The following is a 54,424-nucleotide window of genomic DNA, read 5'->3' as shown; positions in this document are numbered from 1 at the left end:
CATGGCTCGGCGGCCAAGGCACCCGCGCGGTGGCGGCCATCGTGTTCATCGCCGTCGCCGTGCCGCCGCTCGGCGCGCTGCTGCGCCCCTATGTCACCGAGGCGATCTTCCTTCTGCTCTGCATCTCCTTCATGCGCGTCGATCTCGTGGCGCTGTACGGACATCTGCGCCGGCCGGCGCTGGTCGCAGCTGCCACCGCCTGGACCACGATGGGCGTGCCGCTGATCGTCGCCCTCGCCGCTTACGTGACCGGGCTCACCACTAGCTCGCCCGGCCTTGCGCTTGCGCTGATGCTCCAGGGCACGGCCTCGCCGATGATGGCCTCGCCGGCGCTCGCCGCGCTGATGGGCCTTGATGCCACCTTGGTGCTGGTCACGCTGGTGACCTCGACCGCGCTCGTGCCCTTCACGGCGTCCCTGTTCGCGAGCCTCTTTCTCGGCGGCATGCTCAGCATCTCGCCGCTGACGCTCGGCCTCAAGCTGCTCGGCATCCTCGCTGCCTCTCTGCTTGCCGCGACGACCATCCGTCGCCTGTTCGGCACCGACACGATCCAGCGCCACAAGCGGCCGATCGACGGCCTCAACATCATTATCCTGCTGGTGTTCGCCTCTGCGGTGATGGGCGACGTCGCCACCGACCTCGTCGCCGATCCCCTCTTCACGATCGCCGTCGCGCTGCTCGCGTTTATGGTCTACTTCACCCTGCTTGCCGTGACGACGCTGATCTTCCGTCGCGTCGGCACCGAACGCGCCTTCGCGATCGGCCTAATGGTGTCCCAGCGCAATCTAGGCCTGATGCTGGCAGCAACCGCCGGCGCGCTGCCGGCGTCGACCTGGCTCTATTTCGCGCTGACGCAGTTTCCGATTCATCTTGCGCCGTACATGCTGATGCCGATCGCGCGGCGATTGACCGCGCGCGCAGATACTTCCGACGGAGCAACGGCAAGTAGCGCTACCTAAGCAGTGCGCATAATCCAGGATGTCTGCTTCCGCGCGTAATTGGACCGGGGCCCACGCTGCGAATGTCCTCTGTACCCCGAATCAGACTTTCAGTGCAGCATTCGGCTACAACGCCAGTTACGCGGGCCACTGTTTAACTGTTTAAATCCCACATAGCCTGCTTATACCTTTAATTCGCAGGCCGCCGGCGAAGCGTCTGCCACGGCTCCTAACAGTGGGCAGACTGGGGCGGAGGCCAAACTTCGTCCCGCTTTCGTCTCGCTGCTTTCCATTATGCGCGAGTAACCGCACGTCGAAGTCCTGAGTGAGTCCAATGCGGGTTCAATGTTGCGGTGACTGAGCGTCCTCAAACGGCTCTTGATCTGCGGCCCACTTTGGCACGCCGTCTTCGGCCGATTGTTCTCGCTTCTACGTTTCGGAGCCTTCTTCGAAGCGTCTCCACTTCTCTAAGCTCCGCCACGATCGCTTGCAGACGTTCGCGCAGGACAGCGCAAGTATAAACCTGACCAGTGCTGGACATTGCTGCCTCAGAATATGATTTGAACTCAGAAGTCGACGAAAACACCAAGAACACCAAGGAAGTGAATATTCGCGGCCGAAACTCAGTGAGCTAAAGCTGCAGTCGCCAGATGCTCCCAGTACTCTGCCTCGGCGAGCAATTTCCAGCTTCTCTCAGGATAAAGCGCGGCAGTCTGCCGGCAAAGTGACGCCATTGCGCGAAAGCGGCGGGCAGCTTCCATTCCAACCTCCCGTGTTTTCCCCAACATATTTTTTTATTTTGTGGTGGAGTCATCACGATTATCGAACATAACTAAATTTGTTATTTTGTCGCAGTTAATTTGGTTCTGACACCGTGCCGCGCGTGAACTATTTTCGCTTTTGGCTTCACATCAATTTCGAATGCTTCGGTACTAGGTCGTGTTGCGCCCCGATTGCGCATCTCCGCCCGATCGCGCCTCCCCGCGGGAGCGAGCTGGGCGGCAACACAGCTATGCAAGCTCGTGAGCGAGCATCCTAATGTCAGAAACCGAACCGACTGCCACCCGCGAACTCCTCTCTAATTGATCCGTTGCTGAGAACCTGAATCTTATTGGCGATTTAGCCCGGCGCAAATGCCGGGCTTATTCGCCATGCTCATCTCTGCGCCCAGCTCGAAGAACGACCATGTGCGTCGGCACCCGAGCCTTACCAGCGGCCATTCCACCAACGGTCTCGTTCGCAGCTCACTCCTCGAGCAAGCTATCATTTCCCTTGGGCCCCGTGATGGTCTGACCTGGTGCCGGGCGATAGCGCAACTCGCGCTCGCGAGGTGCCGGGCGATCAGACGGGTCGCGGCCGAGCTTGGATTGTAGCTCGACGAGGTCGGTGAAGACGTCGGCCTGGCGGCGCAGCTCGTCGGCGATCATCGGCGGCTGGCTGGCAATGGTGGAGACCACGGTGACCCGCACGCCGCGGCGCTGGACGGCCTCGACCAGGGAGCGGAAGTTGCCGTCACCCGAGAAGAGCACCATCTGGTCGATATGCTCGGCGAGCTCCATGGCGTCCACGGCGAGTTCGATGTCCATGTTGCCCTTGACCTTGCGGCGGCCGGAGGCGTCGATGAATTCCTTGATCGCCTTGGTGACGACAGTGTAGCCGTTGTAGTCGAGCCAGTCGGTCAGGGGACGGATCGAGGAGTATTCCTGATCCTCGATGATGGCGGTGTAATAGAACGCCCGCAGCAACGTTCCCTGGCTCTGAAATTCCTTCAGCAGGCGCTTGTAATCGATGTCGAAGCCGAGCGTCTTGGCCGTGGCATAGAGATTGGCTCCGTCGATGAAGAGCGCAATCCGGTTGGAAGATGACATGATGCCTTGACTTCTGGGACGAGGTGGCATGCCGCGGGCTGAGTGCACATTAACGAAGGCGGCACGTTCAACCCCTTTAAAGGCCCATGCTATACCGGCGATCATTAGCCTTCAAACGATTTGCTGTGAGCCGAAGATTAATTCGCAATATCCAAAAGCACGAACAAACGTCTCGGATGAGACAGCGCATCTGCATGGATTGGGCGGCCCGGGTATTCTCGACCTGCCCGCAACTGCTGCAATCAAATCCTTATGCGCTTCCGTGCGCCATTTCCGCAGACCTATTGAGCCCCACCCGCCTGGCGGCAGGAGGGGCTCAACCACATGAGCTGGCCACTGCATTTTGCAAGCGGGAGATGCTGGAGCGGGTTTGGATTCGGCCCAGGATCTCCCAGCGGGTACACAATGAATCCATGGCGCTGCCAAATTTGAGCCGCATCGCGGCCCATCTTGCCGCGAAGGGTCGAGCTGGTAGGGGGGCGCAACACCGGGAGTTTTCGATGTCCGGTTATTTGCGGCTTTGCTTGACGAGTTTGGTTCTTGTTGGAGCTCTTGCAGCGACACCTGCGTTTTCCAACCCTTTTGCCGACCTTTTCGGTAACGCTTCGCGCGAGCCCGCGGCAAGCCCTCCCGTGCAAGCGGAATGCTTGCCGCGGCCCGGCGACTCGACCGGCGCCGGCCAACACTGGGTCTATCGGCGGGACGGCCACCGCAAATGCTGGTTCCTGGCCGAGGGTGTCGCGCGGGTGCAAAAGCCGGCGCATCGTCGCGTCGCCAACCGCGGCGCCAATCCCGACCAGAACGAAGCCGCGCGGCTCAGGCGCAGCCCGGTGGTTGATGCACGTGCGGAGTTGCAACGCTCCGCACCGGCAGAGGGGGTCCAGCCGATGCCGCCTGCACGCGAAGTCAAGGTGGCTGATGCCGCCTTCGTTGTCGGCACGGGCACGACGGCCGTGATGCCAGCCGCACCTTTCACGGATCTTCCCACCGGCCAGTACACGTCCGAGCATTCCGTGCCGTTCCAAATTGACGTGGAGAAGCCCCTCGCGCCGGTACGCGACGCGGCCGCCGCCTCGGTGCCACCGGCTATTCCGGTGGGCATGCCCCCTGCGGAGGCGGGCCATGAAGGAAAGGGTTGGACAGCAACCTGGCTGGGCTTGCTGCTGATGGTCCTGGGAATCGGCTCTGTCTTAAGCTCGAGCCGTGCGCTGCGCGAAGCGGTGCTGTTGCGCAGTTGAGGAACGAAGCGCCCGGGGCCACACCAGGCGGAGGAGGCGGATGCGAAGCTGCCGCGCCGCCTGATCGGTGACTCAATCTCGAGGAGGTCGACGGCAGCGCCGGCGGCGTGACGGCCGCAAACATTCCGCACGTCTTCGAGAACTCGCGCCGACGTCTCAGGCACGGTATCCGCCGCCTTTCAAATGCCAATGCGTTGGACCGCACACGGCGAGGTCCCGCCCTCGCGCGCCCTAACCTGCCCGTGCCGCGCGCCGCAGCGCCTGAGGCGGCTGGCCGAAGGCCGGATGAAGGCGCGCCGCATTCGCTCGGGGTCGCCGAATCCGGTCACTTCGGCGACGAGCTCGATCGCCTCGCGCGAGGACTGCACGCGCTCGCGTGCCGCTTCGAGCCGCAACCGCTCGATTGCTTTGGATGGCGTCGTGCCGGTCTCGGCGGCAAAGGCGCGGGCGAAATGTCGCGCGCTCATGCCGGCGCGATCGGCAAGGTCCTCCACCGTCAGCGGCGCATCGAGATTTTCGCGCGCCCAGGACAACAGCGCGCCGAAGCGGCCGTTCGGCGCCTTCAGCTCCAGCAGCGAGGAGAATTGCGACTGGCCGCCGCTGCGGCGATGATAGAGCACGAGCTGGCGCGCGGTCTGCTGCGCGATCTCCTCGCCGTGGTCCTCGGTGACCATCGCGAGCGCGAGATCAATGCCCGCGGAGATGCCTGCCGAGGTCCAGACATTGCCGTCGCGGGTGAAGATCTGGTCCGGCTCGAACTTCACCTTGGGATATCGCGCGACGAAATCGCGCGTCCGCCCCCAATGAGTGGTGGCGCGGCGCCCATCGAGCAGGCCGGCTTCGGCCAGCACATAGGCACCCGAGCAGACGCTGGCGACCCGCACGCCACGCCGCGCCAGCCGCTGCACGAAGGCGCGCGTGACCTCACAGCGCGCGGCGTCCGCGACGCCCACGCCGCCGGCCACGACCAGGGTCGTGATCGCATTCGCCGGCTTGAAATCGCGCGCCATCATCTCGACTCCGGACGAGCTGCGCACGAGCCCCGCTTTCGCCGCCAGCACGCGAATGCCGGGGGCCATGCCGGTGCAGCGCGCGGCGACCTCGAATGCCGAGATCGGGCCTGCCGCGTCGAGCAACTGAAAATCCGGGAAGATCAGGATGCCGATCATAGTCATGTCCGAAATTGAGGGAATTATGCCATTTCGGACGGAATGGCACCATGCGATCCTGCCGGCGTCAAGCTCATTCTCGGAGGCTCCCATGTCGTCACCGCTCCAGATCGGACTCCTGGTGTTTCCGCGCGTCACCCAGCTCGATTTCACCGGACCCTTGCAGGTGTTCGCCATGCTTCCGGGCGCGAAGCTGCACTTGATCTGGAAGCGGATCGAGCCCGTGCCGAGCGATTCCGTGCTGACGCTGACGCCGACCACGACCTTTGCCGACTGCCCGCAACTCGACGTCATCTGTGTGCCCGGCGGCGGCGGCACCAACGACCTGCTCAACGACGAGGAGGTGCTCGATTTCCTGCGCTGGCAGGCCGAAGGCGCCAAATACGTCACCTCGGTCTGCACGGGATCGCTGGCGCTCGGCGCCGCCGGCCTATTGAAGGGCTACCGCGCCGCCACCCATTGGAGCGCGATGGAGATGCTCGGCCAGTTCGGCGCAACGCCGACCAGGACACGCGTCTGCATCGACCGCAACCGCATCACCGGCGGCGGCGTCACCGCCGGCATTGATTTCGCGCTGACGCTGGTCTCGATCCTGGTCGACCGCACCACGGCGGAAGCAATCCAGCTCCAGATGGAATACAATCCCGCCCCGCCGTTCAATTCAGGCTCGCCCGACACCGCGCCTGCCGAGGTGCTGGCCCTGCTCCGCGAACGCGGCGCGCAAAACCAGGCGCGGCGGCTCGAGGCGGTGAAGCGCGCAGCTGAGCGGATGGCGTAGCCTGCGCTCTCGCGTCCCGGACGCGCCCAACATGTAGCGCTGCGCTGCGTCTGGGGCACGCGCACTTCGTGCTGGTCCCCCAAAGAAATTCGTGCTGGTCCCCCAAAGAAAAAGGCCGCTCGGTTTCCCAAGCGGCCTTTCCTGTCTTACGGCGGCTGCACATTCCATCGGGCGATTTCGAACTTCCAGACCGGGGGCCTATCTCCGCGATCGAGTCCTGGTCGGCGGCCGCTGCATCTCGGGACAGTCGCGAACTGTTGCCCGAACCGAACGCGATGGTCTCCCATCTCCGTAAGATGGGACCATTGAGCCGCATCGCTGGCGGGAGCGCAACGCCGGCGCAAGCGGCATCCCCGCTGTTCCCGTTGTCCCCAGCGGTACGAGACGGATGCGCGTGCATCCAGTGGCGCGATGAAGATTCGCGTCCGGGCAGACGCTCAGTTGGCGGGGGTCCAGGGCTGATAGTCGCCGGTCGCCTTCGGCCGCCGGCCGCTGGCAAGGGTCGAGCCCGAAGGACGGTAGGCCTTCGGCGTACCGGTGAGATTCGGCTGGTGCGGCTTTTCCCACTCGCGCGGCTGATAGTTGGTCTCGGTCGGCGGCACATCGACGACGTGATGGATCCAGCCGTGCCACGACGGCGGAATGCGGCTCGCTTCGGCATAGCCGTTATAGACGACCCAGCGCCGCTCGAAGCCGAGCGTCGGATCGATCGCCCCGCCGCGGGTGCGATAATAGAGATTGCCCTGCTCGTCCTGGCCGACCAGCTCGCCGTACCGTTTGGTCCAGAGCTGGGTGCCAAACGTCTGGCCATTCCACCAGGTGAAGAACTTGAGAAAGAATTGTTTCATGCGGCAAGGGCCCTGCTTACTCGGGTCCTGATGCCATCCGAACGGCAAAATGTCCAGTTCGGAGGGTCCGTCGGTGCCTCCGCAGATCCGGCTACCGAGCAAGATCTGCCGCAAAGCGGCCGCGATCCATTCATCCCGGGTACAGCGGCAGCGGCTGAAGCTCTCTTTCGCACGCAAACCGGCGTGATCCCAGGAACCCCAACGCTTTCATAGGGTTTGCTTCCGGGAAAGGAGTTTGACCATGAACAGTCTGAAATACCTGAGTGCTGCCGCGGCGATGGCGTTGGTTCTTCCCTTGGCGAGCCCGAGCTTCGCGCAGAGTCGTGCCGCCGTGGTCGGAGCGGGCGGCGCCCATGTCGGCGGTGGCGGCGGTGGCGGCGGTGCTCATTTCGGCGGAGGCGGTGCGCGCATGGGCGGTGGCGGCGCCGCGTTCCAGGGCGGTGGCGGCAATTTCGGGGCCGGCGCAGCGATGCGACCAAGCGGCGGCGGTTTCGCGGCCGGCACCGCGATGCGTCCAAGCGGTGGCAGTTTCGCGGCCGGCACGGTGAGCCGCCCCGCGATGTCGCCGTCCTTCAGCGGCAGCCGCAGTGTCGCAACCGCGGGCAACTGGCAGGGCGGGGGCAACTGGAGCGGTCGCCACTGGCATCATAGGCACGGCGGCTTCTGGCCCGGCTTCGCGGCAGGTGCGGCGATCGGCGGCCTCGGCTCGTACGCCTATTACGGCGGCGGCTATGGCTATTACGACGACCCCTATTACTACGACAGCTATTATGATGAGCCAACAGTGGCCGTGGTGCCGGACGGCGGCGGCGACTCGTCCACTTATTGCGCACAGCGCTACAAGTCGTACGACCCGGCATCGGGTACGTATCTCGGCTATGACGGCCGGCGGCATCCTTGCCCGTAAGCCGATCTGTGGCATTTGAAGCAAAAGGCGTCGCAGCGATGCGGCGCTTTTCTCGTATTGGTCGTGCGCTTCACTTGCTGCGCGCCTATTTCGGACCACGCTTCATTCAAAGGGACCTTTATTCACCGCGCCGTGCATACCCCTTGCCATCCAATCCAAAATTGACCCGACCTACGATTCGCGGATATCACCATCACAGTGGGGACCTCGATTGCTGGGAAGTGTCATGCCGCGTATTCTCGTGGTTGATGACGATCCGATGGTCGGTGCGACCATCGAAGTCCTCCTCCAACGTCAGGGCTTCGACGTCACGCTGACTGACGGCGGAGAAGCGGGATTGGCTGCGCTCGAAACTCAGGCTTTCGACGTGATGCTGGTCGACATCTTCATGCCGCACATGCGCGGCTTCGAGTCCATCCGCATCTTTCACGAGCGCGCGCCGGCTACGCCGCTGATCGCGATGTCCGGCTACGCCTTCGCCTCGTCCGCCTCGCCTTCCCCCGACTTTCTCCGCATGGCGCTGGAGCTCGGCGCGACCCGCTGCCTGCGCAAGCCGTTCACCCCGGACGCGCTGCTGACCACGATCCGGGAATGCCTCGCCGGTGCCGCCGAGAGCGCACAGCCGAAGGACAAGAAAGAAGCCCCTTGATTCCAACGCAGCGCGTCATTCTCGGTGCTGGACTTGCCATCCTCCTGATCATCACCGCAGCCTCGATCGCCCTCGACTTCAAGTCGCGGTCCGATGCGGCTTGGGTCAACCAAGCCGTCCAGGTGCAGAAGAAGATCTCCGACCTGCGCGTGCTGCTGCGCCGTGCCGAGAGCGCCGCGCGCGGCTACGAGCTCTATCGCAGCGCGGGTTTCAGCGATGAGTTCCAGGCAGTCCGCGCCCGGATCGGGCCGGCCCTCGCCGAGCTCAAGCGCGACGTGCGCGACCATCCCGATCAGGTCGCGCTGCTGGAGGGCACGGAGCCGCTGGCACTGCGCCGGATCGAGATCGCCGCCGCGGCGATGCGCCTGCGCACTGAGAACGACCAGTCCGGCATTGCCGCGCTTAACGGCAAGGCCGAGGGCCGCGGCCTCATGGACACGGTGATGCGCAATCTCGACCATCTGAGCGCCGAGGAAGAACGCTTGCTCACCGCGCGCTCCCAGGATTCGCGCCGCACCGGCATCGTGCTGCTCGGCATCGACGTTGCGGGCGCCGTGCTGATCCTGCTCCTTGTCGGGCTGGTGATGCGCGAGAGCCGGCGGACCACGGTCGCGCTCCAGAGCACGCTGACCGAGACCACGGCCGCCAAGGAGGCGCTCGAGGCAGCGGTGGCCGAGCGCACCGAGCATCTGGTCGCAGCCCACGACGAGCTGCGCCTGTCGGTCAACGTGCTCCAGAGCACGTTTCGCAGCATGGCGGAGGCGGTTCTGGTCATCGATGCCGAGGGCACCGTCCTGCTATCCAATCCGGCCGCCGAGCGCATGTTGTTGCATCGCGCCGGCATGAATTTGCGCAATCTGCGCGCGCTGTCGGATGTGTTTCACGGCGACGGCGTCACGCCGCTGAAGGCCGACGAGCTGCCGTCGACGCGCGTGCTGCGCGGCGAGCAGTTCGAAGAGCTGGAGATGATCGTCCGCCCGCACGGCGACAATTCTCCCCGCCATCTCATGATCAGCGGCCGGCCGATGCGGGATGGGCAAGGTAATATCTCCGGCGCTGTACTGGTTTATCACGACGCCACCACCTCGCGCGAGACAGAGCGCCAACTCTATCAGTCGCAGAAGCTGGATGCCATCGGCAAGCTGACCGGCGGCGTCGCGCACGACTTCAACAACATGCTGACCGTGATCTCCGGCAACACGGAGACGCTGGTGGCGAGCCTGAAGGACCAGCCCGAGCTCCAGCGCACGGCGCGGCTGATCGACGATGCCGCCGAGCGCTGCGCCGACCTGATCCAGCATCTACTGGCGTTCGCGCGCAGGCAGCCGCTGCAGCCGCGCAACGTCGAGATCAGCGCCGCGGTCGCGGACATCGCAAAGCTCCTGCGCCCCACTCTCGGCGAGCAGATCCAGATCGAGACCGTGCTGGAACAGGGGCCGATGACGGCGCATATCGATCCGTCCCGGCTCACCAATGCCGTGCTCAACATGGCGATCAACGCTCGTGACGCCATGCCGAACGGCGGCAAGTTGCTGTTCGAGGCCCACCGGGTCGAGCTCGACGAGGCCTATGCGCAGAACAATCCGGACGTCCGGCCCGGCCCTTACGTGATGCTCGCCGTCAGCGACACCGGCACCGGCATGCCGGCCGAGGTCCAGCAGAAGGCGTTCGAGCCGTTCTTCACCACCAAGGAAGTCGGCAAGGGCTCGGGCCTCGGCCTCTCCATGGTCTACGGCTTCGTCAAGCAGTCTGGCGGCCACATCAAAATCTACAGCGAGGAAGGCTACGGCACCACGATCAAGCTCTATCTGCCGCCGGGCGAAGGCACGGTGGACGTGGCCACTCCCGTCGCGCCGCAGGCCCAAGGCGGCGCCGAGACCATCTTCGTGGTCGAGGACGACACCTTGGTGCGCAACTTCGTCACTGCGCAGCTGCAGAGCCTCGGCTACAAGACGGTGGCCGCGGCCGACAGCCGGGCCGCGCTGCAATTGATCGAGGCCGGCCAGCCGTTCGATCTGCTCTTCACCGACGTCGTCATTCCCGGCGGCATGAGCGGCCGCGAGCTCGCCGAGGAGGTGGCCAGGCGCCGGCCCGGCCTGAAGGTGCTCTACACCTCCGGCTATACCGACAACGCCATCGTCCACCACGGCAAGCTCGACGACGGCGTGTTGCTGCTGACGAAACCCTACCGCCGCAACCAGCTCGCCGCGATGATCCGGAAGGCGCTCGGCGGCGGGATGCCGGCAACCTAAATTAACGCGTCGCCAGCACCACGGCAGCCAGCGTGAAGATCAGCGCGGCGATCTGGCCCGCGCCGAGCGGCTCGCCGAGCGCGATCGCCGAGGCGACGACGCCGATGACCGGCACGGCCATGGTGCCGATCGCGGCGACCGAGGCCGGCAGGCGCGCGAGCGCGGCGAACCAGCTGACATAGGCGATGCAGAACTGCACCACGGTCGAATAGACCAAGAGCCACCAGCCGAGCGGCGTCACCCGCGACAGATGCGTGGTCTCGACCAGGAGGCCGATGATCGAGATCGGCAGGCAGCCGATTCCGATCTGCCAGGCCGCCGCCGTGATCGGCGGCAGGCGGATCGGGTACTTTTTCGAGAACACCGTGCCGACGGCAAAGCCGAACGCGCCGCACAGCGCCATGATGATGCCCGGCAGCTTTTCCGCGCTGGCGGCAATGCCGTTGCCGCCCATGATCGAGGCAAGGCCGGCAAAGGCCATGGCCAGCCCCAGCGTGCGCAAGAGGGTCGGCCGCTCCCCCAGCACCGGCCAGGCGATGATCGAGGCCCAGACCGGCATGGTGTAGGCGATCAGCGCCGCCTCGCTCGCCGGCAGCCAGAGCAGCGCCAGGCCCATCAGCACCATCCAGCCGGTGACATTGAGCACCGCGGCGGTCAGTAAGCGCGGCCAGACCGCGCCCTCGACCCGCAGGCTCTGCCGTCGCACGACCGCGAGCAGCGCCAGCAGCACCGCGCCGAGCACGCCGGTGACCCCGCGCAGCGTCAGCGGCGGCAGCTCGGCGAGCAGGAATTTCGTCACCGGCCAGTTGAAGCCCCAACCGATCGAGGTGATCGCGAGGAACATGAGGCCGGCCGGGGCGATGCGCGGCCGCGCATCCCGGCGGGTCGAATCGTGCATGGGGGTTGGTCCGGCAAAATCGAAGGTCAGCTTGGCGCGGATTCGCTGCGCAAACCACCACCTCGGCGGGCATGCCTGCCCTCACCTTCCGTAGGGCTACGTGAGTCCCGCTGACGCAATCCCATCGGCCAAAAATATACCTGCCCTGTGAACAGCGGGATGAAGGGTTGCAAACAGTGCACCATGCAAATTTTTTCGGTTGGGAATCCCTGAGGACTCACTGATACTTGGCTCCACAACAGGCGCGGCCGAAACCCCTGTTATCCCCCACAATCCACCATATTTAGTATTTGATTCAGGAACTCGCACTAGTTCTTGACGGGCGCAACGGAGAGTCCTAGCTTTCGGTCCGTTCGGCGCGAGTGAGTTTGCGTCCCGCCGGCACTCCCCCAAAGGGTCTCGCAAATCGACACTCCGCCCGCCAGCCAAAGGCAGCGGATGAGGGCTTGTCTGCCCTTTGATGGAGGACGTTTCGGACGCCAGAACGGGCCGGCAACAGGCTCGCATGGCGACGGTTGAGGTGACGGTGGGGCGTTGAACGCATGTCGGGCTCATTCCCTTGGGGGCGGATGGGCCTGGACATGCCGGCGGATGTGAGGTGCGCGCACCGAGCAATCCCGTCGGGAGAACAAGGGCCGGGTTCACCGGCTGAACTGCGATGCCCGAGCCCGAACGGCCAAAGGGACTCGCGAAGCGAAATGTCGATCGGAACGCCTGAATGGAGGCGGTTCGGTCAAATATTAAGGACGGGGCAAGACCATGCGGATTGAGCGGCGCCATACCACTTCGGGACAGTCACCTTATGCGGGAATCGATTTCCGGCTGACCACGTCGGAGATTCGCAATCCCGACGGCTCGGTCGTGTTCAAGCTGGAGAACGTCGAGGTGCCGACCGAATGGTCGCAGGTCGCCTCCGACGTCCTCGCCCAGAAATATTTCCGCAAGGCCGGCGTCGCCGCGCGCCTGAAGAAGGTCGAGGAAGAGTCCGTCCCCTCCTTCCTGTGGCGCTCCGTGCCCGACACCGAGGCGCTTTCTGCCCTGCCTGAGAAAGAGCGCTATGTCAGCGAACTCAGCGCAAAACAGGTGTTCGACCGCCTCGCCGGCTGCTGGACCTATTGGGGCTGGAAGGGCAAGTATTTCTCGACTGAGGAAGACGCCCAGGCCTTCTTCGACGAGCTCCGCTACATGCTCGCCATGCAGATGGTCGCGCCGAACTCGCCGCAATGGTTCAACACCGGCCTGCACTGGGCCTATGGCATCGACGGCCCCGGCCAGGGACATTATTACGTCGACCCGTTCACCGGCAAGCTGACCAAGTCCAAGTCGGCCTATGAGCACCCGCAGCCGCACGCCTGCTTCATCCAGGGCGTCGGTGACGACCTCGTCAACGAGGGCGGCATCATGGACCTCTGGGTCCGCGAGGCGCGCCTGTTCAAATACGGCTCCGGCACCGGCTCCAATTTTTCGCGCCTGCGCGGCGAAGGCGAAAAGCTCTCCGGCGGCGGCCGCTCGAGCGGCCTGATGAGCTTCCTCAAGATCGGCGACCGCGCCGCCGGCGCCATCAAGAGCGGCGGCACCACGCGCCGCGCCGCCAAGATGGTCGTGGTCGACGTCGATCACCCCGACATCGAGACCTATATCGACTGGAAGGTGAAGGAGGAGCAGAAGGTCGCCGCCCTCGTCACGGGATCCAAGATCAACCAGAAGCACCTCAAGGCGGTGCTGAAGGCCTGCGTCAATTGCGAAGGCTCGGGCGACGATTGCTTCGACCCCGAGAAGAACCCTGCCCTGCGCCGCGAGATCAAGCTCGCGCGCCGCAGCCTCGTGCCTGACAATTACATCAAGCGCGTCATCCAGTTTGCCAAGCAAGGCTACAAGGACATCCAGTTCGACACCTACGACACCGACTGGGATTCGGAAGCCTACCTCACCGTCTCCGGCCAGAACTCCAACAACTCGGTCTCGCTGAAGGACGATTTTCTGCGCGCCGTGGAAACTGACGGCGACTGGAATCTGACGGCTCGCACCTCCAAGAAGGTGACGAAGACGCTGAAGGCGCGCGACCTCTGGGAGAAGATCGGCCACGCCGCCTGGGCCTCGGCCGACCCGGGCCTGCATTTCAACACCACGATGAACGACTGGCACACCTGCAAGGCGTCCGGCGACATCCGCGCGTCCAATCCGTGCTCGGAATACATGTTCCTGGACGACACGGCGTGCAACCTCGCTTCCGCCAACCTGCTGACGTTCTACAACACCACGACGAAGCATTTCGACGTCGAGGGCTACGAGCATCTCTGCCGGCTCTGGGCCCTCGTGCTCGAAATCTCCGTGATGATGGCCCAGTTCCCGTCCAAGGCGATCGCCGAGCTCTCCTATGAATTCCGCACGCTCGGCCTCGGCTACGCCAACATCGGCGGCCTGCTGATGACCATGGGCCTGCCCTATGACAGCAAGGAAGGCCGCGCGCTCTGCGGCGCCCTGACTGCGGTGATGACCGGCATCACCTACAAGACTTCGGCGGAAATCGCCTCCGAGCTCGGCACGTTCCCTGGCTACAAGAAGAACGCCGCGCACATGCTGCGCGTGATCCGCAATCACCGCCGCGCCGCCCATGGCGAGTCCTCCGGCTATGAGGCGCTCAGCGTCAACCCGGTGCCGCTCGACCACGCCTCGTGCCCGCAGCGGGACCTGGTCGCTCATGCCAAGGCGGCCTGGGATGCGGCGCTTGAGCTCGGCGAGCAGCACGGTTATCGCAACGCCCAGACCACGGTGATCGCGCCGACCGGCACGATCGGCCTCGTCATGGATTGCGACACCACCGGCATCGAGCCCGACTTCGCGCTGGTCAAGTTCAAGAAGCTCGCCGGCGGCGGCTACTTCAAGATCATCAACCGCGCGGTCCCCGCAGCGCTGCGCGCGCTCGGCTATCGCGAGAGCGAGATCGCGGAGATCGAAGCCTACGCCGTCGGCCACGGCTCGCTCTCCAACGCGCCGGGCATCAACGCCTCGACCCTGAAGGCCAAGGGCTTCACCGATGAAGCCATCGCCAAGGTCGAAAAAGCCCTGCCGACCGCCTTCGACATCAAGTTCGCCTTCAACAAGTGGACCTTTGGCGAAGACTTCATCCGCGACCAGCTCGGCATCGGCGCTGAAGCCATTGCCGCCCCCGGCTTCGACCTGCTCCAGGCCGTGGGCTTCACCAAGCGCGAGATCGAGGCGGCCAACGTCCACATCTGCGGCGCGATGACGGTGGAAGGTGCCCCGCACCTCAAGGCCGAGCACTATCCGGTGTTCGACTGCGCCAATCCGTGCGGCAAGATCGGCAAGCGCTATCTCTCGGTCGAGAGCCACATCCGCATGATGGCGGCGGCGCAGCCCTTCATCTCGGGTGCGATCTCCAAGACCATCAACATGCCGAACGACGCCACGGTGGAGGACTGCAAATCCGCCTACATGCTGTCGTGGAAGCTCGCGCTGAAGGCCAACGCGCTCTATCGCGACGGCTCCAAGCTCTCCCAGCCGCTCAACTCGCAGCTCATCAGCGACGATGAGGACGAGGACGATGCGATCGAGCAGCTCTACGACAAGCCGATGGCGGCGCGTGCCGCCCAGGTCTCGGAGAAGATCGTCGAGAAGCTGGTCGAGCGCATCATCGTGATGCGCGAGCGCGAGAAGATGCCGGATCGGCGCAAGGGCTACACCCAGAAGGCCGTCGTCGGCGGTCATAAAGTGTACTTGCGCACCGGCGAGTATGACGACGGCCGTCTCGGCGAGATCTTCATCGACATGCACAAGGAAGGCGCCGCGCTCCGCTCCTTCATCAACAACTTCGCCATCGCGGTGTCGCTCGGCCTGCAATACGGCGTGCCGCTGGACGAATATGTGGATGCCTTCACCTTCACCCGCTTCGAGCCGGCGGGCCCCGTGCAGGGCAACGACAGCATCAAGTACGCGACCTCGATTCTCGACTACGTCTTCCGTGAGCTCGCGGTGAGCTATCTGTCCCGCTTCGACCTCGCCCACGTCGACCCCAACGAGACGGGTTTCGACGCGCTCGGCAAGGGCGTCGAGGAAGGTAAGGAGCCGGACGAGGACGGCGGCCACCACGCGACCAAGCTGGTCTCGCGCGGCCTTACCCGCTCGCGCACGGACAAGCTGGTCGTGATGCGCGGCGGCTCGACCGCGGTCTCGCAAGGCAACGACAGCGCGCCTGCCGGCGGCAGCCGCGTCACCTCGCTCGCCTCCCACGGCGCCACCGCCCGGAGCGCCGGCGACGCCCTCGAAGGCGCAGTCGCGCTGAAGCAGGAAGCGAGCCACGATCTCTCCCCCACGGAGAAGCTCGAGCAGCTCCAGTGGAGCAAGGCCGGCAGCGCCGGAACGGTCGCGGTCCCCAGCAAGGCCGAGCGCCGCGCGGAAGCGAAGGCCAAGGGCTACGAGGGCGAGATGTGCTCGGAGTGCGGCAACTTCACGCTGGTGCGGAATGGCACGTGCATGAAGTGTGATACTTGCGGTAGCACGACGGGGTGTTCGTAGCGGTTATAAACCGCCTGGTCTCATGCCGCTGTAAACCACGAGCAGTACCCTGCTCGTGGTTTACAACTATTCAGCAGCATGACTTTATTCTATCAACCAGTACGCTCAGTGCGAATGCGCAGCAACGACACCGTTCTCCGACAAAAAAAGGCTGTCTTTCGGAGGAACCTACGCGAGGATCTGAAGGCGGCGGGTTATCGCGTCAGGCTTTCTGGTAAATCTGATTGGAAAGTAACGGCGCCAAGTCGCAAAGCCCAAGAGCGGGCCATGCGGGGACTAAGGTTTGAACAAATTGAACTGGAGCGGTCGTTCGCCGAGAGGCTGGAAGCCAAGGGGATCCTAAATCTTCTAGGCGACGCTACGATCCAGGTCCAAGACATCAATCCAGAGATTAAGATTTGCCGCAGCGTCGCCGATCACGAACTATTCCGGTACGCCAAGCTGTTTCAACATGTCCCGACAACCAATCGCGTCGGGCGGCAAGTTAGGTGTCTCGTCTACGACGTTGGGCAGGCGCCTAAGCGGCTGATGGGAGTGTTTGAGCTATCGAGCGGACCGTACACGATGGGTGCTCGAGACGCCTATTTGAATTGGTCCGGCGTTGACCGGAAGGGCGTGAAGGATCGCGGATTGCGCCGACTGATGGACTTAGCCACCATTGTGGCGCTGCCGCCCTACAACATCCTACTGGGCGGCAAGCTTATCGCCTCTCTCGCCATGAGCGACGTGGTGGTCAGGGAGGTCCGAAGACGTTATCGGTCAGAGCTGCTGGGCGTTGTGGCGACCTCTGCGACGGGGCTGCACTGTGCAATCCTCAATCGGATCGGCCTAAGACCAGGCGGATTGTTCTCGCGCATCGGCCAGACCAGCGGTTATTCTACCTTGGGATTTAGTCCGAGGACGCTCGGGGCTGCTCGCGCATTCCTGCCAGGCTTTGTCAGTGCGCCAGAGGGCGAATTCTCCAAGTCTGTTCGGCCGATCCATGTGCTGCGTGTCGCAATGCGCAATTGCGGCATTGGCTCCAGCACCATCTTGCAAAGCTCTTACCCTAAGGGTGTTTACCTGGGAGTCCTCCATACGGCTGATCTAGACGCTTTGAGATCCGGCCGCGGACGCAGGGCTCGTGGAGTGGCAATCGAGACTATCCTAGCGTATTGGAAGGCGAAGTATCTGGCCAAGGCAGTCGTGTCGGGAAGTCGTCAGGAAGCCTTGCGCAGTTTCGTCCGTTCAGGGCCGATTCCTGTTAGCCGGAGGAAGCGAACTAGATGTTCTGGGTAATTTTCGACAGCAGCACCAAGCGGGAATATTACCAGGATGTACATAACTTGCTGGCTATGCCCGCAGGTTGCGTCATCCCATACGACTACAGAACGAAGTATTTTTCGCCACGGGCGTTGGCGGAAATGGAAGCGCGGCGCGGCGGCAATCAGGTTTTGCTGGTCTACGCACAATCCAAGAGTTACCAAAAAAACGGCGACCCGCCGGCAGGTACGATACCGTTCGCTGACGGGTTATGGGTTGGAACTCGCCTGGCCACACTTCGCAGCGCCGCGTTCTCCGTCGATCAGTATTACATCGACCTGCAGTTGGAAGGTTACCCGGCGCCGAACGAACATGCGCTATCCGAGATACTGCGTCCGTTGATTGAGGGCAATGAGGCGCCCTTCTCGAAGTGGATCGCGGTATCGGAAGGAGACGAGCACTTCCGCAGTTTGCGGGCCGGTGCCGATGCAGAAAATTGGGCTGCCATCATTAACAAGTTGGGTGTCGCGCCCTCGCAGTTCGCTGGCGATTCTTTTTGGAGGGTCGCGAAGCTCGTATCTGGTGAGGATGCGATCGGGATCAAGCCGCACATCGAGGAGCGCCCCTCGTCAAGCGGTTTGAAGAGGTCGCGGTCCGTCTTTACCGTAAATGGGCTAGATCAGGTTGGCATCGAAGTCGAAAGCCGACAGCCCCAAGCGGAGGAAGATTCGAACGCCCCAGAAGGAGAACCGCGGGCGATCTCGATTTCTTGCGATGCAGAGCCCCTCTCCGCGTTCAAAGGAAAATCGCTACCGCTACGTAGATTTCAGCATGTATCGGTGGAAGGCCAAATCGCCGCGATCGACAGCTTCCGTCCGCAGGATTGCAAGTTGCATCTAACTACAGGCCCTACACCCGAAGGGAAATACCCGATCGGCCCCAACTTCTCCCTGGATCTTCGCGCGACGATGGACCCGTCGAGGATGAAGTTGGGAGTTTTATCAGGGGTCCTGGGGGCGGCCGGTGTAGTGATTGGCGCTGTTCTGGCCAAAGATCACATAGATTGGGGCATAATCTCGGTGGTGGTTGGCGTTCTACTGAGCGTCACGTCCTATTCCACCCTTACGGGCAAGTTTAAGCTTCCAGGCGCAAAGTAACACGGAGAAGTAGATGGCTATCGTGAACAGACAGTTCACCTATAAAAAGCGCATCAAGGTGAGCGTTGAGGATTTTCAGGCCGCTCGCGAGGGCAAGAAAACGGCCACGATCCGTTTAGGCATCGCGGCAGTTGAGGGGGAAAATATAGACCTCACCGACGGAGCGAATTCGCTCAAAGTCAAGGTCATCTCGGTTGCGACTGAACCCTACAAGGCGCTTTCTGATCAGCACGCGCAGTGGGAGGGCTTTCAGAACGTCACCGAGCTTCAGAAGGATCTTGAGAAATATTATCGAAAGATCGATCCAGAGCAGCCGATCACCACAATTAGGTTTGAACTTGCAGGGTAGCTGCGCGGGCCCGGTAGAAGCGGAGTGAAGTCATGCCCAAACCGGAAAGCTTCCCGATCGAGAAGATCTTCGTTCCCACGAAGCAGAAGAAAACCATCAAGCCCGAGGTCGTCGGGGAGATCGCGGAAAGTATTCTGGACATCGGACAGCAGGCTCCCATTTCCGTTTGGCGCGACGGAGACCGCCTCGTTCTAGTCGAGGGACTGCATCGGCTCGAAGCCTGCAAGGCGCTCGGCGAGACGACCATCATCGGTGTCCTGGTCCCGGCCGAGCTTGCTCAGCACAAGCCGCAGCTCGCCGAACGACCCGAAGTGGAGGCAGAGCGCATCAAGATGGCGCGATTGAAACAATTACGCCTCGAGAAGGAAGCCGCAGACGCATCGACTTCTGCCTTGAAGAGCGCTGGCGCAACGCAAGCGCCGCGCACCCGTTCGATGAAAGGCGTCCGCGACAATCCGAAGGCATCGCCGGGCCGGACTGCGGGATCGGCACGGAAAACATTGTCGGACTGGATCACGCAGCAAAAGGGAAGCGGCGGGCGCTATTGATGGCCCGGATTGCAGCGAGATCGAACCAAAAGCCCGATCATAAATCGATCAGCCCGTCGTCGTTCTGGGGCATCGATAGCCGCAAGCCGCGGCTATCTCTCCTTGCATTACCGCGATCCTCTCACGCCGCTTTCGCCTGCTCCGGCGACGCCGTCTCCATCGCGCGCATGTAGAGATCGAGCAGGCTTTCGCGCTCATCGCGCTCGTTCTTGTCTTCCTTGCGCAGCTTGATGATCTCCTTGAGGATTTTCACGTCAAAGCCCTCGCCCTTGGCTTCCGCGAAGACTTCCTTCTTCTGTTCGCTCAACTCCTGCATTTCGCTGTCGAGGTTCTCGATCCGCTCGACGAAGGAACGGATCTTGCCGCCGGGAATGGTGATGTCGGACATGGTGCCTCTTTGCTGACTGAGATCGTGAAAATGCCCGCAAAGAAATGACCAATGTGTTAACCTCGCAGCCCGCGCATTGCCTGCTGACAAGCGCCGAGGGAGCGGTTCCATGCCCGAGCTTCGCTTCGATGACGGCGCCGCCTATGAGCAGGTGATGGGTGTCTGGAGCCGTTCGGTCGGCGAGATCTTTCTCGACTGGCTTAGGCCACCACAAGGGCTGCGCTGGATCGATGTTGGCTGCGGCAATGGCGCCTTCACCGAGCTCATTCTTGCACGCTGCGCGCCCAGCGACGTGCAGGGCATCGATCCCTCTGAGGGACAGCTCGCGTTTGCCCGCAGGCGTCCCGGCGCGCGCGGGGCCGTGTTTCAAACCGGCGATGCCATGGCACTGCCCTTTGAGGTGGAAAGTTTCGATGCCGCGGTGATGGCATTGGTTCTCGTGTTCGTGCGGACCCCCTCGAAGGGTGTCGCGGAATTGGCGCGCATCGTTCGTCCCGGCGGCCTCGTTGCGACCTACATGTGGGACATGCTGGGCGGCGGATTTCCGCTCGATCCGATCCTCGATGAGATGCACGCGATGGGGCTGTCGCCGACGCGTCCGCCGCATATGGAAGTGTCCACTCTTGCGGCGCTTCAGGGCCTTTGGAGCGCGGCCGGGCTGCAGCAGATCGAGACCCGGGAGATCACCGTGCAGCGGACGTTTGCCGATTTCGACGAGTTCTGGAATGTGGAGACGAAGGCCCCCTCCACCGCACCCGTGATCGCGGCCATGCCGGCGGCCGACGTCGCCGCGCTCATGCAGCGCGTGAGGGCGCGCCTGCCCGCCGACACGGACGGCCGCATCACCTGCAGCGCCCGCGCGCACGCGATCAGCGGACGCAAGCCGCGCTGAAGATGTGGGGAGGCAGGAATTCCTATGACAACCCGCAGGAATCACGGTGACAGTGCATTAGATTCGTCCGCCATCCGCCCTGCCGAATCTCGGCTCGACTCACGCTTGGTCGGTGTCAATTAAGTGCACTTGCATCGTAATTCGTGCGCCGGAGGCGTTAGCGGCCTCGCTCCGTCGCGCTCCCGAGCCCGCCACAATTTTTCCTTTGCACACGCGTTGTGTTGGACAGCGGCGAGACCTATCCTTGCAGTGATCGGACCGCCTCCCATTGACGCCCGACCGGATGGAGAGCGCATCGGTGCCTGAAACGAACGACCCCAGCCCTGATACCCACAAGCCTGGTGCCGACAAGCCTGACACCGCCAAGCCGGATGAGGCGCGCGCCGACGGCGGGCTGGCGCGGGCCTATGACCGGATCAAGCGCGCAGAGGAAGACCTTGCGCGGCTGGACCGGCTGGTTTCCGGAATGGAACGCAACAGCGAAGGCCAGCGGGCCTCGCACGCAAGTCTTGGTGCGACGGCAGCCGCAACTTCCGGAAACAAGGCGGCGCCTGATGCCAAGGTTCGCGATCAAGGCATGAAGGGAGACCGGACCCTGGTGCGCGCTTTGGTCGGCCTGGTGCTGGCGATCGGCTTTCTCGGAGCCGCCTTCGCGTCGCAATATCGCGATGAGGCCAAATCGATCGGCACGTCGATCATGGCACGATGGGTTCCGTCGGCCGCGAGCAGGCCCCCGCCCGTGGTGGAAAGTCCGGCGCAGCCGCCGGCAGTGCAACTGGCTGCTGCGGACGAGTCGAGCCCGCTGCCCGCGCCGCCGATAGCTAAGGAAACGGACAGCGCCCCAAAGCCTGACGCCACAGCGCCTGACCCGTCGTCGTCCGATCTTGCGCAATCGCTCAAGGCCATCACGAGCGAACTTGCGAGCATCAACGGCAAGCTCGAGCAGCTGAAGAGCCGCAACGAGCAGAGCCTGCGTGAGCAGGCCGACACCATTCAACAGCTCAAGGCGGCGCAGGAGAAGGATGCGGCGGACAATGCGCGACTCGCCGCGCAGGTCCAGGCGCTGCAGACACAACTCACCGCTTCGTCCGCGTCTGCAGCCGCGAAGCCCGTCGTGCGAAGCGTGACGAACAACGATGCGGCTGCGCATGCCCGGCCGCATGTATCAGCGGCCGAACCCCGACGGCCCAGACCGCCGCGAGGCCCCTGGATGCCTCCGCCGCCCTACATGGTCGAACCTTACGGCTATCCGGATTGGTGAGCCCGCAGGGCAGGCTTTTTTTTCCGAAGGCGCGATTGGATTTAAGGCCCGTAGGATAGGGCCATTCTGCGAGCTACCGGCCGAAACGAACGTGTAGTCGATACCCTGCTCGACCTGCCGCGTCGTGCCGTTCCGATACGTGAAGGTCCAGAACACCTTGTATGACACGCTGTGCCGGCGATCGTCGTCCTCGATCACGATGCCGGAGTACCTGTGCTGCGCTTCATGATCCGGTACCTTCGACCGTGGATGTCAGAGAGGATGCGATTCCGAATCCGTTGACGGGCTCCGCCTTGCTGATGTTGACGCCATGAGCCGCGAGCGAAAAGTGCGCACCGGTTTTCCGCAAAGATCATGCTCAAACAAATAGCCTAGATTGCGTTAACCAAGTCCATCATCTGCGCTGGTCGCACTCCCGAAACGGCATGGCAAAAAAAAGCAAGCGCCTCCTCTCTCGCCTTCGCAAGCTCCGGCGAGGCGCCCGGTGGATGCGCAAGACATTCGTGCGATCACCGCGGATGGTTCGGATCGCGGCCGGCGCGGCAATCCTGCTTGCGGCCATCGCGCTTGTGAACATCGCCTATCAGTTGATCCGCAAGCCGACCGAGCTGTTCGTCCTTCTCGGACATGCCCTCGACAAGGAGCCGGCGGAGACGTGGGCGCATTACGGGCCGCTCTTCCGCACCTATTCCACCGCTGTTATCACGCCCGAATTGCTGGCCGCGCTGGCGCAGGTCGAAAGTTCCGGCAATCCCGTCGCGCGCACCTATTGGCGCTGGCGATGGAGCTTCAATCCGCTCGCGATCTACCGACCGGCCTCCAGCGCCGTCGGTCTCTACCAGATGACCGATCCCGCCTTCACTGAAGCGGCCCGGTTCTGTGTCCGCGGCAACGCGGTCACGGAGACGGCTTGCGGGTTCAACAGCTTCTACATCCGCGCGATCCCGAGCCATGCCGTCGAGCTGGCATCGGTGTATCTGGACCGCCAAGTGGCCTTGGTCCTCACCCTCGCGGGCGATATCAAGTCAGGCGCGCAACAGAAGCAGGATCTGGCCGCCTTCATCCATCTCTGCGGCGCAGGTCCCGCCACAGCCTATGCGCGCCGCAAGTTTCAGATGCTGGTCGGCGAGCGCTGCGGCGATCACCTCGTCGCAAGCTACGTCGCCAAGGTCAACGCGATGAAGCGGCAGTTTCAGCGCCTTGCGGCTGGTGACGGCGATTAGATGATGCGTTTCGCAGACCGTAGGATGGGCGGAGCGACTTGTCCGCCGTAGCTCGACGAGCGGAAGCGATACTAACGACGCTGCGCGCGACGACGGGTTTCGCAACAGCTCGACCCATCCTACGAACTAAGCTCTACGCGCGCCTCACCGTATCTCGCTCATCGTCACCTGTCCGGCGATCCCGCTCAACTCGGGCTCTTGTGGCGCAAGCTCCTCATCGGAAGACGGGCCTACCGAGACTTCGGCCATTCTACGCTTGACCTGTTCGCAAGTCTTGCGGACGTCCTCGGTGAACAGCGCGCATTCTTCGATGCGCTTAAAGATCTTCCGTCCCTCTTCACGATAGCCCGCCGCCGTCTCCCGCATGAAAGCGATCGCATCATGGACCTGGGCTGTCAGCGCCTCGCATTTGTGCGCGGCGTCGATCAACTCGGTGCCCATGGCCTCGATCTCTTTTGCAGCGGACTCGTAGTCGCGAATGACCGCCTCTGCACTGAGCGCGCCGACGCGCGACACGCCCGCGGTGTGCTCGACGTAATCAGGCAGAGCAATGGAAGTAATAGAGCTTCCCGAGCGTACCGACGCAATGTCCGCTTCGAGTTGGACCAGATTCACTCCGTCCCGTCTGCGCAATTGTTCAACACTTGCCATGATTGATCCTCCCAATACGCAACCCCGAACCCTTAACAGCATTGGGTTTATTACGGGGATAAATGTCGTTCTACCTCAATGAATCCTTGACAGTCTCAGGTTTGCCATTTTCCTAATCGCTGACGTCGCACGCAGCGATGTTGAACCTGGGCGCGCTCAACCAGTTCTGGTCGCGGGTTGGCGGAGATGGGAGGTGCGCAAGGACTCGAGTTCTCGAGCGAGAAATGAGCGGTCGAGTAAGCGTGGCCCGGGGCGCGCGTGGCGAAATCCGGGTGTTGTGCCCGCGCATTCGGCGCGCGGCCTATCATCGGCCGGCGTTTTGCGCCGACCGCAAGCCGGTCAGTTCAGCGTCCGTCGATGGCCGATCACCACATGCCGCAGAATCTGATGGGTGTTCACCACCAGTACGGCCACCGCCACCCCTCATAGCGGACCCACGACGAAACCAGTGGCGGGCCGTATGGATCGACCCGGTCGTCTTCAGGACGATAGCGATATCGTGGAACGATATAGTAATCCCACGGCGTTGGCCTGAGCACGGGCGCCGTAACGATAAGTCTCTGCTGGGGTTCACGAACGACTTGCGCCTTCCGCGGCCGGGCTTCAGCACCTGACGTTCCAAGGCTGCACAGCACCAGGGCCGTTCCGAGCGCACACGCGGCGGTCATTGTCTTCATGCGTTGGCCTCCTTCCCGCCAGAGTGCTCAAGGAGGCAAAGCAAGGCAAGCCTAATTCGTTTTCGACTTGCTCGAACGCCCCCTGCCGGCTTTGGCGACTCCGGCCGCTCCGCCAGCAGCCGCCTACTCCCGCGCCCGACGCACCGCCTCCTCCAGCTTCATCCTCTGCTTGTCCCACCGGCTCTGCTCCGCCTCCGCACGTTCATCGAGGGCAGCCCGCTCGGCTTCGATCTCTTCGGTGTGAGCCTCGTGCTCGCGCCTCGCCTTGTCCAGCGCGGCTTGCGCGCTCGCGACCGCCTTGTCGCGGCGCGCGCGCTCCTTGGCGCGGGCGGCCTCCTCTTTCCTGCGCTCGGCTTCGCGCTGCCGCTCCTCCTTCTCGAACGCCGCGGCGGCCTCGCGCGCCTGTCGATCGTCAATCTTGTGGGACGATGTCTTTGCCGTCTTGGCCGGACGCTTGCTTGGCTTGGGCTTACGTTTCGGCTTGGCCTCGCCGTCGGCGAGATCGGTCGGCAGTTCGGCGCTTTCGGTGAACGGGCCGTCCGAGCCGACCGGACGCCTGAGCACAACCCCGGGGCTTGCCATGGTCGCGGCGACGATGTCGGGGTCGTCGGTCTCTTTCGCCACGCCTTGATGGAACAGGTTGGAGCTGGCGCCCCACGCCTCCAGCGCTGCCTTCATCGATGGCGCGGCGACCGCCTGGTCGTAGAAGCCGAGCGAAGTCTGGTAGGTCTTCAGTTTTCTTTTGAGTTTTTTTGGCATCTCGCCCCACGGCCTGGCGACGTATCAGCTTCCCGTCGCACCGGGCGCCATCATGCCAGTTTGCCCCTGTTTTGCCCGACAAGTCAAACGCTATTCGGGATCGCCGAAGTCGGCCCGGAGCATTGGCGTCCCGTGCCCTGCTCGCCCGACGGGAAAAATATTCGGACTTGCAGAACTCTGAAATCCCGCATGTTTTCTACTGTGCATGGGGTTGTTTTCACAACTTTGCTTTGACGGGCCCCGCCCCGCGCTCGATCTACGCCCCGAGCAGCGCGTCATATCCGCGCTCGCTGAACGCCAGCAGACAGAAGCCGTGCCCGAACGGATCGGCCAGCATCGCGATCCGCCCATAGGGCGCATCGCTTGCGGCAATCTCGAGGATCGCGCCGGCGCGCAGCGCGCGTTCGACGGCGGCATCGACATCATCGACGACGACGTCGATATGCACGGGCGTCCAGTGCCGCGCGTAGCGGCGGCGATCGCCGCCGGCGCCGATTGTGCCGGCCTGCTTGGTGAGCAGATACACCGGCGCCGGCCAGCCCAAGAGCTCGACGAAGTCGCCGCCGAAGCAACGGCCGAGCGTCAGGCCGAATGCTTCGGTGTAGAAGGTCGTCGCTTGCGCGACGTCGGGGACGTCGATGTTGAGGAGGAAGGCCATGATCAACTCGTTGCGCGGTTGCGCAGCGAGCGTAGCCCGAATGGAGCGTCGCGCAATCCGGGATGGTGCCGCAGGTGCAATCCCGAATTTCGCTTGCGCGCCGGGCGACGGTCTTACGGGATTTCGTACACCGACACCTTGTCCCCGATCCCGCTCAGCGCGACGCTGCGACGTGTCGGGTTGAGGCCGCCGGCCTCCAGCAGCGTCCGCGCCTCGGCGTTGTCGACCACCGCCTCCGTCACTACGATCGCGCGCGAGGCGGCGAGGCTCTGGACGCGGGAGGCGATGTTCACGGTCTGGCCGAAATAATCCTGCTGGCCGTTGAGGGTGACGGCGAGGCACGAGCCCTCGTGAATGCCCATCTTGAGCAGCAGGCCCTGGTGCTGACGCTGGGCGCCGAGCTCGCTCATGGCCTCGCGCATGCGGATCGCGGCCGCAATGGCGCGATCGGGCGTCTCGAAGGTCGCCATCACGGCATCGCCAATGGTCTTGACCACGGCGCCCTGCTCGGAGGCGATGATCTCCTGCAACAGGCGGAAATGCTCGTTGACGAGATCGAAGGCGACGAGGTCGCCGACATGCTCGTAAAGCCCGGTGGAGTCCTTCAGGTCCGAGAACAGGAAGGTCAGGCTGAGGATCTTGAGGCGCTGGCCGATCGCGAGCGTATCGGTGCGGTAGAGATCGCGAAAGGTCTGGTTGGTGAGGAGGCGCTTTGCGGTGAGGCTCGGCTTGCGCCGGGTCAGGAGATCGTCGAGCCGCTGGTTCATCACCCACACCGCCGGCAGCACGCGGCCGTCGGTGCGGTTCTCGAGCGTCAGCCGCAGCGGTCCCGGGCGCAGGCTCACGGCGTCGACCGGGACCTCGGTCCTGTTCAAGATCAACGACAGGGCCTGGCGCTCGGCCGTCTCCTCGCCCTTCACCTCGATGTAGTGCGCCGTGTGCGTCACCGGATCGAACACGATCAGCATGCCCGGCTGTACTTGCAGCGAGAGAATGGCGCGCTCGCCCGGCGGCAGGTCGACGGATTCCAGGGTCAGCTCGCGAAGCAGGCCGTCGAGGTCGGGCGGAAGCTCGATCGCCGAGCTCCAGAACACCTGGCGGTAATATTCGGCGAGCGGCAGCTCCTCGGCATTGTGCGCGGCGATCCTGCGCACGCGCGGGCTGACCGCGAAGGTCACCTCGACCAGATTATCGAGCGTCGTCTCATAGCCGGCGGCGCAGAAGGCGCAGTGATATTGCGGGCTGTTGACGGTCTTCAGGCTCTTGTTGGCCGAGAGCACGCCGGCGCAGCTCGGGCACATCACGCTCCAGGTCATCTCGAGGATGCCGAGCCCGACCGCATGCAGCAGCCCCGCGATCACCTGCTCTTCGCCGAGATTGGCCATCCTTGCCAGATGCAGCGCATTGATCTTGCACAGGGCATGGTCCGGCCCCTCCCGCACCATGCGCTCGAGCATGTCGACGACGGGCGCGTCGGCCGACTGGCGCAGGACACCGAACAGGGTTTCGATCTCGCTCATGCCGTGATGTTATATGGAAGGGGGTGACGCGGACATCCGCTTTCCGATTACCTATGCCGGGTAAGGAGGAGCGCAAGCCATAGCCGTCAATTGCTGCGTCACGATGATGGGAGTTTGCGGAGTCCCGGCAAAGGCCGGATTTCTCTTTGTTTCCCCATCCCCGCTGCTATCGCTTTGCGCGCCCACTAAGTGGTCGATGTGACCGAGCGCGATCGCGGTGGCGTTGCCCTTCGGCGCGATCCATTCGGCGGCATCGGTGAACAGCGCCGCGATGCGCGCTGCGTCGCGGCCATCTGGCGCGGCTGTTCGAATGGCATGTCGGCGCCACGCCGCAACAGCTTGCCAAGACGCTGCGCGCGCAACGCGCCAAGCGCTTGCTCGATGCCGGTGATTACACTATGGCTGAGATCGCGTTCCAGGCCGCGTCGTTCATGGTCGCACGAAGGGGCGGATCGCGCGCGCGGCGAGACCCGCCTGGCCTTCATGCGATCTCAACTCAGCGGGCGGCCCCCGTCGTGACGTCCGCGGTCTTGACCTTGCGGGGGCTGAGCACCTTCAATTGATGCGCTGAAGCAACCGTCGTGGGCGCCGCGACCTGCTGCTCGACATGCGTCCCACCGACCACGCGCACCTGCAAGGGCGAAACCGGAAATCCGTTGGCCTCATAGGTCGGCAGCTCAGCGGCGAAAGCCGAAGTCGCGCCCGCGATCGTCAGGAATGTGGCGGCGATCGTCAAAGTCTTCTTCTTGTTCATTGGTAATGCTCCTGATGGAAGATTCGGAGCACATTTAAGCGCGTCGTGCTGCATTGCGACATCCGCTGTTGCATTGCAACAGCGCACGCAGTGCATGGCGATATGCTTAACACGGTACAAAGCCTTGGCCGAATCACGCCGGCGGGGCCATCGCGCGTTGCGGGCGGAGGTCAGCCGCCGAGCACGTTGCCCCAACCATCGAAGAGGTAGGCCTTCCAAGCTACGGTTCCATCCTCACGTGGCCGGCTGGCCTTCCGGTAGTCATCGGCCTGTTCGGCGGTCCAGGTGATGATCGTGTCGGACAGACGATCATGCAGGATGGCGGGCTCGGTGGGATCGAAGTCGTCCATGGGACGAAGCGAGGAATGCGTGCTCATGGGCCGATCAACGCACGGCCGTGCGCAAAGTTGCCGCGAAGCGTCAGGGCGTCTTGTCAAACAGCCAATCGCGAAAGCCCCTCACCGCCTATTTCAGCGCGATCGCGAGCGATTGCAGTTTTGCGACGAGATTGGTGCCGAGCGCATAGATGATCTCGATAATCGCGAGTGCGATGCCGGCCGCGATCAGACAGTACTCGATCGCAGTGGCGCCGGATTCATTGGCGACGAATTCGGCCCATTTGCATTTCAACTTCACTGACGTGCCTTTCTGTCTCTACCAGAAATTGCGAGCGCGAAAAGTGCGTTGTGGCAATCGAAGATTGAGTAAATTCGGATCGCTCAATTTGACGACAAACCGGCTGGTTGCAGGCATTCCGGCGCAGCCGCACATGGGGCCGCCATGGAACCCGCGTTGCAACTTCGCAACACCTCTTCGAAAAGCCCGTTTTCGTTGATTTACGCCATTGCGCCGCCACACCCTCTTCCGAACAATTGACGCGCTGCGTGCCTTTCCGTGCAAGACTGTTTGCATCAAGTCTGTTTGCATCATGACTGTTCGAACAAGACTGGTTCGAACAGAACGTTTGGAGGCAGGGATCATGAATGATCGGCAGTCTCTTCTTGTGGCGGTCTCATGCCCCTCGGCCGTTCTCGCTGCCTGGCTGCTGCTCTCCCTGTCGGCCTACGCGCCAGCCCTTATCGAGAACAGCGGCGCCAATGCGGCTGCCGTCTCGCGCGCGAAGGATCTCGGTCGCCTCGACCTTGCCGACGTCCCACGCGCTGCGACCATCGAGGACGGTGTCGCCTTGACCGCCGACATTGCGGCGGCTGCGGCGAGCCTCGTAACTGTCGAAGCGGCAGCCGCGCCGGAGGCGGAGGTACCTGCCCCCGCCGTCCAGCTCGCGTCGGCCGATCCCGCGTTGATATTGTCGCCGGAGCCGCCCGCGCCTCAGATTTCGCCCGAACCAGCACCGAGCGTCAGCGAGGCTCCGCCTGCGCCAGCGCCAGAGCCCTTCAAACTCGCATCCGCCGATCCCACCGAGATCGTGGCCACGGACGCACTGTCCCCCGCCACGATCGCGAGCGGATCCGCCCCCGTTGCAAGCAAGACGTCGCCACCCGCAGACACCGTCGCCGTGCTCGACGAATGCTTCGTCGTGGACGCCTGCATCGATCGCTATCTCTGGGCGCTCTACCAGCGCACGCCTAAGGAGGATTCAATCAAGGTGCAGGAACGCCGCGCCGTCACCGTCAAGCGCAAGGGCAAGACGGTGACCGTGATGCGCAGCTTCACCAAGCTGGTCGACGAGGATTTCGGCTGGAAGGATCCCAAGGCGGCTGAGCATGCCGGCATGTCGATGATGGACTACGTCATCGGCGGCATGGACAAGAGCTTCAAGCGAAAGCTGTTTCGCACGCTGCTCGCCGCCGAAGCCGCCGGCCTCTCGCCGGGCATCACCAGCGCGTTCCGTGACGATTATCGCCAGTCGATCGCGAGCGGCCTGAAGGCCGCCTCCGACCGCTCCTATCACGGCGGCAGCACGCGTGGCGGTTATGGGCACGGCATGGCCGCCGACATCGTCAGCACCCAGGGTAGCAATCGCGCGCAACGCTGGGTCTCGACTGAAATCCTGTGGAAGTGGGTCGACGCCAACGGCAAGGCATTCGGCATCGGCCGGCCCTATCTCGGCCGCGATCCGCCGCATGTCGGCCCGATCGACGGCCAGGAATACATCTCGCGCCGGGGCACGGCGGAGCGCAAGGAAGCTGCCAACGCCAAGCCGAGAAAGGTGCGCGCTGCGGCCCACGCAAAGCCGCCCAAATCACAGGCCATGCGTGAGCAGAAGAGCCCGGCAAAGTCGCAGAGGGCGGCGCAATCGGCCGGCAAACGCGCGACCTGAAGCTACGGCTTGCGGGCCGGCGTCGGCAGCGGCACGAGACGCATCTCGGCTGTGCCGGCCTCCTGCGTGCGCACCAGCACCGCAAAGATGGTTTCGACCGCCAGCCGCACTGCGACCTCCCTCGCCAAACCCTTGGCGAGATGCGCCGCGATCAGGCCGGTGAGAAGGTCGCCCGTGCCATAGGGCCGGATCGGCAGACGCAGCGTGGCAAAGCGCGACAAATGGCCGTCGGCGCAGAGGATCGTCTCCAACTGTCCTTCGGGCGTGTCCGCGAGCGTGCAGCCGGTAGCGACGACGTCGAGGCGGGCCTGCCCCGCGAGTGCCGCGCAGGCCGCGCGCAGGTCCTGCGCATCGGCAATCGTGATGCCCGCAAGCAGCTCGAGCTCGAACCGGTTTGGCGTGGTCAGGTTCGCGGCCGGCAGCAGCCGGCGCCGGAGCACGTCCAGAATTCCATCGGCGACATAGACGCGACCATCGTCTCCGATCACGGGATCACAGAGATAGACGAGCTTCGAATTGCGCACCAAGGCCCGCTCGACGAACTCGGCAACGACGGCGGCATTACCGGGCGAGCCGAGATAGCCAGTGACGACCACGGCCGCCTCGTCGACGAGATCGCGCTCTTCTACGCCCCTGAGAAGATCGGCCACCAGCTCGGTCTCCAGCACCCGCCCGCGCAGGCTCGGATAGCGTGGATGGTTCGACAGCAGCGTCGTCGGCACCGCCGCGACATTCACACCTTCCGCCTGCACGGCGTAGGCAGCCGCGCTGTTGCCGACGTGGCCGTGGACCACCTGACTTTGAATGGAGATGACGAGCATCAGAGGTCCGTAGGGGCAAATGCTACGCGAGGCAAGTGCAGCAATCATAGCCGAAATAGAGCGCACCTCCATCCTAGCTACAGGATTGCGGCAGCACGTGCGGGCAATGCCTCAGCGCCGCGCCAGCCTTCTAAGATAGGCGCAGAACATGTCGGCCATGGCATCAGCATAGGCTGCGATCTCCGCCTCGCTCCGTGTCTCTTCCGAAAAACTTTTGCCGACCTCGCTGAGCGTCGTCGTGATCAGCTCGCCGGCGAGGGTGCGCGTCGCATCCGAGGCTTTGGGCAGCGCCTCCCGCATGAAGGCGGCGACGATGCCCTCGCCGGCCGCCCGCGCATCCTGCGCCTCCGGCGCGTCGCGATAGAGCGGTGCGGCATCGCTGAGCGCGACGCGAATCGCAGCCTCCTCGCATTCGGAGCGGATGAAGGCATGGACCAATGCGCGCAGCCGCGCCAGCGGGGGCGTCGCCCGGTTCGCCAGGATGCCGCGCAGGAGCTCGCTGGTGCGCCGCCACTCGTCGCTCTGGAGGCGGAACAGGATCGCCGCCTTGTTCGGAAAATATTGGTAGAGCGATCCAACGCTCACCCCGGCCCGGTCCGCCACCCTCGCCGTCGTGAAACGCTGCGCCCCCTCCTTCGCCAAGACCTGAACAGCGGCATCCAGGATGGCCGCCACCAGCCCGGTGGAGCGGGCCTGTTGCGGCTGTTTTCGCGAGGAAATTGAACGGCTTCGACGGTCGGCCATGATGCCTGCGAGCAATGCGAATAGGAAATGCGACGAATTAGTCGTATTTCAGTCTCCGCGCAAGCACGCGCTTCGCTGCGAACCCTGGAGACGCCAAATGACCACCCCAACCATCACATCGCTTACGCCGCTGCTGGATCGACTGTTCGACGAGGCCGAAGCTGCAAGCAGCGCAACGCTGGCCGCTATCGCCGACTTGTCCGATGCCGACCGGGCACGGATGATGCGCAGCAAGACCGCTTACCGCGATCTCTATGGACGCCTGAGGGACGCTCCGCTCGCGGTCTCGCGCGAGACCGGCAGCCTGCTCTACATGCTGGCCCGCAGCTCCCGCGCCAAGGCGATCGTCGAGTTCGGCACCTCGTTCGGCATCTCGACCCTGCATCTTGCTGCAGCTCTGCGTGACAATGGCGGCGGCCGCCTCATCACCAGTGAGTTCGAGCCGTCTAAGGCAGCGCGGGCGCGGGACAACCTGTCGGCCGGCGGTGTGATCGACCTCGTGGAAATCCGCGAAGGCGATGCGCTGAAGACCCTCAGTGCCGATCTGCCCGATACGATCGACCTCGTGCTGCTCGATGGTGCCAAGGCGCTCTACTCGGATATTCTGGATCTGCTCGAACGCCATCTCAGGCCGGGCGCGATCATCGTCGCCGATAACGCCGACGACAGCCCCGACTATCTGGCGCGTATGCGCAAGCCGGGAAACGGCTACATGTCCACGGCCTTTGTCGAAGACGTCGAACTGTCGGTGCGGATCAACTGACGCGGTGTCGACGCACCGCGGCATCTCGAGCCGCCACGCGATGGAACGCGCGGCGGCTTCGTTGCCTCGGCGGCGTCACCGTCGTGTCCGCATTCCAATCGGTGTCGCAGGTTCGTCACTCACACGTGTTACCTGCTCACGGCAAAAGCCCGTTCCAGGGGCTCGACGTATACCGCGCAGAATCTTCTTACGCCGAGAGGCTCATGACCTCCGCCTTCAATGCTTACGCGGCGCTCGCACTTGCCATCGTGTTCGAAGTCACGGCGTCCGCCTTCCTGCAGCAATCCGCTCAGTTCAAGCGGCCCTGGCCGACCTTGGCGATGGTGCTGTTCTATGTCGCCTCGTTCTATGCGCTGTCGGCGGCAATCCGCATCATCCCCCTGAGCATCGCCTATGCGATCTGGGGCGGCGTCGGCATCATCCTGACCGCCACGGTCTCCTTCGTGCTATTCCGCCAGATGCTCGACGGCGCCGCCTTCGTCGGCATCGCCTTGATCGTGTCCGGGGTCGTGGTGATCAACCTGTTCTCGGAGACGACGGTGCATTGACGCGGCAGTCCCGGTGCGCGCTACTGGCCCCGCACCGGTTTGGGCGGACGCTGCGCGGATCGCGGCGGTTTTGCGCCAGGCTTGGCCGCACTACGGGGTGGCGGCCCATCGACCGACTCCAGATAGGCGGCGAGCGCCTTGGCGGAATCGGAACTGGTTGCGTAGTGGTCTTTCAAGAACCAGGACAGCGTCAGGCTGAAGCGTCCCTTGGCAAGGCCCCGTGGGGTGCGGTGACAACTGGCGCAACCGTCGGCAAAGAGCCTTGCGGGCGACTTGCCGGCGTCAAGGTTCTGCGCGGCTGCAACCGTCGCCGTCAGGACGGCGCCCGCGGCAAGAGTAATCAAGGGCGCGATCAAGCCGCGCCCCGGTCGAAACAGCGAAATCAACATTGTCCCTTGGACCGCCTTGCGGTCACGCCGCCGACAGCTGATCGAATTCGGGCGGCGCATAGGCCTTGCCGTCCTGATCGGTGATGACGACCTGCCACCCCTCGCTGGCCCACACCCTGGCCTTGGCCACGATGAGCAGCCGGCTCTCGCGGGCGAAGCTATACTTCTCGTTGTCGCGTTCTGCGACCATTTTGTAGGCCAATGCATATCCCCTGGCGTTGCCCCGCACCCCGCCCCTCTCGTGGCAGCGGGCTTTGGCGGCAATTCGCCAGGAGCGTGGCAATTTGGTGCCATCCGCGGGCAGTACGGCGCCGGCGCGCTCACAGCCCGGTAACCGGATGAGCGCGCGCCGCATCAGGGACGCGCCTCTGCTGTGCGGGTTTGCTTGCCGCCAAGCGTGCAGCGCCGCAGGCGCGTCGTCACATGGTGCCGAATCGGCCCCCGGCGCCGTCACGACTGCTACGGAACCGATAGCGCCTGCGCGAGCGTCGCTAGTGCACCCTGATGATGTGCGGCCGGCCGAGATTGATCAGCCCCTGCACCGCCGACAGGCGATCGTCGAGGGCTGCGATCGTGAGCTGCAGATTGTTGCGGCGCTCGTCGAGCATGCCCATCTCGGCGCCGGTGAGCTTTGCGCTCGCCCGTTCCTTGTGGATCGCTTCGAGGGATTTGCGCAGTCCGGCAATCAGGCTGGACAGCTGCTTGGCCTCCTTGGTCATCGACCGCTTCGCGACATTTTGGCGGCGCGTCTCCGCCTGACTCTGTCTCATCGTCATCCTCCCGTGCCCCGCTGCCCCGAGTGGATGCTTACAGCTTTGAGTACACATATTACGATCGATGAAATCTGCTCGCGAAAAACTTCCTTAAATTGTATGCGCAGAGAACCTGGGTCCGACAAGCAGAAAGCCCGGCGCAAGGGCCGGGCTTTCCTAAGCAACGTCAGTGCTTCTGATGGCCGCCACCTGGGCCGCCCGCTTGGGGGCCACCACGCGGCGCCGCATTGATGTGCGGAGCGCCGCCGCCGGGGTGCGGCATCGCGGGTGCCGCCGCGCGCGGCGCCGGCATCTGCGCTCGGGCATTCATCGGCGTGCCATGGCCGACGTTCGGCTGGGCGACGTGCGGCATCGCCGGCCGGGCTGCAGGCGCGGCCGACACGCGCGGCACTTCATGGGCGCGCGTCATCGGCTGCGCGCGCACGGCAGCACGGCTCGCAGCATGGTCGTGCATCATGCGCGCCTGCGCGTCGCGCGGACTGCGGCCCTGCACGGCGGTTCGCTCATTCGCGATGCGCTCATTCCGCGCGGCGCGGGTTCGGTCGATCGTAACCGCGGCGTCGCGCTTGGCGAGCGCATTGGGCCGCCCGACCACGGCATCCCGTGCGGTGGCCGCGACATTGCCCCTGGCGTGCACGCCGCTGCGCTCGAGTGCGACCGCCGCATCGCGCGTTGCCGCGCGGCCGATACGAGCCGCACGTGGATCAAGCGTCATCCGCGTCGCGAAACGCTGATGCGAAGTCCAGTAATTATTCCAATAGGCGTGGCGGCGATACCAGGGACGTCCCGCATAGTAGTTCGACCAATACGAGGTCAACACGAAGGGGACGACGGGCACGTCGATCTCCTCGACATAATCGGGGAGATAGACGTAGTGGCTGCGATAGAGGTATTCGAGATATTGCGACGATACCCAGCCGCGATCGTCGGAGAAGCTCACGTCGCACCAGGCATTGCCGCGCAGGCAGCCATGGATGTTGACGCGGGCACCACCGGGGATGCGGTCGACCAGGGGAAAGCCCGTGCCCGGTCCGGCACGCAGGCCGGTCGAGACGGTGACGATGCCCGGCGCGGCCAGCGCGGCCGTCGGGGCAAGCAGCAATGCGGCAAGCAAAACGCTTTTGAGTCTCATGGCGTGTTCCTCCTCTGCCAGTCGGAACGCGCAAGCGGAACGGGCGTTCCGCGTACGGTGGTCGCACGCGTCGAAAGATCGAAATGCACACCGCGCGCGGTTCAATATTCACTCGCCGTTCATCGCCAAAGCACCCGGGCGCGCAGCCGGACCGTCAATTCGCTGGCAACATGACGGCGTCGAAGTACGACGCGAGCGCAGCAAAGCCGTCGAGCGGCAGCACATTCGCGACGTACTGGTCCGGCCGCACCACGACCATGCAGCCGGCTTTCCGGTCGATGCCGCGCATGGCGAAGACGTCGTTGCCGCTCTTGAGGTCGGGACAGAACATCTTCTCGTAGTCGATCAAGCCGTAGCGGCCTTTGCGCGGGAGCAACAGCGGCGGCATCGCCTCGACGGCAAGCTCGCGATGACCTTGCTGGAAGATAGCGCGCAGGTCGATCACGCTGTCGATGTCGGCGCCGACCCGCGTGTATCGCCTGATCGGCGACTCCCTTGCTTCGGCGAGGAACTTGCACAGGGCGCGAATGGCCGATCCCGCTGCGGCGGGATCTTCCGCAGGCGAAAACGCGTAGATGCGGAAGCGGCCGTCGGCCCGCGCCGCATGACCGAGATGCACCGGCTTGGCGTCCGCCAGCCGGATCACCGGCGCGGAGTGGAAGCGCTTGCCGATCACGAGACCTGCCGCGAGATGCTGATGTGCTGCCGTGCCGGTGAGAAGCGAGGGACGGTAATGCGTCGCGGTCCCGGCCGTGTAACGGCCGTGCCGGACGAAATAGTCCTGCGTCCTCGCCGCATCGGCACCGCCGGCCTTCGCGGCGGAGGCGAGAATCCCTGCCCATTCACGATCGAAGTCGATCAGCTCCTTGGCAACCGCCTGGCGCTCGGCCGAATAGGAATGCAGCAGGCCTGGGGCGCACTGCCCGCGCAGGACGGCGGCGAGCTTCCAGCCGAGATTGAAGGCGTCCTGCATCGAGACGTTCATGCCCTGCCCCGCTTTCGGGCTGTGGGTATGGCAGGCATCGCCGGCGATGAAGATACGCGGCTGGCGGGTTTCGATCTCGGCGTCCGGCACGTCATCGAACTTGTCGGTGAGGCGCTGGCCGATCTCGTAGACCGACCACCAGGCGATCTCCTTCACCTCGAGCGTATGCGGCCTCAAGATCCGCTGCGCCTTGGCGATGACGTCGTCGGCACTGATGTTGCGATTGGCGACGCGCTCGCCGATCTCGAGCTTGGCGAGCTCGACATAGAGGCGGACCATGTAACCGCCTTCACGCGGGATGATCAGCAAGCTGCCGTCCTTCGCCGACTGGATCAGCGACTTGAAACGGATATCCGGGAAATCTGTCACCGCCAGCACGTCCATCACGCCCCAAGCGTGATTGGCGGAATCGCCGTGCAGCTCCCGGCCGATCGACTTTCGTACCGTGCTGCGCGCGCCATCGCAGCCGACGACATAGCGCGCCTTGATCGTTTCGATCTTGCCCTCGCTTCCGGCATCGACGCGGGCGAGCCGCACCGTCACGGCATGATCGGCGGCAGCAGCGGTCGGATCGACATCGAGATCGAGCACGCGCCGGCTGTAATACGGCTCGAGCTTGGCCGGCGATTTCCGCATGACGTCGAGAAAGCCATCATGGATGCGGGCCTGGTTGAGGATGACGTGCGGGAATTCCGACAGCCCGTCCTCGACGTCCTGGACCCGACCGCTGCGGACGATCGTCTTGGGCTGCCGCTCGTCTGGCTTCCAGAACGTCGTCTCGTTGACCCAATAGGCCTCCTTCAGCACGCGCGCGCTGAAACCAAAGGCGTGAAACATCTCCATGGTGCGACAGGCGATGCCGTCGGCCTGGCCGACCAGCAGGCGGCCTGCTTTCTGCTCGACGATGCAGGTCTTGATATCAGGGAATTGCGCGAGCTGGGCGGCGAGCGTGAGGCCGGCGGGTCCGCAGCCGACGATGAGGACATCGACCTCTTCAGGCACCGCGCCCGCTGCACCCGAGGCTTGAACGCGGTCGGCGGGATCGGCAATCTCGGGATCGCCCGGCTGAAATCCATTCAGATGGAATTGCATGAGCACCTCTCCCGCCAACTTCTTTGGATATTGCTCAGTATGCTGACTATCAGTATACTTGTCAACGACCGGCCCGTCCCTGCCCAAACGGAGAATCCAGTGAAAGACAACAACGACATGCCCGGGCATCTGGCGCGCCGGTTCCAGCAGATCGCGGTCGCGGTATTCCTGGCTGAAGTCGCAGATGCCGGTTTCGATCTCACGCCGGTGCAATATGCCGCGCTCGCGACCATCAAGGCCAATCCGGGGCTCGATCAGGTGACGCTCGCGGGATTGATCGCCTATGACCGCACCACCATCACCGGCGTAATCGATCGCCTGGTGCAGAAGGGCCTTGCCGAGCGCCGCCCCTCCAGCCGCGACCGCCGCGCGCGCGAGCTCGAGATCACCGACGAAGGCCGGCGCACGCTGCGCAAGATCACGCCCGCCGTCGAGTCTGCGCAGCGCATCATGCTGCGCGGCCTCAGCGCGAAGGAAGGCGAGGAGCTGATGCGGCTCTTGCGCAAGGCGATTGCCGCCGGCAACGAGCTCAGTCGCGCGCCGCTGCGCGAAGTGCCGGCATAGGCCCGTCGTTTTGTACGCATTGTCGCAGCGCCGCGAAACCTGGAACTAACGTTCGGCTGCTACGGTCGGCCCGTTCGGCGTTTAACGCGCGGTTAACTTTGCGGCTCGGGGGTTTCGGATGTTCAGGTTCGTTGTTGCGGCCGCGGCGATCGCGCTCTCGGCAGGTCATGCGCTCGCAAACGGCCATGGCGGCGGCGAATCTCCGCCTCCGCCGAAACCTGAGGCGACGATCGCGCCGGCGAAGGTGGTCCTGACCAAGCAGGGTCCCAAGCTGGTCGATCTCAAAGGCATGACGCTCTACTATTACGAGCGCGACACCACCGGAAAGACATCGAACTGCAACGGCAAGTGCACCGAGAGCTGGGTCCCGCTCGCCGCGACCGCCGACGCCAAGGCTGTCGGCGATTTCACCGTGATCAACCGCAACGACGGCAGCAAGATGTGGGCCTACCGTTATCGCCCGCTCTACACCTCGCCCGCCGACAAGGCGCCGGGCGATGCCAACGGCAATGCCACGACGCTGCAATGGCGGATCGCCAGGCCGGAATAAGACGGCGCGGGACGACCCATGTCGCCGATTGCTGGCAATGATCAATGATCATGAGCGACAGAAGCGGCCGATCGCTCAGCCCTCAGCTGCGCCAGCGCGTGCCCGTCTCGGCCTGCGCGTTCTGCCCCGGCGGCAGCACCACGACCGTCGAATTGAGCTTCACCCGGTCATAGAGATCGATGACGTCCTCGTTGCGCATCCGGATGCAACCTGAAGAGATCGCCTGCCCGATATATTCGGGCTGATTGGTACCGTGGATGCGGTAGAGCGTGTCCTTGTTGCCGACATAGAGGTAGATTCCCCGGGCCCCCAGCGGATTGGCCGGGCCACCGGGAACGCGCGCCGGATATGGCCCGAGCCGGGCCTGGATGTCCGCCGTCGGAACCCAGTCCGGCCATTCTGCCAGGCGGCCGACGCGGGCGACGCCTGAGAACGCCATGGCTTCCTCGCCGACCGCGACGCCGTAGCGGATCGCCTTGCCCTCGGGCAGCACGAAATACAAATAGCGCGCATCGGTATCGACCAGGATGGTCCCTGGTTGCTCCTTGCGATGGTAATCGACGATGTGGCGCAAATATTGCTCGGGCACGTTCGCCCTCGCGTAAGGCGCATGCGCGAGCAGCTGCCGGTCGCGCGGTGTCATGCTCGCGTCGGTCGACGGAGAGAGAGTCGTCTGCATGCAACCGCCGAGCGGCAGCAGAGCAGCAACGAATAGAATGATTAAAGATCTTGGCACCGCCGGCCCCCGATAGCGGATAGCACCCCCAGCGCCACTACATGCTGTCAAAATCGTGCAAAAAACAAGGCAAGCGCGGAACAATTACACGTGTTCGACAAGGCGGGTTCCATCACCACAAACGGCAGGAGAGCGTCGCATCATCTCCATCTCCTTGCCTTGCTTTGGTCAAACCCGGCTGGACTCGTGCTCCCCGGGACTTGGGATGGGCCCACCACAACAGATGATCGGCTCGCGCCAATGCGGACGACCAAGGCTTTAAACATCTGGGCTTCAAAGGAGCTGCGATGCTGGCGACGCTGAACAGCAAGCAAATCGTCGATGAGATCGTGAAGGACACGGTCAAGGACAACGATCCGCACGACTCGGTTCAGATTTCTCCCGAGATCGTGCTGGCCTCGCGCCCGGGGAGCGCGGCACCGGCGCTGGCGCCGGAGACCGCGCCCCGTCCGGAGCCGAAGTTCGCTCCGAGTCCGGCGCGTGCGCCGGAGCCCACCATCAACGTCGTCTACGGAAAACCCGCCGCGGCACCTTCGGTCGACACGGCGGTTCGCGTGACGGCCAGCGATGGTGCCGGCCATCGGAAGCGATCCGCGGTTGGCAAGTGGCTGCGCGGTGCGTTCGTCACGTTCCTGTTCGCCGGCGGCAGCGCGGCTGCCGCGATTGGCTGGGAGAAGCATGGCGACACAGCAAAGCAAATGTTCGCCGAATGGACGCCGGTATTGGCGTCGCTGATGCCTTCGACGTCGCTGATGTCTTCGACGTCGCAGACGACGCCCGTCGCCGCGGCGCAAGCCGCCCCGCCCGCAGCACCAGCGGCAGCCGAACAAACGGCGGAGCAATCTGCAACGCCGCCTGCAACCCAGCTTGCCGCCGCGCCCGCGACAGCGCAGCCCGATACCGCGCAATCGATGCAGTCGATGACGAACGATCTCGCCGCGATGGCGCAGCAGATCGAGCAGCTCAAGGCCAACATCGCCGAGCTGAAGGCCGGACAGGAGCAGATGGCGCGCGAGATGGCGAAGCCGCCTGCGCCCAGGCCGGTGGCTGTTGAGACCAAGCCGGCCGATCCGCGCGCGCGCACCTCTGCGCTGCCGCCGCGGCCTGCGATGCCGCCAGTTCGCAAGCCCAAGCCGGCCGTAAGCCAGACCTACATGCCGGCCTATACGCCAGCACCGCTTGCACCTCCGCCGCCATCGCAGGCTGCGGCGGTCCCGCCGCCGGTTGCGACGTCGCAAGCCGTAGCCGATGACGATGGACCTGTCGTGCGTCCGCCAATGCCGCTGCGCTAGCGCGACACCAGCGTCGCAACGTCGCCTACGCTGTCCGAGTCGATGTAATGCGTTGAGTCCGGACGATTACGGGAAGCGATGCTTTGCGTGTCTTCCGAAGAGAAAAGGCCGTCGGGATCTATGCCGGCGGCCTTCTCTTGCAACTGCCGGTTCCCGGAGCCCGGTTCTGTTGCAATTCCATGCTTTATGATCACGCCGCATATTTAATAAATTCTTAACGGGCCCGCTTGCTGCACATCATTTCTGCGCCATAAGCACAGAGATTGCGCGGCCGGTTCATTCGAAACGATCGACTCAGTGGTACCATGCCGGGTGTGTCGAGACTTTCCGTTGAAGACTCGTTTTTCAAACTTGGGTCGTCACACCGGGGAATTCGGATGCCTTACTACTCCTTCGATCTTGTGGTTGGTGAAGAGTTCAAGAACCAGGGTGGAATCATCCTCGAAGACATCGAGGTCGCCTCCGATCGGGCCGATCAATTGGCGACCGAGCTGTCCCAGGTGAAGCCGGAGCTCCAGCAGAAGGGTTGCTCGGTGCGCGTCACGGACCGCGATCACAACGAGGTCTATCGCACGCCGCTCGATCCCGTCCCTGCGTGGCAGCGCTAGCTATACGTCAACCACTGGCGCTTCGAACCAGTTCGTCAGCGACAATCCGCCGTCGACGACGAAGGCTGCGCCAGTGACGTAACCGGACAGCTTGTTCGACAAGACGGTCAGCGCCATCGGGGCGAGGTCATCGGCCTCGCCGAGGCGCCCGAGCGGAATGTGCCGCGCCAGCGCGGCATCCGCGACGAATCCGCCGGCTGCGATCGCGCCGGGCACCAGTGCGTTGACACGGATGTCGTGGCGGCCAAACGTCTTGGCGAGCTCCTTCACCAGCATCGCCATTGCCGCCTTCGCCGTCGAATAGTGCGGCAGGTTGCGCGGCGTGCCGGCATGCAGCGAGGTGAGAAACAGGAACGAGCCCGGCCGCTTCGCCGCGATCAGCCGTGTCGCGATCTCGCGCGCCAGATGGAAGCCGGCATCGAGATTGACGGCATGCATCTGCTGCCAGGTTTGGCGATCGACCGCGAGCGCATGGTCCGCCTCTCGCCGGGGCGGAGACGCGCTGTGGACGAAATGCGTGATGTCCCCGAGCGCTGTCTGCGCGGCGGCCAGCAGCTCATCGCATGCCTCGAGCCTGGCGAGATCGCCGATCCAGGGCACCGCCAGTTCGGGTCTCTTGCTCGCGCTGATCGCGACCCTCACCCGCTCGGCATTGATATCGGCAAACACGGTCCGGACGCCCTCGCCGACCAGAGCCTGCGCGATCGCGCGGCCGATGCCGTTGCCGGCGCCGGTGACGAGCGCGATGTCGCGTGCGGGGTCGAATGGCGTGCTGAACAGGCTCATGTTGCGTTCCGGGGCCGGCGGACACAATCTAGCGCGCCGCGCCGAGGAACGACAATGGCCTCCCGGCACCATTGCGGAGCAGCGCGGCGGACGCTAGCCTCTCAAAAAAACGGAGGAGAGACCAAGGATGCGCACCGGTTTTCTGATGACGGGCTTGTTGCTGCTGGCCGCGCCGGCGCAGGCGGCCGACGCGCCGCCGCGGTCGACCTATGTGACGATGGTGTTGCAGGCCTTCGCCGCCAAGGTCGAGTGCCCCAACACGGATCTCGTTTATCAGGACCTCGTGCAGAAGGCGCAGCAGATGCACCTGCCTGACGGCACCACCGAGAAGGTGCGCAAGGCGATCGCCTGGATGCACACCGGCGGCAAGATGGGCGAGAAGCAGGACGACGATTTGATGGCGGAGGTCGCAGTCGCCACCCAGGCGACCGACATGGACCAGCGCCGCCTCGGCATGCCCGGCTGGTGCGAGGCCCAGAAGACCAACCTCGCCGGATTGATCCGCAGCAAGGGCGGCTAACGAGGCGGCTGTTGCAGCGTTAAGCACGCTGCCAACAGCCGACGCTCCCGACCAAAAATCGTCACAATTCTCCACAGCATGCGGCCTCTTCGAATTCGAACCGGAGAGCCCTGATGCGGAATATCCATTTCGTTTTCGCCGGCGCGATTGCGGCCGCCACGGTGCTGACTGCGCCCGTGCTGGCGAAGAATTCCGACGCCCAGAGAAGCGAGGAAAAATCCACTTCGTCGCCCTGTACTGCCTATCAGCAGGCGCCGGACGGCTCGTGGGAACCCCTTCCCTGCAAAGCCACAGGCGAGCGGGCGCAGCCCCAGACGCAGAATCGACGTTCAACGCAAGCCACCGATCGCGGCGAGCGTTGAGTACGCCCGCGCTTAAGTCGTCAGCTCTGGTGCGGACCGCGCATGATCTTCATGGCATCGGCGATGTGACGCCATTCTTTGGCCTCTTCGGCCTCGCCGCGGCCCTCGCAGGCCTGCGCCTGCTCGGCGGCCTTCGCAATCGCAGCGAATCCATGCTGTTCCAGCATCTGCCGCGCGACGGTGTGGACCTGGAGCTCGGACATCATGGGCGCTCTCCGTTTGAAGGAAACCGCGGCGCCCGGCTCGGCGGCGCTCCGCGGGTCTCCCACAACGATCTCGCCATGCGACCCGTTCCGCTTACCTCGCGACAAAGGCGGCCCGCCATGCCCGGCGGACCGCCTTCTCACCCACCCCAATGAAAGTCGCTTGCCGCGTCCCCTACGCGACCGCCACGCGCTTGCGCTCGAAATCGTTGGGCACCTCGATATCGACCTCTAGGGTCGACACATCGTCGCCGCGCTCGAGCCGGACGATGACCTTGGTCGGGTCCAGCTTGACGTGCTTGGACACGACGGCGAGTATTTCCTCACGCAGCACCCCGAGCAGATCGGGCTGGCCACGCATCCCTCGTTCATGCGCGAGCAGGATCTGCAACCGTTCGCGAGCGACGGGAGCAGACGAGGCCTTGTTGCCGCGCAGAAGCCGGAGCAGACCCATGCTCATGCAGCCCTCCGTCGCAGCAGACGATCCATGAAGCCCTTGCGCTCGGTCGGAACCTGCATCGGCACGGTATCGCCGCACAGCCGCCGCGCCGCGTCGCTATAGGCCCGCGCCGGTGCGCCGTCCGCGTTCGACAGCGTCACGGGGGTACCGACGTTCGAGGCGCGCAACACGTCCTGGCTCTCGGGGATGATGCCGAGCAAAGGCGTGGCGAGGATCTCGAGAATGTCGTCGATGGTCAGCATCTCGCCGCGCGCGGCGCGGGAGGGATCGTAGCGGGTGATGAGAACGTGCTTCTCGACGCGCTCGCCCTTCTCGGCCCGCACCGTCTTGGAATCGAGCATGCCGATGATGCGATCGGAATCGCGTACCGAGGAGACTTCCGGATTGGTGACGATCACGGCCTCGTCGGCAAAGCGCATGGCCATCGAGGCGCCGCGCTCGATGCCGGCCGGGCTATCGCAGATCACCCAGTCGAACCGGCTGCGCAGATCGGCGATGACCTTGCCCACGCCCTCCTCCGTCAGCGCATCCTTGTCGCGGGTTTGCGAGGCCGGCAGCAGCCAGAGATTCTCCAGCCGCTTGTCTTTGATTAGCGCCTGGGGCAGCTTGGCTACGCCCTGCACTACGTTGATGAGGTCGAACACCACGCGGCGTTCGGCGCCCATTACGAGGTCGAGATTGCGCAGGCCGACGTCGAAATCGACGACGACGACCTTGTCGCCGCGCTGCGCGAGCGCGGCCCCCAGTGCGGCAGTGGTCGTGGTCTTGCCGACCCCGCCCTTGCCTGATGTCACGACCAGTACCTTAGCCATTTCAAAAATCTCCTCTGGTCAGTTCAGCGCGGTAATTCGCATGGTGTTGCCTTGCAGAAAGGCTTGGGCAGGCTGGCCGCGCAGGGCGGCGTCGATGTCGTCGGCAGTCTGATAAAACCCATCGATTGCAAGCAGTTCGGCTTCGATCTTCTGGCAGTAGATGCGCGCGCTGGTGTGACCGTTGACCCCGGCCATGGCGCGGCCGCGCAACGCGCCGTAAATGTGAATGGAGCCGCCGGCGACGACCTCGGCGCCGGAGCCGACGGAGCCGAGAATGGTGATGTCGCCTTCGGGGAAGATCACGGTCTGGCCCGAGCGCACGGGAGCCTCGAGCAGCAGCGAGGTCGGCTTGGTCTCGGCCTTCGTCTCGGTCTTCTTGGGCGCGTTCGGCTCGACCACACAGCTGCGTCCGCCCGAGAGCAGCGGTGGCATCGTCGGGGTCAGCCTTGCCTCTTCCACGCCTTCAATGCCGAGCACGCGGATGTTGCGGTCCTGCAGGCTGGTCAAGAGATGGCCGATGCCGGCTTGGCTCAGATCGACCGAGGACAGGTCGATCACCACGGGCCGGCCGGCAAAGAAGCCCGGCGAGCGGGCGATCGTCGCATCGATCTCCTGGAGCCAGTCCAGGATCGGAACGGTCGGCACGAACACGAAGGCCACATAGGAGCGCCCCCGCAGGCGCACCATTTGGCGTTGAGTTTTTACTGCAGCCTCCATATCGGCCGACTCGTTCCCAATTATTGAATGGTTAACGATGCGGCGGATATGGTTAATGGCCGGTTAATTTCCCCGCGGGGTCACGTGGAATCCGTTGGGCTAGCGGCCGCGCGTCGCGCGGGCGCTCTCGTCCAGCACACCGCTGTCATCACCCGCGACGGCAGGTGATCCAGTACTTGAGATGGTTGTGGATGCTGGATAGGCCGCGGCGTATTGGACGCCCCGCCTTCACGGGGGCATGCCCGCGGCATGTCGGGAGAGCCCTTACTTCTTCACCTTGCTGGCATCCATCTTGATGGAGGGATCGAGCATCTTGGTCGTGAACGCCGTCGACACGTCGAACGGCTTCTCCATACCGAGATAGGTTTGGACCAGCTCGTAGTCCTTCTTCATCCGCTCGCCGTCGATCCAGCCGAGCGACTTCGTCGTCGTGAATTCGTCGGTCATCAGGGACTTGATGCGTTCCCACTGGCGCTCCTGGTTCTCCCTGTCGAGACCGGAGACCTGATCGAGCAGCGCCTTCAGGCATGGCGTGACGTCGGCGACGCAAGCCGCAAAGGCCTTCTGCGTGACGCGCACGAACTCCTCGACCACCTTGGGATTCTTCTGCAGATAAGCGCCGTTGACGATCAGCGAATTGCCATAGGGATTGAGCCCGATGTCCTTCCAGTTGATGTAGCCGAGATCGGGTCCGAACTCGATCACTTTCAGATCGTGCTCGTTGTAGAAGTCGCTGATGATGTCGACGGTGTGGCTCTTCAGCGCCGCGATCTTCGCGGTCGGCCCGACATTGACGAAGCCGACAGAATCGGGCGCCAGACCTGCGGCCTTGGCGAAGGCCGGCCACATCACGCGCGAGGCATCCCCAGGCGGGTTGCCGATCTTGTGCCCGGCAAAGTCCTTCACACCGTTCACGCCGTAGCTCTTCAGCCAGTAGAAGGTCTGGCCGGTATTGGCATAGACGCTCATCACCGCAACCGTGTCGGCGCCCTTGCTCTTGGCCACCAGCATGGTGGCGAGATCGGCGACGCCGAAAGGCGAGCCGCCGGAGCCGACCTTGGCGGCGGAGACGCCGGAGCCTTTGCCGGTCTCGATCGTCAGGTCGATGCCCGCCTTCTCGTACCAGCCTTGAGCCTTGGCGTAATAATACGGCGAGTGATCGGCCGTCGGCGTCCAGTTCAGGATCAGATTGACCGCCTCGCCCGCGCGCGCAGGCATCGCCGACACACCGAGCGTCAGCGCCAATACCAGGGCAGAGCCCGCCGCCTGCAAATGCTTCATCGCACCTCTCCTCATTGCCGCGACCCGGCTTGTCGCTCTCGCCATGTGAGGATACCAATGCAACAAGCCCGCCCTCAACTTGTCAACTGTTTGGTTGGAAATGCCTGCAAAACGATCTGGCGACACCGTGCCGCAGCGCCGTGATCCCGTCGCCACCCGCAACAAGCTGCTCACCGCGGCGCGGCTGGAATTCGCCCGGCACGGCTTTGCGGGGGCCCGCGTCGACGAGATCGCCGAGCGTGCCGGCGTAAACAAGCAGCTCGTCTATCACTATTTCGGCGACAAGGACGCGCTCTACCTCGCCGTGCTCGAATGGGTCTATGAGGACATCCGCGAGCAGGAGCGCAAGCTCAAGCTCGAAGGCCTGCCGCCGGAAAAGGCCATCCGCAGGCTGATCGAAGCCTCATTCGACCATCTGGCGGCAAACCCCGATTTCATCGTGCTTCTGAACGACGAGAACCGCGGCGGCGCTCGCCACGTCCGCGGCTCGACGCGGCTGGAGGCGATGCATTCCCCGCTGGTGAGAAGCGTCTCCCACATCCTCAACGAGGGGGTACGCGCCGGCGTGTTCCGCAAGGGGATCGATCCCGTTCAGCTCTATATCTCGATTGCGGGCCTCAGCTATTTCTTCTTCTCCAACACGCCGACGCTGTCGGCGATCTTCGGTAAGGACCTGTCGAGCCGCACCCAGCGCCGCGCCCGCCGCAGGCACGTCGCCGATTTGGTGCTGCAGTCGCTGCGACCCTAATCAACCAACTGGTTGAAACTTCGCTCAAAGCCGGTTAGGCTCGTCGTAGCGGCAAGTGACCGTCGCAACAGGGAGCAATCGGTGACAGGAGACGCGGCCCGCACCTCGCGCAGCTTTGCGATCATCCTGATCGTGCATCTTGCTGTGCTCGTGCTCTGGCAGGTCGCGGTCGATGCTTTCCACGTGCCGAAATTCATCCTGCCCTCGCCGCTCGCCACCGTGCAGACGCTGGCAACCACAGGCTATGCCTGGGGTGCCAACACGCTGGTGACGGCGATCGAGATCCTCGGCGGCTTCGCGCTTGGCGCCTTCGTCGGCGTTGCGCTGGCCGTGATCTTCAGCTGGGCGCCGCTGCTCAGCCTCGCGCTGCTGCCGCTGTTCGTGACGCTGAACATGATTCCGAAGGTCGCGCTCGGCCCGCTCTTCATCGTCTGGTTCTCCTACGGCATCGTGCCGAACATTTTGATCGCCTTCAGCATCTGCTTCTTTCCGATCCTGCTCACCACCGCGCGGGGCCTGCGCGAGGTCGAGCCCGATCTGCTCGATCTCGTCAAATCGCTGCGCGGCTCGCGCTGGACGCTTTTCCGAAAGATCCAGCTACCGGGATCGCTGCCTTACATCTTCTCCGGCATGAAGGTCGGCGCCATCCTCGCGGTGGCCGGTGCCATCGTCGGCGAGTTCATCGCCTCCGAGCGCGGGCTGGGCTACCTCATGATCCAGGTGCAGTCGTCGCTCGACACGCCCGCGATGGTGATGGCCGTCGTGCTGCTAACGCTGCTGGGGGTCGCCCTCTACGGCCTGGTGCTCGCCCTCGAACGCATGTTCGTGGTTGGCGACGCGAGACAGACCTGACAACGGCAGAACTAAGGACCAAATCCATGTTGCTCACCCGCCAGACCCTGCCCAAGACCATCCCTGACGTCGCTGCGCTCGACGAGCTCCTGTGCCGGCCGACGCAGGCACTGATCGATGACCTCAGGAACGTCGAGGGCGACATCATGATCCTTGGCGTCGCCGGCAAGATGGGCCCGACGCTGGCGGGGCTCGCAAAAGCTGCCGCGCCGGACCGCCGCGTCATCGGTGTCGCGCGCTTCAGCGACGCCAGTGTCAAGGACTGGCTGCACGCGCGCGCCATCGAGACGATCAATTGCGATTTGATGGACGAAAGCGCCATTCACGCGCTGCCGAAGGCGCCCAACATCATCTTCATGGCCGGCCGCAAGTTCGGCGCGGAGGGCGATCTGTCGCTGACCTGGGCGATGAACGCGCATGTGCCGGCCCTGGTCGCGCAGGCCTTCCCCGCGTCCCGGATCGTGGCGTTCTCGACCGGCTGCATCTATCCCTTTGTCCCCGTCGACGGTAAGGGCTCGACCGAGGACATGGCGCCGAACCCGCCCGGCGAGTATGCCCAGTCCTGCGTCGGACGCGAGCGGATGTTCGAATATTTTTCGCGCAAATTCGGAACACCGGGCCGCCTGTTCCGCCTCAACTACGCGATCGACATGCGCTATGGCGTGTTGCACGACATCGCCACGAAAGTGCTGACGGGCACGCCAATCGACGTCAGCCTCGGTCACGTCAACTTCATCTGGCAGGGCGATGCGTCCGCCCAGGCGCTGCGCTGCCTCGCCCATTGCACGACACCGACCTCCCCGATCAATGTCAGCGGCCACGAGATCCTCGCGGTGCGCGATCTCGCGCAGAAGTTCGGTGCGAGGTTCGGCCGCGCACCGGTGCTGACAGGCAAGGAAGAGCCGACGGCATGGCTGACCGACACGTCGAAAGCGGTCGAACTGTTCGGTTTGCCGGTCGTCGACACCGAGCAGTTGATCGCCTGGACCGCGGACTGGGTCTCCCGCGCCATGCCGACGCTTGGCAAGCCCACCAAATACGAGGTGCGCGATGGACGCTACTGACGGTCCGCCCGTCATCAAGCTCGGCGTCGCCGATGCGAACGCCGGGCTGGCGCTGTCGACGGAAGCGCGCTGGAACCAGACCGAACAGGATTGGCGCGTTTTCCTGCGCGATGGTGTCGTGTTCGGCATCCGCGAGGGCGCGCGACTGGTGGCGACCGCAGCACTGCTGCCGTATTCCGGCAACAACGCCTGGATCAGCATGGTGCTGGTGTCGGCAAGGCATCGCCGCCGTGGTCTGGCGACACGCCTCGTCGATGCCTGCCTGGAAGCGGCGCGCAAGAACGGTCTCACGAGCTGGCTCGATGCGACGCCCGACGGCGCCGCCGTCTACGGGCGCCTCGGCTTCACACCGACTCTGCAATTGCGGCGGCTGAAGCTGATGAAACCTACGCCGGCATCTGCGGCGGCGCCGTCGGCCGCAACGCTCGAGGCGCTTTGTGCCCGCGACCAGCGCGCCACAGGTTTCGAACGGACCGCTCTGCTGACCGCCCTCGCACAGCGCGCCGGGTCGCGTATCGTCGCAGCCAATAGCAGCATTACGCTCGTCCGGGATGGCAGAACCGCGCGCCATATCGGCCCCTTGTTCGCGGATCATGCCGTCGAAGCGCTGGCTCTGGTTCGCGTGATTGCGGGATCCGAGAATGGCCCGCTCCTGCTCGACGCTGTCGCCTCGCAACCCGCGTTCCTCGACGGATTGACCGCCTCGGGCTGGACCATCGAGCGGCCGTTTCAGCGCATGCGGTTCGGCCCTCCAACCGCCGCGGCCGAAGAAACGCCATTCGCCGTCGCCGGCCCCGAATTCGGATAGGACATCATGCACCACAGCCAGATCAACAGCGACATCCGCAAGCTGATCGCCGAGGGCACCGTGCTGCCGGCGCATCCCCTCGCCCTCACCGCCGAGCGCCAGCTCGACAAGACGCATCAGCGCGCGCTGACGCGCTATTACGTCGATGCCGGCGCAGGCGGCCTTGCCGTCGGCGTGCACACGACGCAGTTCGCGATTCGCGACGTCGGCCTCTACCGTCCCGTGCTCGAGCTCGCCGCCGAGACAGCCGCGAGCTGGACCAAGCGTCCATTGGCGATGGTCGCAGGCCTTGCCGGCCCAACCAGCCAGGCAATCGCTGAGGCCCGCACCGCACGCGACGTCGGCTATCACGCCGGCCTGCTCAGCCTCGCCGCGATGAAGAGCGCCTCCGAGGATGAGATCATCGCGCATTGCACGGCGGTGGCCGCGGAGATCCCGCTGGTCGGCTTCTACCTCCAGCCGGCCGTGGGCGGCGTCATCCTCTCCAGCCAGTTCTGGCAGCGCTTCGCCTCGATCGACAATGTCATCGCGATCAAGATCGCGCCGTTTAACCGCTACAGGACTCTCGACGTGCTCCGCGGTGTTGCCGCCGCAGCCGCACTCGACCGCGTCGCGCTCTACACCGGCAATGACGACCACATCCTGCTCGACCTCACCCTGCCGTTCGACCTGCGCGACAAGGGCATCACCACGCGAACCTACTTCAAGGGCGGCCTGCTCGGCCATTGGTCGGTGTGGACCGCAAGCGCCATACAACTCTTCGAGCGCTGCAAGGCCGCGCGGCACAAGGACAGCGTTCCGGCCGACCTGCTCGCGCTCGACGCCCGCGTCACCGACTGCAACAGCGCGTTCTTCGACGTCGCCAACAACTTTCACGGCTGCATCGCCGGCTGCCACGAGGTGCTGCGGCGTCAGGGCCTGATGCAGGGCCTGTGGTGCCTCGATCCGAACGAGGGCCTCAGCCCCGGCCAGAAGCAGGAGATCGACCGCGTCTGTCGCGAGCACGCCGATCTCAGCGACGATGCCTTCGTCGCCGCCCATCTGAACAAATGGCTGGCATGAGCTCCGAGCCCTTCATCAGCCTGCGCGGCGTCCGGAAAGTCTACCGCAGCGGCGGCGCCGAATTCCTGGCAGTCTCCGACGTCACCATGGACGTGCAGGAAGGTGAGCTGGTCTCGCTGGTCGGCCCCTCCGGCTGCGGCAAGACCACGGTAATGAAGATCCTGGCTGGGCTGCACGGCGCTGACGGCGGCACAGTGACAATCGGCAATGCCAAGAGCCCGTTCGATCCGACCCGCGACATCGGCATGGTGTTCCAGCAGGCACTGCTCTTGAAGTGGCGCACCATTCTGGACAACGTGCTGCTGCCGGCCGAGATCGTCGGCCTGCCGATGAAGGCCGCGCGTGCGCGGGCGCACGATCTGCTCAATCTGGTCGGGCTTGCCGGTTACGAGCACAAATATCCGCAGCAGCTCTCCGGCGGTATGCAGCAGCGCACCGCGATCGCGCGCGCATTCATTCACGATCCAAAGCTGATCCTGATGGACGAGCCGTTCGGTGCGCTGGATGCGCTGACGCGCGAGCAGATGAATCTCGAGATGCTGCGGATCTGGCGTGAGAGCGGCAAGACAATCATCTTCGTCACGCACTCGATCCAGGAAGCCGTCTTCCTGTCCTCGCACTGCGCCGTGCTGACGGCGGGTCCGGCGAAGATGGCCGATTATTTCCCGATCGACCTGCCCTTCCCGCGCGACCTTCCGCTGAAGACCACGGATGCGTTCGGCGTCTATGCGCGAAGGATCTATGCGAAGCTGGGACTAGGCGCGACGTAGCTCGCCGTACGAAAATTCTCGTAGCAACCATTAAGATGGTTGCTACGAGAGCTGCGCGCTCAGCTCTTGTTGCGTGTCTTGCTGAGCAGATAATTGTCGTAGAAGTTCTCCGCGATCTGCGTGTAGAACAGCAGCTCCTTCATATAGGCGTCGTGGCTGTCCTTCGTCCGCCTGAACAGATCGCTCTTGGCGGCGAGCTCGTTCAGATGATCCTGGGTCGCGTTGTAGCAGGCCTCCAGCACCGGCTGCGGGAAGGCCCTCAGCTCCGCGCCATTGGCGATCAGCCGTTTCAGCGCCGCCGGATTCACGCTGTCGTATTTCTCGAGCATCCAGGCGCCGGCCGCAGATCCCGCCTGGTTGACGATCGCCTGATATTGCTTGGGCAGCGAGGCCCATTTCTCATCGTTGACGATCATGTGCAGCATGGCGCCGCCTTCCCACCAGCCCGGGAAATAATAGTATTTGGCGACCTTCTGGAAACCGAGCTTCTCGTCGTCATAGGGACCGACGAATTCGGCGGCATCGATCGTGCCCTTCTCGAGGGCCGGATAGACATCGCCGCCGGCGATCTGTTGCGGGACGACGCCGAGCCGCGCCAGCACATGGCCACCCATGCCCGCGATGCGGAATTTGAGTCCTTTGAGTTCGTCGACCGTCTTGATCTCCTTGCGGAACCAGCCGCCCATCTGGGTGCCGGAATTGCCGCAGAGGATGGCGTGGGCCTTGAAGGGTTTGAGCGCTTCGTTGGTGAGATCGGCGCCGCCGCCGAGGTGCCACCATGATTCCTGGTGGCGATGGTTCATGCCGAACGGCGCGCCGGTGGCATAGGCCAGCGCCGGCTCCTTGCCGATGTAGAAATAGAGCGGCGTCTGCGCCATCTCCACCGAGGCGGTGCTGACGGCATCGAGCGCCTGCAGGCCGGGCACGAGCTCGCCGGCGGCGAAGGTCTGGATCTGGAATTTGTTGTCGGTCGCTTCCGCGACGTATTTCGCGAACGTCTGCGCCGTACCGTAGATGGTGTCGAGCGACTTCGGGAAGCTCGAGGTTAGGCGCCATTTGATCTCGGGCGCGCCTTGCGCGAGCGCAGGGGCCGCAACCAGCGTCGTCGCGCCGGCGACCGCGCCGCCCTTGAGAAATGTACGGCGTTTCATTGGGGTCTCTCCCTAATAGTAAATCTCAAGCATATCGGCGTTCGGCCACGATGTCCGTCCTCGAATTGCGCTGGGGTCCATCGGGCCTGCGGGACTGTGAGCCCGTCAGAGCAGCTTCGCACTGACGAACAGCGCGCGCACGGCGTTGGTTGCCTGCACTGCCAACATGGCGTTACCGGCAGCGCCCTCCAGCGCCTCGACAGCATCCTCATGCAGGGAGCGGAATTCCATCCATTCCACAGACTTGAAATTGGTCAGGAACTGATAGGCCTGGCCGACGGTCGCAATCGCCAGCGTGTCACCGTTCAGCTTGATCTTGAACGTCGTCCGCAGCGGGGTCTCGGAGTTTGATGGATCACTCATGGGCTGCTTCTGGACGAGGACGACTTAACGAAGGGGAAACGGCAGCCCCGCCGCGGCAGGCAAGTCTCAGGAATCAGTGCTCGCGCGCTGCGAAGCGGTCGCAGAGCCGCGCAGGCTCGGCACCACGACCAGACGGTTGAACTCGCCATTGTCGTAGGCCTTGATGAAACGGTCATAGTCCTTGATCGAGACGCAACCGTTGGAATCGCCGCGCGGTCCGAGCATGTAATTGTGGGTGAGCAGGCCGACGCGCCCGAGCGCGTTGGTGCCTTCGACCGGCGTCATGCGCAGCGCGCGGACGCCATGGAACGGCTTTTCGCGCGGCTTCAGCTCGTAGGTCGCCGGCGGCGTCGCGCCGACCATGCGCCGATCGACATGGTCGGGGTTGTCCATCAGCGGGCCTAAGCCGGAATGGGCCTCGAGCGCCACGCCGCTTGGCAGGTAAACCGCCTTGGCCGAGATGTCATAGACCGCCGTCCGCGAATCGTAGCCGAGGGCCGCAAGATCGGGCGCCTTGCCGAACAGGCCGCTGTCGGGCGTCAGCGAGGCCAGCTTGATCTTGTCGGTGAATTTTTCGAAGAAATTGCGGTTATCGACCCGTGAACCAGTGTCGGCATACGCTTGGCTGGATGCGATCTGGGAGGCGAGATCGGCCTGGACCGGACGCGAGCGCGGCATCGGGATGGTGTCGGCGCGCTGCGAGGGCCTCGCCTCCTCGGCCGCAGGCCGATCGTCTTCTTCGGTCAGGATCGAGCGCCAGTCGTCGCCCTGGAGCCTCTCAGCCAGCATGGCCTTGGCATCGCGAAGCTTGAGCTGGACCGCGTTCAGGGCGGAGCGCTCCAGCGTCCGGAGGCCGAGTTCGCGGGCCGGCGGATTGCCGGAGGCCGAAGCGAAACGATCCTCGAATGAAGGGGCATTGGCCGGCGGCAACGCGGCGGAGACCAGTGGGGACGAATCGCCCATATCCGCGACCCACGCGGCGGCGCCAAGCGCCAGCGCGATCGCTGCCAGAGACAGCAAAATCGCT

General features: G+C 64.1%; 59 protein-coding genes and 1 pseudogene (1 of these 60 only partly in view). 30 read left to right on the top strand and 30 right to left on the bottom strand.

The features are described from left to right. Positions 1-959, top strand: partial view of a Na+-dependent transporter gene (locus tag IVA87_RS20350; RefSeq protein ID WP_247297136.1) — the 3' portion only. Its footprint begins 49 nt before the window's first position; 959 of the gene's 1,008 nt are visible here — the last part of the coding sequence; the start codon falls outside the window, past its left edge; its stop codon occupies positions 957-959. Between the two features lie 602 nt (positions 960-1,561). Here IVA87_RS20350 and IVA87_RS20345 read toward each other — a convergent pair. Both IVA87_RS20345 and IVA87_RS20340 read right to left on the bottom strand, forming a co-directional pair. Further along, positions 1,562-1,699, bottom strand: a complete 138-nt coding sequence (locus tag IVA87_RS20345) for a hypothetical protein (protein WP_247297138.1) — start codon at positions 1,697-1,699, stop codon at positions 1,562-1,564. Between the two features lie 483 nt (positions 1,700-2,182). Continuing rightward, entirely contained in the window at positions 2,183-2,806 is a 624-nt protein-coding gene (locus tag IVA87_RS20340; protein ID WP_247297139.1) for an NYN domain-containing protein, read from the bottom strand. Positions 2,807-3,306: 500 nt separating this feature from the next. Between IVA87_RS20340 and IVA87_RS20335 the strand changes: the two genes are divergently transcribed. Then, the gene (locus IVA87_RS20335; RefSeq protein ID WP_247297141.1) at positions 3,307-4,044 is read left to right on the top strand and encodes a hypothetical protein; all 738 of its coding nucleotides are present in this window, start codon (positions 3,307-3,309) and stop codon (positions 4,042-4,044) included. 231 nt (positions 4,045-4,275) lie between these two features. Here the strand turns inward: IVA87_RS20335 and IVA87_RS20330 are convergent. Continuing rightward, a pseudogene (locus tag IVA87_RS20330) lies at positions 4,276-5,213 on the bottom strand (GlxA family transcriptional regulator). A gap of 91 nt (positions 5,214-5,304) precedes the next feature. On the opposite strand from IVA87_RS20330, the gene IVA87_RS20325 reads away from it, so the two are divergent. After that, a complete protein-coding gene (locus IVA87_RS20325; protein ID WP_247297142.1) occupies positions 5,305-5,991 on the top strand; it encodes a DJ-1/PfpI family protein in 687 nt (228 codons plus the stop codon). Positions 5,992-6,428: 437 nt separating this feature from the next. On the opposite strand, the gene IVA87_RS20320 is transcribed toward IVA87_RS20325, so the two are convergent. Continuing rightward, entirely contained in the window at positions 6,429-6,839 is a 411-nt protein-coding gene (locus IVA87_RS20320) for an NADH:ubiquinone oxidoreductase subunit NDUFA12 (RefSeq protein WP_247277255.1), read from the bottom strand. Between the two features lie 241 nt (positions 6,840-7,080). On the opposite strand from IVA87_RS20320, the gene IVA87_RS20315 reads away from it, so the two are divergent. The 3 genes from IVA87_RS20315 (at position 7,081) to IVA87_RS20305 (ending at position 10,647) form a co-directional block, all read left to right on the top strand. Beyond that, a complete protein-coding gene (locus IVA87_RS20315) occupies positions 7,081-7,746 on the top strand; it encodes a BA14K family protein (RefSeq protein ID WP_247297149.1) in 666 nt (221 codons plus the stop codon). Positions 7,747-7,972: 226 nt separating this feature from the next. Further along, a complete protein-coding gene (locus IVA87_RS20310; protein WP_247297150.1) occupies positions 7,973-8,395 on the top strand; it encodes a response regulator in 423 nt (140 codons plus the stop codon). Continuing rightward, positions 8,392-10,647, top strand: a complete 2,256-nt coding sequence (locus IVA87_RS20305; protein WP_247334718.1) for a CHASE3 domain-containing protein — start codon at positions 8,392-8,394, stop codon at positions 10,645-10,647. The genes IVA87_RS20310 and IVA87_RS20305 overlap by 4 nt, the downstream gene beginning before the upstream one ends. A 1-nt stretch (position 10,648) precedes the next feature. Here IVA87_RS20305 and IVA87_RS20300 read toward each other — a convergent pair whose 3' ends face one another. Beyond that, on the bottom strand, positions 10,649-11,545 hold the full coding sequence (locus IVA87_RS20300) for a DMT family transporter (RefSeq protein ID WP_247297152.1): 897 nt from the start codon (positions 11,543-11,545) through the stop codon (positions 10,649-10,651). A gap of 759 nt (positions 11,546-12,304) precedes the next feature. Between IVA87_RS20300 and IVA87_RS20295 the strand changes: the two genes are divergently transcribed. From IVA87_RS20295 to IVA87_RS20275, 5 genes are all read left to right on the top strand, one after another. Beyond that, positions 12,305-16,081, top strand: coding sequence for a vitamin B12-dependent ribonucleotide reductase (locus IVA87_RS20295; protein WP_247334715.1), 3,777 nt, complete (start codon positions 12,305-12,307; stop codon positions 16,079-16,081). Between the two features lie 114 nt (positions 16,082-16,195). Beyond that, positions 16,196-17,359, top strand: coding sequence for a Druantia anti-phage system protein DruA (locus IVA87_RS20290; protein WP_247334711.1), 1,164 nt, complete (start codon positions 16,196-16,198; stop codon positions 17,357-17,359). Beyond that, the gene (locus tag IVA87_RS20285; RefSeq protein ID WP_247297157.1) at positions 17,347-18,480 is read left to right on the top strand and encodes a hypothetical protein; all 1,134 of its coding nucleotides are present in this window, start codon (positions 17,347-17,349) and stop codon (positions 18,478-18,480) included. The genes IVA87_RS20290 and IVA87_RS20285 overlap by 13 nt, the downstream gene beginning before the upstream one ends. Before the next feature lie 13 nt (positions 18,481-18,493). Continuing rightward, the gene (locus tag IVA87_RS20280) at positions 18,494-18,829 is read left to right on the top strand and encodes an ASCH domain-containing protein (RefSeq protein ID WP_247297158.1); all 336 of its coding nucleotides are present in this window, start codon (positions 18,494-18,496) and stop codon (positions 18,827-18,829) included. Positions 18,830-18,861: 32 nt separating this feature from the next. Then, complete coding sequence (locus IVA87_RS20275) at positions 18,862-19,377, top strand: ParB N-terminal domain-containing protein (protein WP_247297160.1); 516 nt, start codon at positions 18,862-18,864, stop codon at positions 19,375-19,377. Positions 19,378-19,498: 121 nt separating this feature from the next. Here the strand turns inward: IVA87_RS20275 and IVA87_RS20270 are convergent, their stop codons facing one another. Then, positions 19,499-19,765, bottom strand: coding sequence for a DUF2312 domain-containing protein (locus IVA87_RS20270; RefSeq protein ID WP_025575662.1), 267 nt, complete (start codon positions 19,763-19,765; stop codon positions 19,499-19,501). A gap of 109 nt (positions 19,766-19,874) precedes the next feature. Between IVA87_RS20270 and IVA87_RS20265 the strand changes: the two genes are divergently transcribed. The 3 genes from IVA87_RS20265 to IVA87_RS20255 all read left to right on the top strand — a co-directional run bounded on the left by IVA87_RS20265 (position 19,875) and on the right by IVA87_RS20255 (position 23,141). Next, positions 19,875-20,657 carry a class I SAM-dependent methyltransferase gene (locus IVA87_RS20265; RefSeq protein WP_247297171.1) on the top strand — a complete coding sequence of 261 codons (783 nt, stop codon included), beginning with the start codon at positions 19,875-19,877 and terminating at the stop codon, positions 20,655-20,657. A 283-nt stretch (positions 20,658-20,940) separates the two neighbouring features. Next, on the top strand, positions 20,941-21,918 hold the full coding sequence (locus IVA87_RS20260) for a hypothetical protein (protein WP_247334869.1): 978 nt from the start codon (positions 20,941-20,943) through the stop codon (positions 21,916-21,918). A 425-nt stretch (positions 21,919-22,343) separates the two neighbouring features. Next, positions 22,344-23,141: a transglycosylase SLT domain-containing protein gene (locus IVA87_RS20255; protein ID WP_247297173.1), complete on the top strand. Its 798-nt coding sequence runs from the start codon at positions 22,344-22,346 to the stop codon at positions 23,139-23,141. 144 nt (positions 23,142-23,285) lie between these two features. Here IVA87_RS20255 and IVA87_RS20250 read toward each other — a convergent pair whose 3' ends face one another. The 4 genes from IVA87_RS20250 to IVA87_RS20235 form a co-directional block, all read right to left on the bottom strand. Then, complete coding sequence (locus tag IVA87_RS20250; RefSeq protein WP_247297175.1) at positions 23,286-23,792, bottom strand: hypothetical protein; 507 nt, start codon at positions 23,790-23,792, stop codon at positions 23,286-23,288. Positions 23,793-24,592: 800 nt separating this feature from the next. Beyond that, positions 24,593-25,228 (bottom strand): cell envelope biogenesis protein TolA, encoded by a 636-nt coding sequence (locus IVA87_RS20245; RefSeq protein ID WP_247297177.1) that lies wholly within the window; start codon positions 25,226-25,228, stop codon positions 24,593-24,595. A 256-nt stretch (positions 25,229-25,484) separates the two neighbouring features. Next, a complete protein-coding gene (locus IVA87_RS20240; protein WP_247297178.1) occupies positions 25,485-25,886 on the bottom strand; it encodes a VOC family protein in 402 nt (133 codons plus the stop codon). A gap of 113 nt (positions 25,887-25,999) precedes the next feature. Beyond that, positions 26,000-27,406, bottom strand: coding sequence for an adenylate/guanylate cyclase domain-containing protein (locus IVA87_RS20235; RefSeq protein ID WP_247334706.1), 1,407 nt, complete (start codon positions 27,404-27,406; stop codon positions 26,000-26,002). Positions 27,407-27,684: 278 nt separating this feature from the next. Between IVA87_RS20235 and IVA87_RS20230 the strand changes: the two genes are divergently transcribed. Continuing rightward, positions 27,685-27,969 (top strand): helix-turn-helix domain-containing protein, encoded by a 285-nt coding sequence (locus IVA87_RS20230; protein WP_346658372.1) that lies wholly within the window; start codon positions 27,685-27,687, stop codon positions 27,967-27,969. Here the strand turns inward: IVA87_RS20230 and IVA87_RS20225 are convergent. From IVA87_RS20225 to IVA87_RS20215, 3 genes are all read right to left on the bottom strand, one after another. Continuing rightward, positions 27,903-28,160, bottom strand: coding sequence for a hypothetical protein (locus tag IVA87_RS20225; protein ID WP_247297182.1), 258 nt, complete (start codon positions 28,158-28,160; stop codon positions 27,903-27,905). The genes IVA87_RS20230 and IVA87_RS20225 overlap by 67 nt on opposite strands. A gap of 170 nt (positions 28,161-28,330) precedes the next feature. Then, entirely contained in the window at positions 28,331-28,537 is a 207-nt protein-coding gene (locus IVA87_RS20220) for a hypothetical protein (RefSeq protein WP_247297183.1), read from the bottom strand. Between the two features lie 88 nt (positions 28,538-28,625). Continuing rightward, a complete protein-coding gene (locus IVA87_RS20215) occupies positions 28,626-28,796 on the bottom strand; it encodes a Flp family type IVb pilin (RefSeq protein WP_247297184.1) in 171 nt (56 codons plus the stop codon). A gap of 343 nt (positions 28,797-29,139) precedes the next feature. On the opposite strand from IVA87_RS20215, the gene IVA87_RS20210 reads away from it, so the two are divergent. Beyond that, positions 29,140-30,441, top strand: coding sequence for a hypothetical protein (locus tag IVA87_RS20210; protein WP_247297185.1), 1,302 nt, complete (start codon positions 29,140-29,142; stop codon positions 30,439-30,441). Between the two features lie 2 nt (positions 30,442-30,443). Here IVA87_RS20210 and pdxY read toward each other — a convergent pair whose 3' ends face one another. Beyond that, positions 30,444-31,262 carry a pyridoxal kinase gene (pdxY, locus tag IVA87_RS20205; protein ID WP_247297186.1) on the bottom strand — a complete coding sequence of 273 codons (819 nt, stop codon included), beginning with the start codon at positions 31,260-31,262 and terminating at the stop codon, positions 30,444-30,446. 111 nt (positions 31,263-31,373) lie between these two features. After that, a complete protein-coding gene (locus tag IVA87_RS20200; RefSeq protein WP_247297191.1) occupies positions 31,374-32,006 on the bottom strand; it encodes a TetR family transcriptional regulator in 633 nt (210 codons plus the stop codon). 97 nt (positions 32,007-32,103) lie between these two features. Here IVA87_RS20200 and IVA87_RS20195 point away from each other — a divergent pair, with 97 nt between their 5' ends. Further along, complete coding sequence (locus tag IVA87_RS20195; RefSeq protein WP_247297194.1) at positions 32,104-32,769, top strand: class I SAM-dependent methyltransferase; 666 nt, start codon at positions 32,104-32,106, stop codon at positions 32,767-32,769. A gap of 203 nt (positions 32,770-32,972) precedes the next feature. Continuing rightward, positions 32,973-33,317 (top strand): multidrug efflux SMR transporter, encoded by a 345-nt coding sequence (locus IVA87_RS20190; protein ID WP_247334703.1) that lies wholly within the window; start codon positions 32,973-32,975, stop codon positions 33,315-33,317. A gap of 20 nt (positions 33,318-33,337) precedes the next feature. Here the strand turns inward: IVA87_RS20190 and IVA87_RS20185 are convergent, their stop codons facing one another. The 5 genes from IVA87_RS20185 to IVA87_RS20165 form a co-directional block, all read right to left on the bottom strand. Beyond that, a complete protein-coding gene (locus tag IVA87_RS20185; RefSeq protein ID WP_247297198.1) occupies positions 33,338-33,706 on the bottom strand; it encodes a hypothetical protein in 369 nt (122 codons plus the stop codon). A 22-nt stretch (positions 33,707-33,728) separates the two neighbouring features. Beyond that, positions 33,729-33,935: a hypothetical protein gene (locus IVA87_RS20180; RefSeq protein WP_346657683.1), complete on the bottom strand. Its 207-nt coding sequence runs from the start codon at positions 33,933-33,935 to the stop codon at positions 33,729-33,731. Between the two features lie 262 nt (positions 33,936-34,197). After that, a complete protein-coding gene (locus IVA87_RS20175; protein WP_247277277.1) occupies positions 34,198-34,476 on the bottom strand; it encodes a hypothetical protein in 279 nt (92 codons plus the stop codon). A gap of 169 nt (positions 34,477-34,645) precedes the next feature. Next, positions 34,646-35,611: an SH3 domain-containing protein gene (locus IVA87_RS20170; RefSeq protein ID WP_247334700.1), complete on the bottom strand. Its 966-nt coding sequence runs from the start codon at positions 35,609-35,611 to the stop codon at positions 34,646-34,648. 154 nt (positions 35,612-35,765) lie between these two features. Next, positions 35,766-37,688 (bottom strand): FAD-binding monooxygenase, encoded by a 1,923-nt coding sequence (locus IVA87_RS20165; RefSeq protein ID WP_247334696.1) that lies wholly within the window; start codon positions 37,686-37,688, stop codon positions 35,766-35,768. A 99-nt stretch (positions 37,689-37,787) separates the two neighbouring features. On the opposite strand from IVA87_RS20165, the gene IVA87_RS20160 reads away from it, so the two are divergent. Together IVA87_RS20160 and IVA87_RS20155 are read left to right on the top strand one after the other, a co-directional pair. Continuing rightward, complete coding sequence (locus IVA87_RS20160) at positions 37,788-38,252, top strand: MarR family transcriptional regulator (protein ID WP_247297207.1); 465 nt, start codon at positions 37,788-37,790, stop codon at positions 38,250-38,252. 118 nt (positions 38,253-38,370) lie between these two features. Continuing rightward, a complete protein-coding gene (locus IVA87_RS20155; protein ID WP_247297209.1) occupies positions 38,371-38,802 on the top strand; it encodes a hypothetical protein in 432 nt (143 codons plus the stop codon). A gap of 82 nt (positions 38,803-38,884) precedes the next feature. On the opposite strand, the gene IVA87_RS20150 is transcribed toward IVA87_RS20155, so the two are convergent. Continuing rightward, positions 38,885-39,538, bottom strand: coding sequence for a L,D-transpeptidase (locus IVA87_RS20150; protein ID WP_247297211.1), 654 nt, complete (start codon positions 39,536-39,538; stop codon positions 38,885-38,887). Between the two features lie 287 nt (positions 39,539-39,825). Here IVA87_RS20150 and IVA87_RS20145 point away from each other — a divergent pair, with 287 nt between their 5' ends. Further along, positions 39,826-40,830 (top strand): hypothetical protein, encoded by a 1,005-nt coding sequence (locus tag IVA87_RS20145; RefSeq protein WP_247334692.1) that lies wholly within the window; start codon positions 39,826-39,828, stop codon positions 40,828-40,830. 377 nt (positions 40,831-41,207) lie between these two features. Beyond that, positions 41,208-41,438 (top strand): hypothetical protein, encoded by a 231-nt coding sequence (locus IVA87_RS20140; RefSeq protein ID WP_247277284.1) that lies wholly within the window; start codon positions 41,208-41,210, stop codon positions 41,436-41,438. On the opposite strand, the gene IVA87_RS20135 is transcribed toward IVA87_RS20140, so the two are convergent. Beyond that, positions 41,439-42,224 (bottom strand): SDR family oxidoreductase, encoded by a 786-nt coding sequence (locus tag IVA87_RS20135; protein ID WP_247334690.1) that lies wholly within the window; start codon positions 42,222-42,224, stop codon positions 41,439-41,441. Positions 42,225-42,351: 127 nt separating this feature from the next. Between IVA87_RS20135 and IVA87_RS20130 the strand changes: the two genes are divergently transcribed. After that, on the top strand, positions 42,352-42,744 hold the full coding sequence (locus IVA87_RS20130) for a hypothetical protein (protein WP_247297217.1): 393 nt from the start codon (positions 42,352-42,354) through the stop codon (positions 42,742-42,744). 113 nt (positions 42,745-42,857) lie between these two features. Then, positions 42,858-43,106, top strand: a complete 249-nt coding sequence (locus IVA87_RS20125) for a hypothetical protein (RefSeq protein WP_247297219.1) — start codon at positions 42,858-42,860, stop codon at positions 43,104-43,106. Positions 43,107-43,126: 20 nt separating this feature from the next. Here the strand turns inward: IVA87_RS20125 and IVA87_RS20120 are convergent, their stop codons facing one another. From IVA87_RS20120 to IVA87_RS20100, 5 genes are all read right to left on the bottom strand, one after another. Further along, positions 43,127-43,312 (bottom strand): hypothetical protein, encoded by a 186-nt coding sequence (locus IVA87_RS20120; protein WP_247277288.1) that lies wholly within the window; start codon positions 43,310-43,312, stop codon positions 43,127-43,129. Positions 43,313-43,484: 172 nt separating this feature from the next. Then, the gene (minE, locus tag IVA87_RS20115) at positions 43,485-43,769 is read right to left on the bottom strand and encodes a cell division topological specificity factor MinE (RefSeq protein ID WP_247297221.1); all 285 of its coding nucleotides are present in this window, start codon (positions 43,767-43,769) and stop codon (positions 43,485-43,487) included. Then, positions 43,766-44,581 (bottom strand): septum site-determining protein MinD, encoded by an 816-nt coding sequence (gene minD / locus IVA87_RS20110; RefSeq protein WP_247297223.1) that lies wholly within the window; start codon positions 44,579-44,581, stop codon positions 43,766-43,768. Before minD ends, minE begins: the two co-directional genes overlap by 4 nt. Before the next feature lie 18 nt (positions 44,582-44,599). Beyond that, positions 44,600-45,298, bottom strand: coding sequence for a septum site-determining protein MinC (minC, locus tag IVA87_RS20105; protein WP_247277291.1), 699 nt, complete (start codon positions 45,296-45,298; stop codon positions 44,600-44,602). Between the two features lie 264 nt (positions 45,299-45,562). Further along, positions 45,563-46,579, bottom strand: coding sequence for an ABC transporter substrate-binding protein (locus IVA87_RS20100; RefSeq protein WP_247297234.1), 1,017 nt, complete (start codon positions 46,577-46,579; stop codon positions 45,563-45,565). Between the two features lie 100 nt (positions 46,580-46,679). Between IVA87_RS20100 and IVA87_RS20095 the strand changes: the two genes are divergently transcribed. The 6 genes from IVA87_RS20095 to IVA87_RS20070 all read left to right on the top strand — a co-directional run bounded on the left by IVA87_RS20095 (position 46,680) and on the right by IVA87_RS20070 (position 51,883). Further along, entirely contained in the window at positions 46,680-47,327 is a 648-nt protein-coding gene (locus IVA87_RS20095) for a TetR/AcrR family transcriptional regulator (RefSeq protein WP_249797067.1), read from the top strand. Between the two features lie 81 nt (positions 47,328-47,408). Next, complete coding sequence (locus IVA87_RS20090; RefSeq protein WP_247297245.1) at positions 47,409-48,179, top strand: ABC transporter permease; 771 nt, start codon at positions 47,409-47,411, stop codon at positions 48,177-48,179. A 26-nt stretch (positions 48,180-48,205) separates the two neighbouring features. Then, on the top strand, positions 48,206-49,243 hold the full coding sequence (locus tag IVA87_RS20085; protein ID WP_247297247.1) for an NAD(P)-dependent oxidoreductase: 1,038 nt from the start codon (positions 48,206-48,208) through the stop codon (positions 49,241-49,243). Beyond that, positions 49,230-50,051 carry a GNAT family N-acetyltransferase gene (locus IVA87_RS20080; protein ID WP_247334687.1) on the top strand — a complete coding sequence of 274 codons (822 nt, stop codon included), beginning with the start codon at positions 49,230-49,232 and terminating at the stop codon, positions 50,049-50,051. The genes IVA87_RS20085 and IVA87_RS20080 overlap by 14 nt, the downstream gene beginning before the upstream one ends. A gap of 6 nt (positions 50,052-50,057) precedes the next feature. Beyond that, complete coding sequence (locus tag IVA87_RS20075) at positions 50,058-51,113, top strand: dihydrodipicolinate synthase family protein (protein ID WP_247297251.1); 1,056 nt, start codon at positions 50,058-50,060, stop codon at positions 51,111-51,113. Continuing rightward, the gene (locus tag IVA87_RS20070; RefSeq protein ID WP_247297253.1) at positions 51,101-51,883 is read left to right on the top strand and encodes an ABC transporter ATP-binding protein; all 783 of its coding nucleotides are present in this window, start codon (positions 51,101-51,103) and stop codon (positions 51,881-51,883) included. Before IVA87_RS20075 ends, IVA87_RS20070 begins: the two co-directional genes overlap by 13 nt. Before the next feature lie 59 nt (positions 51,884-51,942). On the opposite strand, the gene IVA87_RS20065 is transcribed toward IVA87_RS20070, so the two are convergent. The 3 genes from IVA87_RS20065 to IVA87_RS20055 all read right to left on the bottom strand — a co-directional run bounded on the left by IVA87_RS20065 (position 51,943) and on the right by IVA87_RS20055 (position 54,417). Continuing rightward, positions 51,943-53,034, bottom strand: coding sequence for a substrate-binding domain-containing protein (locus tag IVA87_RS20065; protein WP_247334685.1), 1,092 nt, complete (start codon positions 53,032-53,034; stop codon positions 51,943-51,945). A 105-nt stretch (positions 53,035-53,139) separates the two neighbouring features. Further along, positions 53,140-53,397 (bottom strand): hypothetical protein, encoded by a 258-nt coding sequence (locus IVA87_RS20060; RefSeq protein WP_247277300.1) that lies wholly within the window; start codon positions 53,395-53,397, stop codon positions 53,140-53,142. A 66-nt stretch (positions 53,398-53,463) separates the two neighbouring features. Continuing rightward, positions 53,464-54,417, bottom strand: coding sequence for a DUF2778 domain-containing protein (locus IVA87_RS20055; protein WP_247297300.1), 954 nt, complete (start codon positions 54,415-54,417; stop codon positions 53,464-53,466). Positions 54,418-54,424: the final 7 nt, after the last annotated feature.

The sequence above is a fragment of the Bradyrhizobium sp. 147 genome, from assembly GCF_023073935.1.
Taxonomy (GTDB): Bacteria; Pseudomonadota; Alphaproteobacteria; order Rhizobiales; family Xanthobacteraceae; genus Bradyrhizobium.
The sequence above is the reverse complement of the archived record's forward strand: the minus strand, read 5'-3'. Positions and strand labels throughout refer to the sequence as shown.

Coding starts and splice junctions, on each gene's coding strand:
- IVA87_RS20195 (WP_247297194.1), top strand. CDS start 32,104: ATGACCACCCCAACCATCACATCGCTTACGCCGCTGCTGGATCGACTG.
- IVA87_RS20285 (WP_247297157.1), top strand. CDS start 17,347: ATGTTCTGGGTAATTTTCGACAGCAGCACCAAGCGGGAATATTACCAG.
- IVA87_RS20130 (WP_247297217.1), top strand. CDS start 42,352: ATGCGCACCGGTTTTCTGATGACGGGCTTGTTGCTGCTGGCCGCGCCG.
- IVA87_RS20135 (WP_247334690.1), bottom strand. CDS start 42,224: ATGAGCCTGTTCAGCACGCCATTCGACCCCGCACGCGACATCGCGCTC.
- IVA87_RS20335 (WP_247297141.1), top strand. CDS start 3,307: ATGTCCGGTTATTTGCGGCTTTGCTTGACGAGTTTGGTTCTTGTTGGA.
- IVA87_RS20125 (WP_247297219.1), top strand. CDS start 42,858: ATGCGGAATATCCATTTCGTTTTCGCCGGCGCGATTGCGGCCGCCACG.
- IVA87_RS20315 (WP_247297149.1), top strand. CDS start 7,081: ATGAACAGTCTGAAATACCTGAGTGCTGCCGCGGCGATGGCGTTGGTT.
- IVA87_RS20145 (WP_247334692.1), top strand. CDS start 39,826: ATGCTGGCGACGCTGAACAGCAAGCAAATCGTCGATGAGATCGTGAAG.
- IVA87_RS20250 (WP_247297175.1), bottom strand. CDS start 23,792: ATGGCAAGTGTTGAACAATTGCGCAGACGGGACGGAGTGAATCTGGTC.
- IVA87_RS20310 (WP_247297150.1), top strand. CDS start 7,973: ATGCCGCGTATTCTCGTGGTTGATGACGATCCGATGGTCGGTGCGACC.
- IVA87_RS20275 (WP_247297160.1), top strand. CDS start 18,862: ATGCCCAAACCGGAAAGCTTCCCGATCGAGAAGATCTTCGTTCCCACG.
- IVA87_RS20070 (WP_247297253.1), top strand. CDS start 51,101: ATGGCTGGCATGAGCTCCGAGCCCTTCATCAGCCTGCGCGGCGTCCGG.
- IVA87_RS20060 (WP_247277300.1), bottom strand. CDS start 53,397: ATGAGTGATCCATCAAACTCCGAGACCCCGCTGCGGACGACGTTCAAG.
- IVA87_RS20155 (WP_247297209.1), top strand. CDS start 38,371: ATGTTCAGGTTCGTTGTTGCGGCCGCGGCGATCGCGCTCTCGGCAGGT.
- IVA87_RS20280 (WP_247297158.1), top strand. CDS start 18,494: ATGGCTATCGTGAACAGACAGTTCACCTATAAAAAGCGCATCAAGGTG.
- IVA87_RS20260 (WP_247334869.1), top strand. CDS start 20,941: ATGGAGAGCGCATCGGTGCCTGAAACGAACGACCCCAGCCCTGATACC.
- IVA87_RS20085 (WP_247297247.1), top strand. CDS start 48,206: ATGTTGCTCACCCGCCAGACCCTGCCCAAGACCATCCCTGACGTCGCT.
- minE (WP_247297221.1), bottom strand. CDS start 43,769: ATGAGCATGGGTCTGCTCCGGCTTCTGCGCGGCAACAAGGCCTCGTCT.
- IVA87_RS20140 (WP_247277284.1), top strand. CDS start 41,208: ATGCCTTACTACTCCTTCGATCTTGTGGTTGGTGAAGAGTTCAAGAAC.
- minC (WP_247277291.1), bottom strand. CDS start 45,298: ATGGAGGCTGCAGTAAAAACTCAACGCCAAATGGTGCGCCTGCGGGGG.
- IVA87_RS20300 (WP_247297152.1), bottom strand. CDS start 11,545: ATGCACGATTCGACCCGCCGGGATGCGCGGCCGCGCATCGCCCCGGCC.
- IVA87_RS20165 (WP_247334696.1), bottom strand. CDS start 37,688: ATGCAATTCCATCTGAATGGATTTCAGCCGGGCGATCCCGAGATTGCC.
- IVA87_RS20340 (WP_247297139.1), bottom strand. CDS start 2,806: ATGTCATCTTCCAACCGGATTGCGCTCTTCATCGACGGAGCCAATCTC.
- IVA87_RS20290 (WP_247334711.1), top strand. CDS start 16,196: ATGCGCAGCAACGACACCGTTCTCCGACAAAAAAAGGCTGTCTTTCGG.
- IVA87_RS20080 (WP_247334687.1), top strand. CDS start 49,230: ATGGACGCTACTGACGGTCCGCCCGTCATCAAGCTCGGCGTCGCCGAT.
- IVA87_RS20220 (WP_247297183.1), bottom strand. CDS start 28,537: ATGAGCACGCATTCCTCGCTTCGTCCCATGGACGACTTCGATCCCACC.
- IVA87_RS20320 (WP_247277255.1), bottom strand. CDS start 6,839: ATGAAACAATTCTTTCTCAAGTTCTTCACCTGGTGGAATGGCCAGACG.
- IVA87_RS20100 (WP_247297234.1), bottom strand. CDS start 46,579: ATGAAGCATTTGCAGGCGGCGGGCTCTGCCCTGGTATTGGCGCTGACG.
- IVA87_RS20190 (WP_247334703.1), top strand. CDS start 32,973: ATGACCTCCGCCTTCAATGCTTACGCGGCGCTCGCACTTGCCATCGTG.
- IVA87_RS20225 (WP_247297182.1), bottom strand. CDS start 28,160: ATGAACAAGAAGAAGACTTTGACGATCGCCGCCACATTCCTGACGATC.
- IVA87_RS20240 (WP_247297178.1), bottom strand. CDS start 25,886: ATGGCCTTCCTCCTCAACATCGACGTCCCCGACGTCGCGCAAGCGACG.
- IVA87_RS20065 (WP_247334685.1), bottom strand. CDS start 53,034: ATGAAACGCCGTACATTTCTCAAGGGCGGCGCGGTCGCCGGCGCGACG.
- IVA87_RS20120 (WP_247277288.1), bottom strand. CDS start 43,312: ATGATGTCCGAGCTCCAGGTCCACACCGTCGCGCGGCAGATGCTGGAA.
- IVA87_RS20295 (WP_247334715.1), top strand. CDS start 12,305: ATGCGGATTGAGCGGCGCCATACCACTTCGGGACAGTCACCTTATGCG.
- IVA87_RS20075 (WP_247297251.1), top strand. CDS start 50,058: ATGCACCACAGCCAGATCAACAGCGACATCCGCAAGCTGATCGCCGAG.
- IVA87_RS20095 (WP_249797067.1), top strand. CDS start 46,680: ATGCCTGCAAAACGATCTGGCGACACCGTGCCGCAGCGCCGTGATCCC.
- IVA87_RS20200 (WP_247297191.1), bottom strand. CDS start 32,006: ATGGCCGACCGTCGAAGCCGTTCAATTTCCTCGCGAAAACAGCCGCAA.
- IVA87_RS20210 (WP_247297185.1), top strand. CDS start 29,140: ATGAATGATCGGCAGTCTCTTCTTGTGGCGGTCTCATGCCCCTCGGCC.
- IVA87_RS20265 (WP_247297171.1), top strand. CDS start 19,875: ATGCCCGAGCTTCGCTTCGATGACGGCGCCGCCTATGAGCAGGTGATG.
- IVA87_RS20170 (WP_247334700.1), bottom strand. CDS start 35,611: ATGAGACTCAAAAGCGTTTTGCTTGCCGCATTGCTGCTTGCCCCGACG.
- IVA87_RS20255 (WP_247297173.1), top strand. CDS start 22,344: ATGGCAAAAAAAAGCAAGCGCCTCCTCTCTCGCCTTCGCAAGCTCCGG.
- IVA87_RS20270 (WP_025575662.1), bottom strand. CDS start 19,765: ATGTCCGACATCACCATTCCCGGCGGCAAGATCCGTTCCTTCGTCGAG.
- IVA87_RS20245 (WP_247297177.1), bottom strand. CDS start 25,228: ATGCCAAAAAAACTCAAAAGAAAACTGAAGACCTACCAGACTTCGCTC.
- minD (WP_247297223.1), bottom strand. CDS start 44,581: ATGGCTAAGGTACTGGTCGTGACATCAGGCAAGGGCGGGGTCGGCAAG.
- IVA87_RS20235 (WP_247334706.1), bottom strand. CDS start 27,406: ATGAGCGAGATCGAAACCCTGTTCGGTGTCCTGCGCCAGTCGGCCGAC.
- IVA87_RS20175 (WP_247277277.1), bottom strand. CDS start 34,476: ATGAGACAGAGTCAGGCGGAGACGCGCCGCCAAAATGTCGCGAAGCGG.
- IVA87_RS20345 (WP_247297138.1), bottom strand. CDS start 1,699: ATGGAAGCTGCCCGCCGCTTTCGCGCAATGGCGTCACTTTGCCGGCAG.
- pdxY (WP_247297186.1), bottom strand. CDS start 31,262: ATGCTCGTCATCTCCATTCAAAGTCAGGTGGTCCACGGCCACGTCGGC.
- IVA87_RS20325 (WP_247297142.1), top strand. CDS start 5,305: ATGTCGTCACCGCTCCAGATCGGACTCCTGGTGTTTCCGCGCGTCACC.
- IVA87_RS20185 (WP_247297198.1), bottom strand. CDS start 33,706: ATGTTGATTTCGCTGTTTCGACCGGGGCGCGGCTTGATCGCGCCCTTG.